The organism is Caballeronia zhejiangensis (assembly GCF_000698575.1).
In the GTDB taxonomy this organism is placed as follows: domain Bacteria; phylum Pseudomonadota; class Gammaproteobacteria; order Burkholderiales; family Burkholderiaceae; genus Caballeronia; species Caballeronia zhejiangensis.
The window spans coordinates 1-56,522 of record NZ_JFHD01000001.1; the positions used below are offsets into that span (position 1 = coordinate 1).

Sequence of the window (56,522 nt, forward strand, 5' to 3'; positions counted from 1 at the left end):
GGCGCCGATGTGCGACAGATCGAGCAGCACGTGATCCTTGTTCGGACCGACGCCGCGGCCTTCCTTGATCTCCTGATCCATCGAACGCGAAACGAAGTCGCGCGGCGCGAGATCCTTCAGCGTCGGCGCATAGCGTTCCATGAAGCGATCGCCATTCGAGTTACGCAGAATGCCGCCTTCACCGCGCACGCCTTCGGTAATCAGCACGCCCGCGCCGGCGACGCCGGTCGGGTGGAACTGCCAGAACTCCATGTCCTGCAGCGCGATGCCCGAACGCGCGGCCATGCCGAGGCCGTCGCCCGTATTGATGAACGCATTCGTCGATGCCGCGAAGATACGGCCCGCGCCGCCCGTGGCGAACAGCGTCGTCTTGCCTTCGAGGATATAGACCTCGCCCGTTTCCATTTCGAGCGCGGTGACGCCGAGCACGTCGCCATCGGCGTCGCGGATCAGATCCAGCGCCATCCATTCGACGAAGAAGTGCGTTTTAGCCGCGACGTTCTGCTGATACAGCGTGTGCAGCAACGCGTGACCGGTACGGTCGGCGGCCGCGCAGGCGCGTTGCACGGGCTTCTCGCCGTAGTTCGCCGTGTGGCCGCCGAACGGACGCTGATAGATCGTGCCATCCGGATTACGGTCGAACGGCATGCCCATGTGTTCCAACTCGTACACGGCGTTGGGCGCTTCGCGGCACATGAACTCGATCGCATCCTGATCGCCGAGCCAGTCGGAGCCCTTGATGGTGTCGTAGAAGTGATAGTGCCAGTTGTCTTCGCTCATGTTGCCGAGCGATGCGCCGATGCCGCCTTGCGCGGCCACCGTATGCGAGCGCGTGGGGAACACTTTCGAGAGCACCGCGACGGACAGACCCGCGCGCGCGAGCTGCAGCGATGCGCGCATGCCCGATCCGCCCGCACCGACGATGACCACGTCAAAGCGACGACGCGGCAGGGAAGTCTTGATTGCAGCCATGTTCTTTAAACTCTCCAGAGAATCTGTGCAGCGTAGCCGGCGCATCCGACGAGCCAGAGGATCGTCAGCACTTGCAGCAGCAGGCGCAGACCCATGGGCTTCACGTAGTCCATCCAGATGTCGCGAATGCCGACCCACGCGTGATAGAAGAGGCAAAGCAAGGCTACGAAAGTCGCAAGCTTCATCCACTGGGTCGCGAAGATGCCCGCCCAGCCTTCGTACGAGAAGTTGTGCGCGGCGAAGAACCAGAAGAGAAGAATGACGGTGTACACGGCCATCACGACCGCGGTGATGCGTTGCGCGAGCCAGTCGCGCAGACCATAGTGCGCGCCGACGACCAGGCGCTTGGGGCCGACCCGATTTTGCGTTGCCATGTTTAGAACACTCCGAAGATCTTGAGAGCCATCGCGAGCGTGAGCAACAGCGAGACGATCAGCACGATGAGCGCGCTTTGCTTGCCGCCTTGCTTGTTCACGCCGACGTGCGTGTCGAGCAGCAAGAAGCGGATACCCGCGCAGAAGTGATGCAGATACGACCACGACAACACGAGCGTGATGATCTTGACGATGGGGTTGGCGAGAAAGCCCTTGAACGCGTCGAACGAAATTTCCGACGTGAGGCTCTGATCGAGCAGATACAGGATGAACGGCAGACACACGAAGAGCAGCAGGCCGCTCACGCGATGCAGGATCGATACCTTGCCCGCCAGCGGCAAGCGATACTTCGCGATCTGACCGATCCCGATGTTCCGGTATTCCGGCCTTGGTTTTTTTAATGCTTCAGCCACATTAGACCCCTTCCCAAACTGATTGACGATTCGCGCGCCGTCGACGATCGACACGGGCGCGACCCGCCCTGCCGATTCGCTTTGACGAGCAACCGGCAACGTATTCGGGGATAGTTCTAGCCCGCGCACTGCGCGATAGCGGTATTTTGTCGCGCGATTGATATACTGTCCAATATCTATCTCGTCTTTCTGAAATAGCTTTTTCATATATCGCATGGAATTGCGACATCTCCGCTACTTTCTGGCCGTCGCCGAGGAACGCAATGTGACGCGCGCGGCCGAGCGGCTCGGCATCGGACAGCCGCCGCTCAGTCAGCAGATTCACGCGCTCGAAGACGAACTCGGCGTGCGGCTCTTTCGCCGCACGGGGCACGGCGTCGTGCTGACGGAAGCCGGCGAAGCGTTCGCCGCCGACGCGAAGCGTCTCGTCGACGACGCGCGTCTCGCCGTCGAGAAAGCGCAGAGCGCGGGGCGCGGCGAGATCGGGCAGCTCAATATCGGCTTCACGGGATCGGCGGCGTTCAATCCGGTCGTGTCGAAGCTCATACGGTCGTATCGGCAGGCTTATCCGAACGTCATGCTGACGCTGACCGAAGGCAATACCGCGCAACTGCTCGCGCATCTCGACGCCGGCCGCGTCGATGTCGCGTTCGTCCGTCTCGGCAGCCAGTCGCCCGCGGGCGTGCAGATCAATCACATCGCGATCGAGCCGATGAAAATCGTGCTGCCCGCCACGCACAAGCTCGCGAAAAAGCGCAAGGTGCCGTTGGCGACGCTGGCGGAGGATCCTTTCGTGATGCTTCCGCGCGAGGCAAGTCCGACATTGCACGACGTCATCATCGGTGCGTGCCGTGAAGCGGGATTCGAGCCGGTCGCCGGCCAGCAGGCGCCGCAGCTATCATCGGTCGTCAATCTGGTCGCGGCGGAATTCGGCGTGTCGCTGGTGCCGGCGTCGGTGTGCCAGATTCAGGTCGATGGCGTCGCCTACACCGATGCGCTCGGCAGCGCGATCACGATTCGTCTGGCGCTTGCATCGCGCATCGATGCGACAGCCGCCAAGACCGCCAACTTTCTCGATATCGCGCGGCAGATCGTTACGTCATCGACCTGACATTGTCATCAGAACAAGCGTGCATTGCATTCGACGATTTTTCGTCCAACACTTCATGTCGCAAGAAGAGCGTTGAGGAAGGCCGATTCCCGTCAGGTCGAGGAGCAAGGTCATGCGCGAAGATCTGAAGCATCCGCTGCAATGCACGCCCGCGTGCCGCCGGAGCTTTCTCAAATCAGTTGCGTCTGCAACTATCGCCGGGCTCGCGGTTCCGCCGCTCCTCATGACATCCGCTCACGCCGACGCGTTGACGCACGCGCAGCGCGACGCGATGTCGCCCGAGCAGATTCTCGATGCGATGAAGCGCGGCAACGAGCGTTTCCGCAGAGGCGAACGCAAGGCGCGCAACTACCTTGCCGAACAAAAGACGAGCGCAAAGGGACAATATCCCGCGGCCGTGCTGCTCAGTTGCATCGATTCGCGAGCGCCCGCCGAGGTAATCATGGATCTGGGCATCGGCGATATCTTCAACTGCCGCGTCGCGGGGAACATCGAAAACGACGACATTCTCGGCAGCATGGAATTCGCGTGCAAGCTGATGGGCGCGAAAGTCGTGCTGGTGATGGGACATACGTCTTGCGGCGCGATCAAAGGCGCGATCGCCAATGCCGAACTAGGTCATCTCACGGCGTTGCTCGCGCGCATCAAACCCGCCGTGGAAGCCACGAAGTACGACGGCGAGCGCACGGCGACCAATTACACGTTCGTCGACATGGTGGCGCGCAAGAACGTCGAGTCGACCATCGCGCAGATTCGCCAGGAAAGCGCCGTGCTGAGCGACATGGAGAATCAGCACGCCATCAAGATAGCCGGCGCGATGTACAACCTCGGCACCGGCGCGGTGGACTTCTTCGGCTCTTAACTGTCGACGCGCTCGCGAAGTTCTTCCGTTTGCCTGACGACACCGCGCTTCGCGGACCAATACTCGGTTCGCACGCCGATGTCCTCCGACACGAACGGTCCGCCGCGCGTCGAGCGGTAGTGCGCGAGCGCCTTGTACACGAGACGTTGCCCGATCAGCAGAATCGGCACGTTGAGCAGCACCATCACGATGTTCATCAGATCGGAAAGCGCCCACAGGTTAGGCAATTCGAGTCCCGCAAGCACGGTGAGCGCGCCGAACGGCACGAACACGAGCGAGCCGACGACGCGAATGCCGATGATGAAACCTCTGCTTCGTGAAATGAAGTTGGCCGAGATTTCGGCGAACGAAATCATGCCGAGCAACGTCGTGAACGCAAAGAGGCCGTAGCACACGCACATCACGATCTTGACGACATGCGCGACCGAAACCGGCACGAGCGTTTCGACCGATGCGAGATAGACCGTGATCTTCGATGCCCTGACCGACTCCCACGCCTGACCGTCCACCGTGCCGGTCCATACGTGCGCCATCACGACGATGAAGCCGGTCATCGTGCAGATGACCATCGTGTCGAAGAACACGCCGAGGCTCTGCACGAAGCCCTGTTCGCAAGGGTGATCGTTGTCGGCGATCGCCGCGGCCATCGTGATGGTGCCCTGCCCCGCTTCGTTCGACATCAGCCCGCGCTTGACGCCTTGAGCGAGCGCCGTGCCGATCGCGCCGCCGAAGAGCGCATGCGGCGCGAATGCACCGACGATCACCTCATGAAAGAAGTAGGGAATCAGCGGCAGATTGATGACGATGATGACGAGCGACATCAGACAGAAGAGCGTCGCCTTGATCGGCACGAGCACATCGGTATAAGCGGTCACGCGGCGAATGCCGCCCATGATGATGAACGAGCACGCTGCGATGAGCACCGCCGCGATGACGTAATACACCGTCGACTGACGCCCGAGATGCGTGCCGGTCACCGTATCGGCGATGGTGCCAATCGCGGTGAACACGTTGAACGTTTGCGGCGGCACATTGAAAAGCGCATAGACGATGAATACGAGCGACAGCAACGTGCCGACGAAGCGCTTGTCGCCGAGAATGCGCCGCCCATAGAACGGCAAGCCGCCGACGAACTCGTCGTGCTTTTTCTCCTTGAAGAGCTGCGCGAGCGTCGATTCCATGAACGCGGTCGCCATGCCGAAGAACGCGGCCACCCACATCCAGAACAACGCGCCCGGTCCGCCGACGGAAATCGCGCCCGTAATGCCGACGATATTGCCGGGCCCGGCACGCATCGCGAGCCCGAGCATGAACGACGCAAGCGCGCTGACGCCGGTTTTCGACGACTGCCTGCGCAGCATCATGCGAACGATCTTGCCGACGTTCATCGTCTGGATGAAGCGCGTGCGGATCGTGAAGTGAATGCCCACGCCGACAAGCAAAAGGATCGCGAACGAAAACTGCCCGAGCACGGGGATTTGTGAATAAGCCTTGAAATTCGTGGGGAAATCCCACAAGAAATCCGAGACGGGCGCAATGCAGGCAAACAATGCATTCACGGATTGGAAGAGACTTTCCACGCTTGGGCGTTCCTTTCTTGCTTCGGCCTGTCTGAGACAGGGGTTCGGGATGTTGATAAACGAGTCGTCGCGCGTGCCGCAATGGACGCGCAAACGTGTGCGAGGCCGCGATTATACGGGTCGGCGTCGTACATTCATCCGACGATCGTTTCGTGCAGAAAGGCGCTGGCGCAACGAGACAGTTAGTTGCAGCGAGAAATCAAGCTCATCTCATTCTTCTCTTGCACAATCACGTTCCCAACGCTGCTGGAGAATGAAGATGAAGATGACCGAACGCCTCGCGAAACTTCTCGTCGTGGCTTCGATGGCCCTGCTCGCGTCGCTCGTCAGCTTTGGCAATCTGACGGACTACGGCAGCAACCTGCAGTTCGTCGAGCACGTCATGCGAATGGACACGACGTTTCCCGGCAACGCGAACATGTATCGCGCGATCACGTCGCCGGTGCTTCAGCATCTCGGCTATGACGCGATCATTTTTCTCGAAACGCTCACCGCGCTTCTTTGCTGGACAGGCGTCATCGCGATGGCCCGCGCACTGCGCCAGGAGAGCGCGGCCTTCGCGCGAGCCAAACGCTGGGCGATCGCGGGCCTCACGCTCGGCTATCTCACCTGGCAAGTCTGCTTCATGTCGATCGGCGGCGAATGGTTCGGCATGTGGCAATCGCAGCAATGGAACGGCACCGAAAGCGCGTTTCGCTTCTTCATCACGTTTCTTCTGATATTGATCTTCGTGACGCGTAGCGAATCAGGTTGAACGCCGATCAGTTCAACGCGACCGCAGCCGCCGCGCCAACGGGCGTGCCTTCGATCGCCACCGACTTCTGCCCGTCCGGCCCCACGGGCACATCGCCGACGAGCGTCGTGCGATACAACTGGCGATCGAAGTCGAGATCGAAGATATCCGTCGGCGCGAGATGCGCGGTCGTGCGGTTGTCCCAGAACGCGATGCTGCCCGGCTCCCACTTGAATCTCACCGTGAATTCCGGCCGCGTCACATGCTCCCATAGCAGTTCGAGCAACACCTGACTTTCGCGCGGCGCGAGCCCCGCGATGTGCTTGAGAAAACCCGGACTGACATACAGCGCGCGTTCGCCGGTCTCGGGATGCACGCGCACCAACGGATGCTCGGCGACGAGCGTGTGATCCGTCACGGCCTTCGTGAACGCATCGGTGCCGCTTGCGCCTTGCGGCGGCGCGAAACGATGCACGCCGCGCAGCCCATCGACGAACGCGCGCAGCGGCGCAGACAGCTTCTCGTATGCGATCACGAGATTGGTCCATTGCGTATCGCCGCCATAGGGCGGAATCGTGACGCCGCGCAGGATCGATGCGAACGGCGGATTCACCGCGGCAGTCACATCCGTATGCCAGCCCGTCCACGGACGCAGCACCGATTGCCCTTCGAAGCGCGTGGCCTTGCGAAACTTCGAAATCGAGTAAATCTCCGGATGCCCGTCGACGTGGCCGAACACCGGATGCCCCACCGTGAGCTCGCCGAAGTGCGCCGAGAACGCGATGTGTTGTTCGTGGCTCAGGAACTGCTCGCGGAAGAAGACCACGCGCCATTTGAGCAACGCGGCGCGAATTGCTTCGACCTGTGCGGAAGACAAGGGACGCGTAAGGTCGACGCCGCCGATCTCCGCGCCGATATGCGCCGACAGCGGGCTGACAGTCACTTCCGTTTCATTCCCGGTGGCCACTGCATTCATTTCGGATTCCTTTCGATGATGGATAAATGAAAGACGTGTCAACTGCCTTGCGCGCTCGAATCGTCAGCGAAGAAATAGTCGCGCCATGATTTCGGCTCGTGACGAATCACGCCGACCTTATGCAGGAATGTGCCCAGTTGCAGCGTGTTTTGCGGCGTCGTCGCGAAGCTCGCTTCCTTGTCGCTGAGAATGCGCTCGACGAACGCAGGCGAGAGCTTCGACCCGTCCTGACGAATATAGATGGCCGCCGCTTGAGCCTTGTCCTTCTCGACGAGCTTCGCCGCATCGTCGAGCGCCGCGCGCACGGCGGCATAGGTCTTCGGATTGTCCTTGCGCCATTTGTCGGAAGTCACGACAACACTGCCCGTCGACGGTCCGCCGAGGATTTCGGTGGAACTCGTGACCTTGTGGATCTTCGGATCTTCGAGTTCCTGATACTGATAGGGCGCGTTGGAGAAATGCAGATTGACGACCGAGTTGCCCGATAACATCGCGGTCGTCGCATCGGCGTGCGGCATGTTGACTTCGAAACGGTCGAGCCGCGCATACTCGGCATCGCCGAACGCCCTGGCCGACGCCATTTGCAGCAGACGTCCCTGCTGCGACACTGCGACGGACACCACCGCGATGCGATCCTTCTCGCCAATATCCCTGATGCTGCGAATGCGCGGATCGTTCGTCACGAGATACACCGGCACCGCGCTTTGCGCCGCAATGGCCCGAAAATCCTGATGCCCGCGCGTGCGATCCCAGATCGTCATCAACGGCCCGATGCCGATAGTCGCGATATCCGCCGCGCCCGAGAGCAGCGCTTCGTTCACGGCCGCGCCGCCGGAAAGCGTGTTCCACTGCACGTCGATATCGAGGCCCGCGCGCGCGCCGGCCTTCTCGATGAGCTTCTGGTCCTTCGCGACCTTGAGCAGCAACGAGCCGATGCCATATTGATCGACGATCTTCACCTTGCCTTCGGCGTGCGCGCGATGCATCGGTAAAGCACATGCCGCCATCAACGCGAGCATGGCGAAGAGGCGATGCAATGAAGTCGTCGGGATCATGCGGGGATATCGTGGATGAGCGGCGAGCGATCAATGTACTAGCCGCTTCCTCACACGCGAACGAAGAAATCCCGATACGGATAGCTTCGTTCGCGATAAGCGCCAGGGCGGCGCTCACGACGATTCGATGCACTGCGCCGTTCGAAAGACGCAGTGCGGTGCAACATGCTTACCAGTGATAGTTCATGCCGGCGAACACCTGACGTCCGTAACCGAACGCACACCAGCTGCCGTAGTAGCACGACGCGACGTATTCCTTGTTGAAAAGGTTCTGCGCGTTCACATACAGCTCGACGCCCTTGAACTGCGGCATGGCGCGGCCGAGATCGTAGTTCAGCGTGGCATCGACGAGGAAGAAGCTCGACACCTTGAAGCTGTTGTCGCTGCTATACGTCGTGCCGGTGTAGCGTCCGCCCGCGCCCATCGAGAGACCGGCGAGCGGTCCGCGATTGACCGTGTAATACGCCCACAACGAAGCCTGATTCTGCGGAATCGCGGGCAGGAACTTGCCTTCGAGACCGCTGTTGTCCTTCGTGTACTTCGTGCTGAGATACGTGTAGCTCGCCGTGACGTTCAACGAATCCGTGAGGCTCGCCTTCGCTTCGAGTTCGACGCCGAGCGAGCGCGCTTCGCCGACCGCCGATTGGAAGTTCGGGTTGTCCGCATTGACCGTCAGCAGATTCTTGCGCGTCAGGTCGAACAGCGCGGCCGAGAAGAACGCGTTGTAGCCCTTCGGCTGGAACTTCACGCCGACTTCATACTGACGTCCCTTCTCCGGCGAGAACTGCTGACCGTTGATGTCCGTGCCCGCTTGCGGCGTGAACGATTCGGTGTAGCTGACATACGGCGCGATGCCGTTATCGAACACATACGTGAGGCCCGCGCGCCCCGTGAACGCGCGATCGAACTGATGCGACACGACGCCGTACGTCGTGTTGTTCGAATCGCTGCTCGCCCAGTCCTCGCGTCCGCCGAGCGTGAGAATCACGTTGCCCCAGCGCGCCTGATCCTGCGCATACACGCCGTATTGCGTGCCGCTCAGGATCTGGTGATAGCGGTCCGGCGGCGTGATCGCCTGGTTGTAGTTCGGCGCGAACATGTCGAGCGACGGCGCGGTGCCGAAGCCCGCATCGAAGTTGCTCGCATAGTGCTGGTAATCGAAGCCGAACAGCAGCGTATGGTCGATCGGGCCGGTCGAGACGTTGCCTTCGAGCTGATTGTCGAGCTGAATCGTGTTCAGGTTGTCCTTCGACGCAGCCGTGCCGCGATCGAGCGTGCGCAAGTCGTCTTCAAGCGCGCTCGCATAGACGCTCTTGTAGTCCTGCGCGAGATGCAGCAGACGTCCGTTCGAGCGGAACGACCACGCGTTGTTGAGCTTGCGGTCGAACTTGTAGCCGATCGCTTCCTGCACGCGATTGAAGCTCTCGAAGTTGTGATCGCCGTCGTAGAAGTCGCTCGGCAGCTTGCCGTTCGGGTTGTAGAGCACCGTGCCTTGCGGCGGCACGCTGCCGTAGGACGTGCTGTCCGGATCGTGCTGATAGAGGCCGTACAGCGTGAGCGAAGTCTTGTTGTCCGGACGCCACGTGAACGACGGCGCGATCGCGATGCGCTTGTTGTACGTCGATTGCACTTGCCCGTCTTCCGAACGCGCGATGCCGGTGATGCGGTACAGATAGCGATCGTCGCCCGCGATCGGCCCGGAGAAATCGAACTTGGCCGACTTGTGCGCGTAGTTGCCGAACTCGATGCCCACTTCATGCAGCGGCACGACCGTCGGCATCTTGCTTTCCTGATCCAGCAGGCCGCCCGCCGCCGCCTGACCGTACAGCACCGAGACCGGGCCCTTCAGCACTTCGACGCGCTCCATCAAATACGGATCGATCTGCGGCACCGCGTACCAGCCGTTGTCGAGCAGCTTGAGACCGTTCCAGTACTTGTCGGCGTCGAAGCCGCGCACTTTGAGCATGTCGTAACGCGTCGCGATGCCGCCGCGCGTTTCGGGCGTCACACCCGACACATAGCGCACGGCCGCATTGAGCGTCTGCGCGTTCTGCTGATCCATCTGCTCGCGCGTGACGACCGAGACGGACTGCGGTGTCTCGAGGAGCGACGTGCCCGTCTTGAGCGCCGTCGATTCTTTCGCGACGTAGCCTTTCGTCGGACCATACGGTTCATCGGCGTTCTGCGCCGTGACCTTCACCGCGGGCAGCGTGCTTTCGGCCGGCGCGTTCGACGCCGCAGCCGCCGATGCACCCGACGGCGCATCCGCGGACTGTGCGTGGGCGAGCGGCGCTGCCGCGAACAGCAGCAAGGCGGCCAGTTTCAAAGGCCGCATCGCGACCGGGCTCGTCGTTCCTGTCTTCATGCTCATTTCTTTTGGAGGTCCATTGCGTGTGAATGCGAATCGTTATTATTTGCGTCCGCATTGTGACAAGATGTTTTGTCTTTGTAAAGAATCAATTGGAAATCTTAAGTCCAAAAACGACAGTCTCGATCTGCCCGAGCCGCGCCAGACGCGCATGGCCTGGACTGGATTCGTTAATGCGGATGCGGTCGACATCGCCGCCTTCATCGGCGCATAGACGCGCGCAGCTTAACCAGCCGCTTTCTTCTTCGCTTTCGTCTGATTCAACGAGATCGCCGCGCGCACGAGATTCTTAAGCGCGTGTGCATCGATCTTGTCGCCTTCGAAAAAATCGATTGCACGCCGCGCGTTGCCTTCGAGGCTCGCATTGAAGAGCTTGTCGGGGTCCGGCAGGCTCGCCCCGTGCGCGAAGGTGAGCTTCACTTTGTCCTTGTGCGCGTTGACCACCGCGATCATGCCGTCGCGATACCAGACCGGGCTGCCCATGTACTTCCACTCCTCGACGATCCCTTCGTCCGCTGCGAGGATGATCTTGCGCACATTGGCGAAGGTCTCGCCGCGCCAATCCGCGATGCCCGCGATCAGTTCGTCGATACGTTCCGATGCATTCATGCATTTCTCCTGTTTTTATTCGTGAGCGACATCAGCGGATGAGGCCCGGACTGCCTATGGTGATTTGCAGCCTTTGCGCCTGATCGAGATGAAAGATGAATGAAGGACGCGAGCGGATCAGCAAGGTTCGCGCGTCCGCGCTGCGCGCCGTGCGGATATAGCCTTCGACGGTACGCACCAGCTTCTGCAACGAGACGATCTCGTGTTCGAGATACGCTTCGTCGAAGTCGTAGGTGCTGGTTTCATCGAGCTCGGCGATCTCGCTGTTGCTTTGCTTCGTCAATGCGTCGCTCGTCGCGCTGCGTTGCGGCTCCGTGCCGAAGCGCTGCGTCAGCGTCATGATCTCCTGATTGACCTGCGCGTGTTCCGACACGATCCGTTTCGCGTAGACCTGCAGGCTGTTGGAGCGCGTCTTGCGCAACGCGAGATTGGCCGCCGCGATCTCGGCCTGATTGGCGACGAAGACGACGCCGAGCATCTGTTCATCCGTAAGCGAAGGCTCTTGCGCGTACACACGAGCCGTCCAAAAGAGCAACACGAGCAACGCCGCGACGATGCGCTTGCCGTTCATGCGCGCCTCCCGATCATGTCGACGGCGATGACTTTACCTTGAAACATGTGCTTCACCTGTCCGAAACGGTGGCCTTTCGTGTTCGATATGCGAGCCTTCAGGTCGCCCACTCCTCGCAAAGCAGCGTCCAGTATGGAGTGCAGGCCGATGCGTGGACTAAGATGTAGCCTTTGATCCAAACCAAGCTCCTGCCGCTTTTTACGAAGACGGCGGCACATCAACTTTCCCTTCAACTCTATGAACGCCGAAACGGTTTGGCCCGAGCAATCCTTCGACTGTGAAGGCTGGCGCGGCGAGATGGCTTCGCGCATCGCCAGCTTCGACTGGTCGGACACGGCCATGGGCCCGATCGGTCGATGGTCGAAGAGTCTGCGGGCAGCCGTGCAACTTCTGCTTGCTTCGCCTGTGCCGCTCGTCATGCTCTGGGGCCGGCGCGGCACGATGATCTACAACGACGCCTATGCGGGCTTCGCCGGTGGACGTCATCCGTTTCTGCTCGGCAAGCCTGTCGAAGACGGCTGGCCCGAGATCGCCGCGTTCAATCGCAACGTCGTGGACACCTGTTTGTCCGGCGCAACGCTGTCCTACGCCGACAAGCGTCTCACGCTGCATCGCAATGGCCGGCCCGAAGACGTGTGGATGGATCTGCACTACAGTCCTGTTGCAGAAGACGACGGTCATCCGGCAGGCGTGATTGCCGTCGTCGTCGAAACGACTCGCAAGGTACTTGCCGAAGACAAGCTGCTCAAACTCATGCAGACGCTGGAAGAACGCGTCGCGGAAGCGGTCACGGCGCGCGTCGAGGCCGAGGAGCGGTTTCGTCAGGTGCAGAAGCTGGAAGCCATCGGCAATCTGACGGGCGGCGTCGCGCACGACTTCAACAACGTCTTGCAGATCATCTCCGCGAACCTGCAGTTGATCGAACTCGCGACGCGCGACAAACCCGATCTCACACGCAGGCTGCGCGTGATGAGCGAAGCCGTCGCGCGCGGCGGCAAGCTCGCCTCGCAGATGCTCGCCTTCGCGCGACGTCAGCCGCTCAATCCCGCCGTCATCGATCCGGCGAAGCTCGTCGCGGACATGTGCGAGTTCCTGCAACGCGCGCTGCCCGAATCGATCAAGCTGAAGACCACGGTATCGTGCGATGCCTGGAATCTCTTCGTCGATCGCCATCAACTGGAAAACGCGCTGCTCAATCTCGTCATCAATTCGCGGGACGCGATTCATGAAGGCGGCAACATTCAGCTCGAAGTCTCGAACGCGACCCTCGGCGATCAGATGACGACCGGTCTCGCGTTGCCCGCGGGCGATTACGTGAAGCTGGTTGTTACCGACGACGGCGATGGCATGCCCGACAGCGTAAAAGCACGCATGTTCGAGCCTTTCTATTCGACGAAAGCCGAAGGCCAAGGCACCGGCCTCGGCCTGAGCATGGTGTTCGGCTTCGTGTCGCAAAGCGCGGGCTGCGTGGATGTCGAAACGCAGGTGGGCGAAGGCACATCCGTCGCGTTGTACTTCCCACGCTGCACGCAAGTCGAATCGACGAATGCGCACGGCGCGCGCCCGCGTGCATCGAGCGGCGGCGAAGTGGTGCTCGTCGTCGAGGACGATGCCGACGTGCGCCTCGCGACCATCGACATGGTTGCGCAGCTCGGCTACAAGGTGCTGTCGGCGCCGAGCGCGGAATCGGCCCTTGCCGTCCTGCAGAAGCATGGCCACGTCGATCTTCTTTTCAGCGATGTCGTGATGCCCGGCACGCTGCGCGCGAACGAGCTCGCGAAGATCGCGAGCGCGCCGCCGTATAACGCGACCGTGGTGTTCGCATCGGGCTATACGCGCGACATCATCTTTCACGAAGGGCGGCTCGACAAAGGCGTCGTGCTGCTGAAAAAGCCCTTCACGTTCGATGACCTCGCACGCACGATCCGCCATGCGCTCGATGCGCGGCGCTGAACGTCAACGCGACACGCGCGCCTTCGCCCAGTCGGCCTTCTTCGCAAGCGCGATGAACGCCGCGAGATATTCGACGCTGACATCGGCTTCGCGCGCGCCGAGATAAATCTTCTTCGCAATGCCCTTCCTCCCTAGCTTGAGCACGGCGAGCGGCATGCGGTCCGCGTATTCTTCCGCGAGCCAGCGTGGCAGCGCCGCGACGCCACGCGCACTCGCGACCATCTGCATCATGATGTCGGTCGTCTCGATCGTCTTGTGCCTTCTCGGCACGACATTCGCGGGCGTGAGGAACTGGGTGTAGATATCGAGGCGATCGGTTTCGACCGGATACGTGATCAGCACTTCCTGCGCGACCTGCTCCGGCGTGACATGAGCGGCATCGGCGAGCGTGTGCGCTTCGGGAACGACGAGCACCTGCTCGTAATCGAAGACGGGCGTGAAGCGCAAGCCCGGTTTCTTCAGCGGATCGGGTGTCACGAGCACGTCGATGTCGTAACCGAACAGCGCGCCGATGCCGCCGAACTGAAAGCGCTGCTTCACGTCTACATCGACATCGGGCCAGCGCGCGAGATACGGCGACACGACCTTGAGCAGCCACTGATAGCACGGATGACACTCCATGCCGATGCGCAAGGTGCCGCGCTCGCCTTCGGCATATTGCCTCATGCGCGCTTCGGCGAGTTCGAACTGCGGCAGCATGCGATTGGCGAGGCCAAGCAGATACTGGCCCGCCTGCGTGAGCCGCATGCTGCGCCCTTCGCGCGTCCACACCGCCGTGCCCAACTGCTGCTCCAGCTTTTTCACCGTATGGCTCAGCGCGGATTGCGTGAGGTTGAGCACGTCGGCGGCGGCGGTCAGCGAGCCTTGGCGCTCGACTTCTCGCACGACCATCAGATGCGCGCGTTCGAGCATAGGCGTCTCCATGAACAAAGTTAATCGATGCATGAAATTAAACCATTTTTATTCATGCATCGGAAATTCTATCATCGTCGCCATTCACTCTCTTTCCGACGAGAACACGCAACGATGGCCACGACACACAACCTCGGTTTCCCGCGCATCGGCGCAAACCGCGAGCTGAAGTTCGCGCTCGAAAAGTACTGGAAAAAAGAGTCATCGCGCGACGAGTTGAAGGCGGTCGGCGCTCACTTGCGCGAGCGCCACTGGAAGCATCAGTCGCGTCTCGATCTCGTGGCGGCCGGCGATTTCGCGTTCTACGATCAGGTGCTCGACATGAGCTTCACGCTCGGCAATCTGCCCGAACGCGTGCGCGGCTTTCACGGCGATGCGCTCGACAACGCCTTCCGCGTCGCTCGCGGAGGCTCTTCCGAAAGCGCTGAGGAACATGCAGCGTGCTGCGAGGGCGTGGCTGCGGGTGAGATGACGAAATGGTTCGATACCAACTATCACTACATCGTCCCCGAGTTCGATGCGGCGACGCAGTTCACGCTCGATACGTCGCGTCTCGTCGAGCAGCTCGGCGAAGCGCGCGCGCTCGGCGTGAACGCGAAGCCCGTCATCATCGGGCCGGTGACGTATCTCTGGCTCGGCAAGGCGAAGGACGACTCCGACAAGCTCGCGCTTCTCCCGCGCCTGTTGCCCGTCTATGCGGCGCTGCTCGATCACTTCGCGGCGCTCGGTATCGAATGGGTGCAGATCGATGAACCCGCGCTCGTCACCGAACTCGATACGCAATGGCGCGACGCTTTCGTCACCGCTTACGATGCGCTCTCACAACGACGCGTGCGCCTTCTGCTTGCGACCTACTTCGGCCAGTTGCAGGAGAATCTCGATCTCGCGTGCAAGCTGCCGATCGACGGCCTGCATATCGATGCGATCAACGCGCGCGATGACGTCGGCGCCGCCGCAAAGCTGTTGCCGGATTCGTCGGTGCTATCGGTCGGCGCGATCAATGGCCGCAACATCTGGAAAACCGATCTGAACGCCACGCTCGACTGGCTCGAACCGCTGCATGCATCGCTCGGCGACAGGCTGTGGATCGCGCCATCGTGCTCGCTGTTGCATACGCCCGTCGATCTTGCGAGCGAAATGAAGCTCGATGCCGAAATCAGATCGTGGCTCGCATTCGCGCTACAAAAGCTCGATGAACTCGATGTGCTCGCACGCGCCTTGAACGACGGTCGCGCCAGCGTCGCCGATGCGCTCGCGTGCAACGCGGCCGCGATCGCGAGCCGCCGCGCATCATCGCGCGTGCATAACCCGGCGGTGAAAGAAGCGCTCACAAAGATCGACGCGACGCTCGGCCAGCGCGCGAGCGCATACGAAACGCGCGCGCAGAAGCAGGCCGCGATGCTCGCGCTGCCCGCCTATCCGACGACGACCATCGGCTCGTTTCCGCAAACGAACGAAATCCGTCATGCGCGTCGTCAGTTCAGGAGCGGACAGCTCGATGCAACCACCTATCGCGCCGCGATGGAACGCGAAATCACGCGCGCCGTGAAGGAACAGGAGGCGCTCGGGCTCGACGTGCTCGTGCACGGCGAAGCCGAACGCAACGACATGGTCGAATACTTCGGCGAGCGGCTCGACGGCTATGCGTTCAGCGAGTTCGGCTGGGTGCAGTCGTATGGATCGCGCTGCGTGAAGCCGCCGATTCTGTTCGGCGATATCAGCCGTCCGAAGCCGATGACCGTCGAATGGACCCGCTATGCGCAAGCGCAAACCCGGAAGCCGATGAAAGGCATGCTGACCGGTCCCGTCACAATCCTGAACTGGTCGTTCGTGCGCGACGATCAACCGCGTTCCGAATCGTGCCGGCAACTCGCGCTCGCGATCCGCGCTGAAGTGCTCGATCTGGAGGAGGCCGGCGTTCGCGTGATCCAGATCGATGAGGCCGCGTTGCGCGAAGGCCTGCCGCTGCGCCGCGCGCAATGGGATGGCTATCTGCGCTGGGCGGTGGAAGCGTTTCGCATCGCCGCGAACGGCGTGCGCGACGAAACGCAGATACACACGCACATGTGCTATTCGGAGTTCAACGACATCATCGCATCGATCGCCGTTATGGATGCCGATGTCATCACCATCGAAACGTCGCGCTCCAACATGGAACTGCTCGAAGCCTTCGACCATTTCAAGTATCCGAATCAGATCGGGCCGGGCGTGTACGACATCCACTCGCCGAATATCCCGAGCGAAGCGCAAATCGTCGCGTTGATGACGAAGGCAGCGGAGCGGATTCCGCGCGAGCGTCTGTGGGTGAATCCCGACTGCGGACTCAAGACGCGTCAATGGGACGAAGTGATTCCCGCGCTGCGCAACATGGTCGCGGCCGCGCATACGCTGCGTGCATCGGCGTAAATCGCTTCCTACGGTCAGCATGTTGCGGCCTGCGAGCTTCGTACGGTATAGCGCGACGTCCGCATGGCGGCATTGCGGCATGGCCCTTGCTCGCCGAATACACATATCCTCGTCCAAAGGAGACGCGCATCATGAAGCTCTATTACGCGCCCGGCGCATGCAGTCTCGCCGATCACATCGCGATGCACGAAGCCGGCCTGACCTTCGACCGCGTGAAGGTCGATCTGAAGACCAAGGTGACGGAAGACGGCACGCCCTTCGGCGAAATCAACCCGAAGAGTTATGTGCCCGTCGTCGAGTTCGACGATGGCAAGCGTCTCACCGAAAACGTCGCGATTCTTTCGTGGGTCGCGCAAAAAGCGCCATCGCTCGCGCCTTCCGGCGACGACGGCCATCTGCGTCTGCTGGAAATGCTTGCGTTCATTTCGACCGAGATCCACAAGCAGTTCGGACGCGTGTTCCGGCCGACATCCGATGCGGAAGCGTCGGCGGCGCGCGAGAAAATCGGCCAGCGCTTTGCGTATGTCGCGAAGACGATGCGCGGCGATTATCTCTTCGGCAATGATGTAAGCGTCGCGGATGCCTATCTCTTCACGATGCTGACGTGGGCGCAGAAAATGGGCGTCGATATGCCCGCCGAGCTCCAGGCGTTCTACAAGCGCATGCGCGAGCGCCCCGCAGTGAAACTTGCGTTCGAGCACGAAGGGCTTGAATGAGGGAAACGCGTTGCTGGCCGCAAAGCCCGGAACGCGCCTTGCGCCATGCTTCGTACCAACATCGACATACGGAGGCAGGTCATGCAAGCGAACAGAACCATCGCGATTTCGGCTTTACTGATGGCGCTCTCGGGCGGCGCATTCGCCGCAGCCGATCAGACGCAGCCTGGCGCAAGCCACGGACCGTCGAGCGCGAAGAACGCGCAGGATGCGGCAGGCATCACGCCGAACTCCGGCCACAGCAGCGGGCCGTCGACGGGGCCGTCCGGCGTGGGCGGCTCATCGAATGGAACGAGCGGCGCGGGTGCGGGCACACGCCAAGGATCGGGCGGCATGCAGCCGCGTCTGAACGGCAGCGGCGGCACGAACGGCCAGACGAGCCCGTCGACGACCGGCGGCGGCGAGCAAGGCTGGTAATGCGTCAGGGCGTGTCGGGTGTGTCGAACCAGTCGTCGGCGGCGCGAAGTTCGAGCGAGCATTCGTTCGCGTTCGCCTGACCCGAGCGCGACTGGTCGAACGCACTCCGCACGTGCGCGATCACGCGATCCTGCACGATGAGGCGCTGCGCGGTATCCATCGCGCCATATCGCTCGAACTGACGCGCCGCGATGCGCAACACGACGCTGCAACGCGCATCGAGCGTCGTGTCGCGGCCCGTCTCGATGGCCCACGATACGTTGATGACGATGTCGTAGCCTTCGTCCACCACGCCTACGAACGGCGTCTTCCGTGCATCGAACGCACGCGACAACGCCACCTGCAATTCCTCCACGCGCTGATCCTGATCGGTGTATTTCATTCCTCGCTCTCCCGAATGCCTGTTCGATAATCGCCCAGCAAGCCGCGCTCCTGTCTGTAACGCGAACGGGTCCGTTGCTTGCTGCGCCCGATACTAAGGCGCGCGCCGCGTGCCGCATCACGATTCCGGGAGGCACATCATGACGCCAGACAAGCCCGTGCCGCATGCCACCGCCGACGATATGGACGAACCCGTAGGCGAAGACACGAAGCAGCGTCAACTCGACGAACGCGAAAAGCGCACGCACGACGCATCGGAAAACGAATTGCCGTCGACGCAGGAAAAGAATCCCGTTCCGCCGGATTCCAACGCAACGTAGCCGATGCACCGCGCAGGTCATTCAACGAGGGATCAAATCATGTCTACCGAGACTTACGTTCGCAACGGACATCGCGTCGAGATCACGATCGATCACGATCCAACGGGTCAATGCACCTGGTCCTACACGATCGATGCGGACGGCTTCACCGAAATGCGCGATCGGCCGTTGGAAAGCGCGGACGCCGCGAGGGAAGCGGCCACGACGCACGCGAACGCCAAGGCCGACGCACTGCCCCCCGGCGACGAGGCCGGGGCCTAAGCGCTCCGGCGGTCTTTGATTCGGCGGATCGCCGATGGGATGCGGCGCGCCATCGGGCGGCACGGGATCGTCATCCGGTACGGAAGGATCGGGGTCGACGTCGGGCGGCGGGATTTGCATGCGTTGGTCGGCGTCTGCGGGAAAGCGCGGTGAGTTCATCCTCATCTCCGGTTTGTCGGTCAGATGAACTTCCGCATTCCCCATGCCGCGGCCCTTGTCATGGCAACAACGTCGATGAATCCAGATCGGCGAGCTTGCCGAGTTCTTCGCGCCGCGTATCGCATGCATCGCGCACGCGCTGCCCAAAGCCGATCCAGATCGCGAACGCGACGACAGACAAACTTCCAAGCGTGATGAACGCCGCCGGATAGCCATAGTGATGCGCGATCCAGCCGCCGAGCATCGGGCTCAGGCACGCGCCCGCCGCCTGGACGCCAAGCACCGCGCCCTGCCCCAGATTCACCCGTCCGCTTCCGTGCAGCAGATGCACGACGAGCGCGGGCACCGCGACGGTCTGCAAGCCCGCGCCGATGCCATCGAGCACCTGCACCGGCACGATGCCCCATGAAGGCGCGATCCACGCGGCCGTCATCGCGCGCAGCGGGAGCGTCGCGAGCGTGACGAGGATGATCCACCAGAAGCCCCATCGGCGAATCAGGCGGCTCGCATAGGCCGCCGCGACGAGCATCACGATCTGCGAGATCACGATATTGGCGGCCGTCACATGGCTGGGATCGGCAGTATGCGCCGACGCGACCGCGAGACTGTAGAGCGGCAGCATCGCGGAATTGCCGAGGTTGAACGCCGCGAGCGCGGCCGCCAGCACGAGCAGCGAGCGGTTGCGCAGCAGAACCTGTATGGCATCGGCGCGCGTGTCGGAGGGATCGTCGTTGTCGTCCTTTGCAATGCCGCGCGCGAAATGCCGATGCACCGAGCGCGGCGGAATCCACAGCGCCGCGAAGATGCAGCCCGCACCGAACGCCGCGCTCAACCCGAAGATGTACGGCATGCCGAGCCACGCGCCGAGCCAGCCCGAAAGCGCCGCGGCCGCAATATTGCCCGCGTGATTCGCCACCTGATTGCGTCCGAACTGGCGATCGAAATTCTGCCGTCCGACGATGCCGAGCGTGAGGCCGGCGAGCGCGGGGCCCATCGTCGCGCCCGCGATCGCCGTGGCCACTTGCGACAGCGTGACGGGCCAGAAGCCTTGCCACATCCAGATGATGATCGCCGCGACGATGGACAGCGCGCTCGCGACCGCGACGATGGCGCGCCGGTGCGGCGTGGCATCGACGAGCGCGCCGGCGGGCGTCGTCACGAGCATGCCGACGATGCCGCCGATGGTCAGCACCGTGCCGATGCGGTCCGGCGTCCAGCCGTGCGCTTGCAGATAGATACCGAGAAACGGGCCGACGCCCGCCTGGACGTCCGCCGCGAAGAAGCTCACGGCGATGAGCGGACGGGTTGGCTTCACATTGTGTATTGGCATGTTTTGGATTCAGAGCACGACCTGCACGCTAGGTTCGACGACACCTTCGCTTCGAAGTCCGTAGTATTCCGCGCTCGATGCCGAATGGATCTTAGCGCGCAGCATGAGGCCCGTTAACGCTTGCTTCGGCGCTGGCGTCGATCGACGATCGCTGCCGTCATCGCGCGCGGGGCGCAAGGCGCGATGCTCGCGTGCATCGTTCGATGTGAGTGTCATCCGAGGTATGCGTCTCCTTTATGCCGTGCCGAACGCACAGCAAATCGCATTCCGCGTGCTCGCGAGCAGTGGCGAACTGGGACTGTCGCTTGCTGCCTCTTCAACGTTCTGACCTTTTTCGGGAAATGTTCATGAACACCTTTGAAGAAGCGCGGGAACGCATGGTCGAACGTCAGTTGAAGGGGCGCGGCATCAGGAACGCGCGCGTGCTCGAATGCATGAGCGCCATCGCCCGCGATGCCTTCGTTCCCCCAGCCCTTGCCGAATTCGCCTACGAGGACAGCCCGTTGCCGATCGCCGCGGGTCAGACCATCTCGCAACCGTACATCGTCGCGCTGATGCTCGAAGCCGCCGACCTGCAACCTGGCGATCATGTCCTCGACATCGGCACCGGCTCGGGTTATGCGGCGGCGATCGCGGCGTGTATCGCGGCGCGCGTCGATACGATCGAGCGACATCGCGAACTCGCCGACGATGCCGCCGCCTTGCTCAAGGCGCTCGGGCTCACGAACGTCAGCGTGCATCATGCGGACGGCACGCTCGGCATGCCGCAGCACGCGCCCTTCGACGCGATCATCGCGGCGGCGGGCGGTCCATCCGTGCCCGACGCATGGCGCGCGCAACTCAAGATAGGCGGACGGCTCGTGATGCCCGTCGGCGACGCGCGCGAATCCCAGCGTCTGATGAAATACACGCGCACGGACGACGATGTGTGGCGCGACGAAGACCTCGGCGGCGTGATGTTCGTGCCGTTGATCGGCGCGCAAGGCTGGAGCGACGAACCCGACATTCGCACGGACAAACCCACGCTCGAGGAGCCCGTTGCGCGCACGTTGCCCGATCTGATCCGCGCATCGGCGGTGCGTCTGCCCGCGCTCGGTGCGCCCGACTTCGCACATGCGTTCGATCGTTTCGCGGACAAGCGCGTCGTGTTGCTCGGCGAAGCGAGTCACGGCACCGCCGAGTTCTATGTAGCGCGCGCCGCCATCACGCGGCGTCTCATCGAACGGCACGGCTTCAGTTTCGTCGCGGTGGAAGCGGACTGGCCCGATGCCGCGATCATCGACGAGCACGTTCGCGGCCGTCCGCGCGCGCGACCCGAAGCACGACCGTTCACGCGTTTCCCTACGTGGATGTGGCGCAATACCGAGTTCGCCGCGTTCGTCGCGTGGCTGCGGCAGCACAACGCCGCGTTGCCCGACGAGCGCCGCGCCGCGTTCTATGGACTCGACCTGTATAGCCTTTCCGAATCCATCGCCGCCGTGCTCGCGTATCTCGACGCACAGGACCCGGGCGCGGCGCGCATTGCCCGCGTGCGCTATGGATGCCTCACGCCCTGGCAGAAAAACCCCGCTGTCTATGGACGCGCCGCGTGGCAGGCGGGCTTCGGCACATGCGAGGAAGCCGTCGTCGCGCAATTGCGCGATCTGCTGGACAGACGGCTCGCCACGTCCGCGAGCGATCACGGACTGCTCGACGCGACGCATAACGCGCGGCTCGTCGCATCGGCGGAGCAGTACTATCGTGCGATGTACGGGGCATCGGCGGAAAGCTGGAATCTGCGCGACACGCACATGTTCGACACGCTCGACAGCCTGCTCGATGCATGGGGACCGGACGCGCGCGCGGTCGTATGGGCGCACAACTCGCATCTCGGTGATGCATCCGCGACCGAGATGGGCCGCATGCGCGACGAGTTGAACGTCGGTCAGCTATGCCGCGAGCGCTTCGGCGACGACGCCGCGCTCATCGGCTTCGGCACGCACGCGGGCACGGTCGCGGCGGCATCGGACTGGGAGGAGCCGATGCAGATCATGCAGGTGCGGCCATCGCGCGCCGATAGTTACGAGCATCAGTTTCATCTTGCGGGCGCGAGTCCGTGCCTCGTCGATCTTCGTGCCGGCGTGAACGATGCACTGCGCGACGCATTGGGCGAGGAGCGGCTCGAACGCTTCATCGGCGTGGTCTATCGGCCCGATACCGAGTTGTACAGCCATTACGCGCAAGCCGAGCTGTCGGCGCAATTCGATGCGTTCGTGTGGTTCGATACGACGCGCGCGGTCAGCGCGATCGAGCCTTCACAAGTCACGCACGAGACGCCAGAAACCTTTCCGTTCGGCGTCTGACGCGCGTTTGCGCGTAATGGAGCGCGTAATGGAACGTAAGCGTTGCTTACACATGCTCACGTCATTTTCGTTGCCCATTGCGTACAGTCCGGGCATCCAGAACATCCCTTTGCCACTTCGAGAGGAACGAACATGAAGAAGAGTCGAATCGTCGCCGCACTGGTTTGCGCGAGCATCGGACTGACGACGGGCGCCGTTTTCGCACAGCCCGCACCCGGCGGTCCGGACGGCTATCACGATGCGCATCGCGCACCGGGCGGTCCGGGCGGTCCCACTGCCAAGGGCGGTCCCGGCGCGCCGGGTCATGGTCCGGAGATGAATGGCCGCGACGCGCCCCGCCCGCCGCAGCATGCCAACGATGAGCCGCGTCGCGACTGGCGCAAGGGCGAGCGTCTTGATAACGATTACCGAAGCCGTCAGTACGTCGTCGACGACTGGCGCGGACAAGGCCTGCGTCAGCCGCCGCGCGGTTATCAGTGGGTCGGCGTCGGTGCGGACTATCTGCTGGTTGCGGTCGCGTCGGGCGTCATCGCGCAGGTCGTGTTGTCGCATTGATCTGCGTTGAATGCGCATAAAGAAAAGCCCGCCTGTCGAGGCGGGCAAGATGCGCTTAAACGAGAGGGGGTCGAAGCGCACATCCAACGCGGTACGTTACGAATCGATTCGTGCGACTACAGCTTCCTGCGAATCGTGCCGGGCGAATCGGCGCTTTCCGTGGTCCTTGCCGGCGGGTCCGGCACAGCGACCGTCTGATCGAAAACGAAGCCCATTGCGATGTGCTCGGTGTTCGTGGATCCGCATGCGGGGCACGTATCGTCTTCGAGAGCATCGTCTGAATATATGAGCTTGTTGCATGCTGCACAGCGTATAAGCATCTGGACTCCCGAAGTTCCAAGAAGATCGTCTCTCATTTATATGTCAAAACGAACGCACAGCCAATTGTTCTTTATGGGTGCCTTATGGGTCGCCTGTTGGGTCCCCTCTTGGGTCGCCTCGAGCACGCTTTAACCACCACGTTAATTCGCTGTACACCGTTCAGCGGATGATGCTCCACTCGGACTCGATCGCGCCCGCAGCCATCGCGCACTCGCTGAACGGCGGCACCGGCTGCGCATCGGGCGCGCCGTGCCAGCGTACTTCGAAGCGCTCTTCCATCCGTTCCGGTCCCTTCGCCGCGCCCGCAATCGAGGCGAGCCTGCAACCCGCGGCCTGCATCGATTCAGCCAGCGTGTCCCGCGAAAAGACGCCTCTTTCATAAGTTATCCGGAGCTCCGCATGATTCTCGCGCGGTATGCGTCTTTCGACCTCCTTCAGAAACCAGAGCACGACGATCCCGAGCCCGAGTCCCGCCGCGCCGAGTCCAAGCTGACCGCCGCCGAAGCACAGTCCGACCACCGTCACGAACCATAACGTCGCCGCTGTCGTCACGCCTTTGACGAGGCCATCCTTGCGAAGAATCGCACCCGCGCCGATGAAGCCCACGCCCGACAGTATCCCGAGCGGCAGGCGCATCAGATCGATCTGCACGAACGAACCGGGCGTCTTGCCCGCCTGAGCAAGCAACGCGTTGACTTGCAGCATCGCGAGACACGCCGCGAGGCATACGAGCAGCGTGGTTCTCAATCCGGCGACCTTGCCCGATTCGCCGCGATTCAATCCGATGAGAATGCCGGCAAGCACCGCCAGCGATATTCGAATGCAGACATCCGGCCATTCGAGGGTGAGAGGCATGAGCGCCATCGTATGTGTCCTGAAGCAATCGTCCGCGTAAAGCGCTCTAGCAATCATCACGCCCGCATGGATTCATCGCACCTTGCAGCGATTGAAAGACAGCGGCATGGCCATTGCGCGCAAGCCAAACAAGGCGTGCATGCAATGCGGCGCATTCTTTCGATCGTGTTTTCCGGAGACTTCAATCATGGCTATTACCGTCGGCGATTTTCTGGTCGATCGCCTGCATGCATGGGGCGTGCGCCGCATTTACGGTTATCCCGGCGACGGCATCAACGGCGTATTCGGCGCGCTCAGTCGCGCGAAGGGCAAGATCGAATTCATTCAGGCGCGTCATGAAGAGATGGCTGCGTTCATGGCATCGGCACATGCGAAGTTCACCGGCGAGTTGGGCGTATGCATCGCGACATCCGGTCCGGGCGCGGCGCATCTCCTCACCGGTCTCTACGATGCGCGCCTCGATCACATGCCCGTTCTCGCCATTGCGGGGCAGCAGGCACGCGCCGCATTGGGCGGACACTATCAGCAGGAAGTCGATCTGCCCGCGATGTTCAAGGACGTCGCCGGCGCCTTCGTTCAACAGGCGAGCGTGCCCTCGCAGATTCGTCATCTCGTCGATCGCGCGGTGCGTATCGCGCTATCGGAGCGCAAGGTGACGGCGCTCGTGCTGCCCAACGATCTGCAGGATCTGGAATACGAGCCGCCGGGCCGCAAGCACGGCACACTGCATTCGGGCGTGGGCTATCGCGCACCGAAGACGGTGCCTTATGCCGACGATCTGCAACGCGCCGCCGATGTGCTCAACGCCGGCAAGAAGGTCGCGATTCTCGTCGGCGCGGGCGCGCTGGAAGCCACGGACGAAGTCATCGCTGTCGCGGACAAACTCGGCGCGGGCGTCGCGAAGGCGCTGCTTGGCAAGGCCGCATTGCCGGACGATCTGCCCTTCGTCACCGGATCGATCGGCCTGCTCGGCACCGAGCCGAGCTACAAGCTGATGACCGAATGCGACACGCTCTTCATGATCGGCTCGGGCTTTCCCTACGCCGAGTTCCTGCCGAAGGAAGGCGAGGCGCGCGGCGTGCAGATCGACCTCAAGGCCGACATGCTTTCGATCCGCTATCCGATGGAAGTGAATCTCGTCGGCGACAGTGCCGAGACCTTGCGCGCGTTGCTGCCGCTTCTGGAACAGAAGACGGATGGCGCGTGGCGTAAGGACATCGAAGGCTGGATGGACGACTGGTGGAAGAAACTCGAAAAGCGCGCGATAGAGCCTGCGAAAGCCGGCGTGAATCCGCAGCGCACGATCTGGGAGCTGTCGCCGCGCGTGCCCGCGAACGCCATCGTCACGAGCGATTCCGGTTCGGTCGCGAACTGGTACGCGCGCGATCTCAAGGTCAAGCGCGGCATGAAGTGCTCGCTCTCGGGCGGCCTCGCCTCGATGGGCGCGGCCGTGCCCTACGCGATCGCGGCGAAATTCGCGTATCCGGAGCGTCCGGTGATCGCGCTCGTCGGCGATGGCGCGATGCAGATGAACAACATGGCCGAGCTCATCACGGTCGCGAAGTACTGGAAGCAATGGTCGGATCCGCGCTGGATCTGCATGGTGCTCAACAACGAAGACTTGAATCAGGTGACGTGGGAACAGCGCGTGATGGAAGGCGATCCGAAGTTCGAGGCATCGCAGGACATTCCTTCGGTGCCTTATCACAAGTTCGCGGAATTGATCGGGCTGAAGGGCTTTTATGTCGACGATGCCGAGCGCATGGCCGCCGTGTGGGACGAAGCGCTCGCGGCGGATCGTCCCGTCGTGATCGAAGTGAAGGCCGATCCGAACGTGCCGCCGCTGCCGCCGCACATCACGATCGCGCAGGCGAAGGCTTTCGCGACCACGCTCATGAAGGGCGATCCGAACCAGAGCCATGTGATCGTCGATACGGCGAAGCAAGTGCTGGGCGCAGTGCTGCCGGGCCACAAGGACAAGTGATCGTCCATGCATCTGAGGATTCACGACGGCTCGGCATATCCGACCGTCGGCGGCGTGAATCCTTCTTTCACCATTCAGGCGATCGCGCGTTGCACGGCGGACAAAATCGAAGCGCTCGCCGCACGCGGGGAGTTATCGCGATGAGAAAGCCTCGGGTCGTGGTCATCACCGGAGCGAGCGCGGGCGTGGGCCGCGCGACGGCGCTCGAATTCGCCCGACGCGGCGTGGACGTCGCGATGATCGCGCGCGATCGGCAAGCGCTCGAAGACGCCGCCGCCGACGTGCGCGCGCTCGGCGTGCGTGCGCTGAGCATCGCGCTCGACGTGAGCGAAAGCGGCGCGCTCGACAGTGCCGCCGCGCGCGTCGAAGCAGAGCTCGGTCCCATCGACGTATGGGTCAACAACGCGATGCTGACCTCGTTCGCGCGCTTCGCCGATATGCCCGAACGCGATTTCAGGCGCATCACGGACGTCACGTATCTCGGCTTCGTGTGGGGCACGATGGCCGCGTTGAAACGCATGACGCCGCGCAATCGCGGCGTCATCGTGCAGGTCGGTTCGGCGCTCGCGTATCGATCGATTCCGCTGCAATCGGCCTATTGCGGCGCGAAGCACGCGATACGCGGGTTCACCGATTCGCTGCGTTGCGAGTTGCATCATGCCAAGAGCCGCATCCATCTGACGATGGTGCAGATGCCCGCGCTCAACACGCCGCAATTCGACTGGGCCAGGAGCGCGATGCCGCACGCGCCGCGTCCCGTCGCGCCGATCTACGAACCCGAAGTCGCAGCGCGCGCGATATGGTGGGCGGCCACGCATCGGCGGCGCGAGCTGTGGGTCGGCATGTCGTCGGTCAAGGCGATAGTTGCGAATGCAATCATCCCCGGTTTGCTCGATGTCTATCTCGGACGCACGGGCTTTCGCGCGCAGCAGGACCCCGCTCTCTCCAGCGGCGAACGTCCGGGCAATCTCTCGCAACCGGTCACTGAACTGCATCGGGTGCATGGGCGCTTCACGGACGAGGCGAAGCGCGCGAGCGCGTCGTTTTGGGTGGACACGCATCGCGGCCTGCTGCTTTGCGCGGGGCTCGGGCTGGGCGCCATCATCGCGCGCTTGATGCGTCGGCGCGCGTAATGACGATGACCGGCATTCGCTTCATGCGTTGTGATCGTGCGCGGTGATGCCATGACGCGCGCCATGCTTGCGCAGCGCGTCTTCGAAGAACGCGGGCGGCATTGGCTCCGGCAAGCCGTATTGCGGCTTCAGTTCGGCAAGCGCACGATCGAAGCGCACGAAGGTCGCGAAGTCGCGCGGATAACGCCGTGCATCGACACCGAGAAAGCGCCCTTCGCGTTTCGCCTTGGCGGTCAACGCGCGCCATTCGTCGATGCTCGTCACGCCGACGCCTTCGGTGCCATGCGAGAACAGCATCATGTCGATCTCGTCGAAGGACTCGCGTTCGAGAAAGCGGCGCAGCGTCTCTGCCGAAGGGTCGGTGCAGAAGACGAGCCAGAATGGGATCGCGCGCAATCGCAGCGTCGTGTACGGGTCCATCAGAAGGAATGAATCGACGACGAGCCGCTTGGACTCGATCCCCATCTCGCGATACCACGCGCGATACAACTCGGCCGTCGCGAAGCTGAACGCTTCCGGCTCTTCGAAGCGCCATTCGACGACGCGCCAGTTCTTCTGCTTCGCCAGCGCGACGATGGATTCGGTGAGCGCCACGTCATAGCCCCATTCGGCTTCGGGCGCGCGCAGGGTCGGCGCGGGCGCGTCCCATCGCGTGCGCTTCACGCCATAACGCGCGAGATAGCGCGCGACACGCGGCCCGCCTTCGAAGTACTCGCGCTCGGTCGCGCCGCCCAGCGCGCCGAACTGATAGAACGATCGGTCGCCGGTGCGCGTAACGGGCCAGTCGCGCGTGCATCGGACGATATGAAGCGTCGCGTCCGGCGCAAGACTGCGCAGCAGAAACTCGCGATACGCCAGCGGCAGCGCGCGCAGCTTCAACCGGAAGTAGCTCATCGCGGAGAGCATCAGCCGGTCCTGATTCGGATCCTGCATATGATGAATCGCGATGCGCGGATCGGCGCGAAGCAACGCATCGACGGCGGCGAGGCCGTCATCGAAGCCGCTTTGCGCATCGTCGGGATCGCTGAAGGGCGCGCGCACCGGGCACAGAAACGTCTGCGGCAGCCAGGGCACGCCGAGCGCCGCCGCAACGTGCATGAGCGCGCCATTCGACGAACCGATGAACGCGGCATCGTAGGTGCGCTGCGGGTAAAGCCCCGCGATCCATTCGCCGATGTCTTCCACATCGAGACGCCGCGCCTGCCGCGCCGTGATGCCCTCCGACATGCCGCCCACGGTGTACACCCATTCGCGGGCGCGCTTCGGCAGCAGGTTGATCGGCGGCATCAGGCTATCGAGCAGCGGCGACTGGCTCGGGCTGCTGAAGCGTTCGCCATGCAGACACGCGGCGAGCGCCTGCACCATGCCCGCGGCCGAATCGAAGCGGGCAATGCCGCGCGGTGGCTTCGTCATCTCGATGCGCCGCCCTGGAGAAGAAACGCGCGGATCGCGAGCGCGAAGCTATGCGGATAGACATAGTTGAGCGTGTGCGTGCCGCCGTCTATCGCCAGCAACGCGCCGTTCGGCACGCGCGCCGCGACTTCGCTCGCCCACGCGAGCGGCGCGACGGGATCGCGCGATCCGGCGACGACGAGCGTCGGCGCAACAATGCGCGACAGCTTGCGCTCGATGCGATCGCGCATGAGTTCGCGCATCGTCGCGAGCGCGCGCACCACGCCCGCTTTCGCATAATCGATGCGCCCGATCGGCGCCGACGATCTCGCCTGTTCGAGCCGTCCATTGCGCCAGTCGCGACAAACTTGCGTGAAGAGCGAGCGCGCATCGCGATCGACGGTCGGTCCTTGCAGCACGAGCCGGTCGACCGACTCGGGATAGCGCGCGGCGAAATCCGCGAGAATCTGGCAGCCGAAGGAATTGCCGATGAACATCGCCCGCTCGATGCCGCGCGCGCCGAGCCAGAGGCGCAACGCATCGGCGAGTTCGGGCACCGACAGCGCGCCGCCGCGCAGTTTGCTTTCGCCGAAGCCGGGCAGATCGGGCGCGTACACGTCGAAGTCGCTGCGCAACGCGAGCGCGAGCGGCTCCATGTAGCGGCTCGATATCACGAGACCATGCACGAGCACCACGGGCAGGCGCTTCGCGTGGCCACCTTCGCATGCCGCGTGACGCGAGAACATGCGATACGGTCCGGCCTGCGTGTAGCGCGCCGTTATGCCCTTGCGGGCGCTTTCATCGGAAAGTGCGGGCGTGCGCTTGAGGCGCGTCCATTCGATCGCCGCCCAGGCCACGAACGCGCACGCGCCGACGCCCGCGACGATGCGCCATGATGGCCGCGCGGCCGTCACGCGGCGGGATCGAGCGCGACCTTGATCCATCCCGGTTGCCTTTGATCGAATGCCTTGTATGCGTCGATGACGTTCATCATCGGCTCGCGTGTCGACAGCACGCGCAGCGGATCGAACGATCCGTTCCTCACGCGCTCGACGAGTCCGGGCGTCACCGCGCGATGATTGCAGTTGCCCATCTTGATGGTGAGATTCTTGTTCATCGCCACACCGAGCGGAAAGAAGCGGTCGTTCGGCGGATACACGCCGATCACGCCGAGCGTGCCCGCCTTCGCCAATGCAGCCACGCCCCAGTCGAGCGCCTGCGTGGGCGCATCGCCGGGAATCCAGTTGCCGTCGTGTTCGTTGCGCTGCGCCGTGACGGTCCTGCTTTCCGCTTCGCCCTGCTTGACGGCATCCTGCGATGCAGCCGGCCCGCCCTGCGCGTGCACTGCATCGACGCCCACGGCATCGATCACACGATCCACGCCGATGCCGCCCGTCAACGCGAGAATCGTTGCGACGGGATCCTCCTCGTCGAAGTTCACCGCTTCCGCGCCTTGCGCGCGCGCCATCGCGAGACGATCCGTCAGGCGATCCACGACGATCACGCGTCCCGCGCCGAGCATGAACGCACTCGCCACGGCGAACTGGCCGACCGGTCCCGCGCCGAACACCGCGACGGTATCGCCGTCACGCACCTCGGCAAGTTGCGCCCCGAAAAAGCCCGTCGGAAAGATATCGGACAGCAGGATCGCGCGTTCGTCGTCGATATTCTCCGGCAATTTGATGAGGCTCGCATGGGCTAGCGGCGTGCGCGCGTATTCGGCCTGCAATCCGTCGATCGGCCCCGTCGACTTCGGTCCGCCAAAGAACGCCGTGCCTGCCGCCGCGCCATTGGGATTCGCCGAGTCGCACTGCGCCGTGTAGCCCGTGCGGCAATACGAACAGCAGCCACACGAAATCGTCGATGGAATCAGCACGCGGTCTCCCGGCTTCAGGTTGCGCACGCCGCGACCGACCTGCTCGATCACGCCGACGCCCTCGTGGCCGAGTATCGTGCCCGGCACCATCCCTGGCAGCGTGCCGCGCACCATGTGCAGATCGGTGCCGCAGATCGCGCTCGCGGTCAGGCGCACGATCGCGTCCTGATCGTGACGAATCGAAGGGTCGGGCACGTTATCGAGCGATATATCGCCTATTCCATGAAACACAACCGCTTTCATTGCACACTCCTTGAATGGCCGGGTCCGTGTGCGATTTCAGCAATGGATGCGCCCGCGCACCGCATTAGGGACTTTCGTTTCAGCGAGAAGCAACAGCGGGTCCAGACCGGGTACGGCGCTTGCCCGCATGTTCGACACACATCGAGGAATGCGCCATGAATACGCTGCGCATCGACGATCTGCATCCGACGCAGGCGACGCACGGAGAACGGCAGGTCCGCCGCAAAGCCGAGGAATATCGCGCGCTGCGCGCACATGAACTGGCAATGTCGATAGCCGCGAAGCCGATTGCCGTCGTGCTCGGGCCGGGAGGCGAGCCGTATGTCATCGACCATCATCATGTGGCTTGCGCGCTGGCCCGCATCGGCGTGCAGGACGTGCCGTTCGTGCTGGTGCGGGACTTGTCGTCGTTATCGCGCGCGGCGTTCTGGCTGACGATGGAGAACGAGGCGTGGGTGCATCCCTACGACGCGGACGGCGGCCGCATCGCTTTCAAGGACATGCCGGTGCATATGCGGGACGCCATCGACGACGATTTTCGCAGCCTTGCGGCCTTCGTGCGCAGCGCGGGCGGCTACGAAAAAACCGACGTGCCGCTTGCCGATTTTCGCTGGGCGGACTTCTTTCGCGCGCACTTCCCGCGACCGCGCGCCGATGCGCAATTCGACGCGCTGCTCGAACGCGCCGCCGGTCTGGCCCGCAGCGACGCGGCTCTCGGCCTTCCCGGTTTCATCGGATGATCTTCAACGCGGATTCGCCGCAATGAAATTATTGAGCGCGGTATAGACGGGTTTCTTCGTCACGCCGTCGTTGAGCATGATGCCGTAAGGGCCCTGACCGGTGGGCGGATCGTCGTAAAGCTCGTAGACCTGTATCGACTGAATGTTGTATTGCGGCGCGATTGCGAGAAGCCTGCCCATCATGTCGTTGGCCATGTAAGTGGCCGCCTGATCGACGGTGCCGGGAAAGTCCGGACGCATGCCCACTTCGTTGATCCAGATCGGCTTGCCGAACGACAGCAGCGTGCCGACTACGTTGTAGCAGCGGATTCCGCATGCGTGCGTGATATCGCCCTGCTCCGAGTACCAGTGCCACGCGGTGATGTCCCACGTCACGATGGGATGTCCGCTCGTGCCGTCGGGTTGCGTGCCGTTGGCGAGCATCGTATCGAGGCCGAGGTGCATCCACGTATTGCCGCCGATGATGATCTTGCCGACAGCATCCACCGACTTGATGCCCGCGATCAACCCGCGGATCACGCCGCGCGCGATCCGATAACAATCGTTGTGGTAATCGGCCGGATTCACGCCGTCGACCGCACCGACGAGACATGTCGGTGCAAGTTCGTTGGTGACTTCGTAATAGGCATATTGCTGCACGCTGACGATTTGCTGAGCGAGCGTGAAGCTCGCCTGATAAGCCGAATTCTCATCGGCGAAGTTGAGGTCTTGCAGGATCACCGGATAAACCATCACGCCGGATTGCGCCATGATCTTCGCGAACTTCGCGAGATTTTTCGCGCCGGTTACGTTGGAAATGTCGTTGCGGTACATCGTCATGTTGAGGTCTTTCAGTTGCGCGGCTTGTTGCTCCGGCGTCGACGTCTGATATGGACCGACCCAGTTGGCATGACCGTTCATGCCATAAAACACGCTGCCCGCAGGCGCAATCACAGGCTTTGCGGTGCTGCTCGTGCCGCCGGGGCTGCTCGCCGCCGACGGCGCCGATGCAACCGCTGGCGCCGATGCAACCGCAGGCGCCGACGCTCCGCCGTCCGAAGGGCTCGACGCCGCTATGGGACTCGATGCACCCGAAGGACTCGATTGCGCGCCACCGGTCGTGCTCGCGCCGCCAGTTTCACCGCCGCCACCGCCGCCGCATGCGGCCAACAGAAGCGCGATCGCGAAACCCGGCCATATCGAAAGCCGCCCCGCTGAAATAATGCGCCGCGATTTGAAGATATGAGCAACGGATCGAATGAAAGTAATGGCTTTCATGGCGCGTTCGGAATATTCAAAATGAATATCGAGCGGCCGGTTCATTGCCGGAATTGAAACGCCCGCGTCGCGCGGCGAAATGCGAGCGCGAACAGGCACAGCCGCGTTCGACGAATGACGAACGCGGCCCCGCTTCGATACGAGAGATAAGACGACGCCCCACTGACCGATGCGCGCAAACGCGATGGCGCGAGCGTGGCAATCGCCGGACGCAACAAAGGGCCTTCGGGCTGCGTTTCAATCGAGCGCGCGAAGGAGAATCGGAAACCATCGAAAGACACGAACATGCATGGACATGCATGTCGCAAATACGTTAGTACATCATAACGTCGGTGCGCGCTTATTCAAGCATTGCGAGTGAATCGGCGAAGAATACTTATCGAATCGATAAGATCCATTGGACTGATGAAAACGCTTCGCGAAATAAAGCGCATTACATGCGTTGCGCCGTAAGGCTATCGTTGGGATCGTGGATTGCTCGGGGAACGAAGCCCCGCGCGCCCGTCTGGCGTGCCGGAACCTCACTGCGAGCCAATCTTTCAAGGAGATACATGCGGATGCCTGCTACGCACAAAGCGATCCATTGTGCCAGCCGGAGCACCCGCGCCATGATCGCTTTTCTCGCCGCATTCGTTTGTCACGCGAGCGCGCGCGCCGACGCGCCGCTCAATTACTTCCTCCACGCCGACGGTCCCGCCGCCACGCCGACGATGCGTCTCGGCTGGGCGCTCGCGGCACTGGCCGTCGCCGTCGCGCTGATCGTGAGCGTATTGCTCGTCGGCGCGATCATCCGCAAGCGTCCGCCGCCCACGAAGCGCGATGCATCGCACGTGCAGGGCGAAGGCGGCGGCATGCGCTGGGTCTGGATCGGCACGGGCATCTCGTCGGTCGCGCTTTTCGTCGCGCTCGCCTATGTGCTGGTGACGCTCGAATCGGTCGCGTCGCCGAGAAAGGAGCCCGCGCTGACCATCGCGGTCACGGCCTACGACTGGTGGTGGAAGATCGACTATGCGGGCGTGACCACGGCCAACGAGATTCACATACCGGTCGGCGAGCCTGTGAAAATCGAATTGCGCAGCGCCGATGTCATTCATGCGTTCTGGGTGCCGCGTCTCGCGGGCAAGACTCAGACGATACCGGGTGTCGTCAACGAGCAATGGATTCAGGCGGATCGCGCGGGCGTGTATCGCGGGCAATGCTCGCAGTTTTGCGGCGCGCAACACGCGCATATGGCCTTCGAAGTGATCGCGGAACCGCGTGCCCAATTCGATGCGTGGTACGCGGCGCAAGCGCGCCCGCATGCCGCCGACGCCACCGCGAGCGCCGGGCAGCGACTCTTTCTCGATCGCTGCGCGGGCTGTCACGCCGTGCGCGGCAGCGATGCGAACGGCACGCAAGCGCCCGATCTCACGCATCTGAATTCGCGCAGGCTCATCGCCGCCGGCACGTTGCCGAACACCGAATCGAATCAACTCGACTGGATACGCCATGCACAGCGCATCAAACCGGATTCGCTGATGCCATCGATCGCGCTCACAGCGGCCGAAGCCGCCGCGCTCTCCGCTTATCTTCGGACACTGCAATGACCGAACACGCCACGTCCCCGCCGCCGCTGCAACGCACGCTCGCGATCGGCCGCATCGAACCCGGCAGCGCCGAAGAACGCAAGCTGCGCGAGACATGGGAAACGCCACCGGGATGGCGCGGCTGGCTTTCGACCGTCGATCATAAAAGCATCGGCTTGCGCTATCTCCTCACCGCGTTTGCGTTTCTGATCGCGGGCGGCATCGAGGCGCTCATCATGCGCGTGCAGCTTGCGCGCCCGGACTCGACGCTGCTCACGCCCGAGCAATACAACCAGCTCTTCACGATGCACGGCGTGACGATGATCTTCCTTTACGCGTTGCCCGTGCTCTCCGGCTTCTCCAACTATCTGTGGCCGCTGATACTCGGCGCGCGCGACATGGCGTTTCCGCGCCTGAATGCGCTGTCGTACTGGATCTTTCTTTTCGCCGGACTCTTTCTGTATGCGAGCTTTCCGTTCGGCGAAGCGCCCAACGCCGGCTGGTTCAACTATGCGCCGCTTGCCGGTCTCACTTACAACACCGGTCCCAACATCGATGTCTATGCGCTCGGCATGGTGCTGCTCGGCATCTCGACGACAGTCGGCTCGATGAACTTCGTGGTCACGTTCCTGCGCATGCGCGCGCCGGGCATGTCGCTCGATCGCGTGCCGGTGCTCGTGTGGGGCACGCTCACCGCATCGGGCGGCAACCTGCTTGCAGTGCCATCGGTGAGTCTCGCGTTCTTTCTGTTGTGGCTCGACCGGCGCATCGGCACGCATTTCTTCGACGTCGTCAACGGCGGCCGCGCGCTGCTCTGGCAGCATCTCTTCTGGATCTTCGCGCATCCGTGGGTGTATGCCGTGGTGCTGCCCGCGATGGGCATCGTCTCCGATGCGCTCCCGGTCTTCTGCCGCAGGCCGCTGGTCGGCTATCTGCCGGTCGCGCTGTCGACTGTCGCGACGATGGTCATCGGCTTCGTCGTATGGATCCATCACATGTTCGCGACGGGCATTCCCGCGCTCGCGCTGTCGTTCTTCGGCGCGGCGAGCATGGTGATCGCGATACCGAGCGCGGTCGCGACGTTCGCATGGATCGCGACGATATGGACGGGACGTCCCGTGTTTCGCGTGCCTTTTCTGTATTTCGCGGGCTTCGTGTTTCTCTTCGTGATCGGCGGATTGTCGGGCGTGCTCACCGCAGCGGTGCCTTTCGACTGGCAACTCACGGATACCTATTTCGTCGTCGCGCATCTGCATTACGTGCTGCTCGGCATCAACGTGTTTCCCGTTATCGGCGGCATCTACTTCTGGTTCCCGAAATTCACCGGGCGCATGATGAGCGAGAGGATCGGGCGCATCGGCTTCTGGATTCTGTTCACGGGCTTCAATATCGCGTTCTTTCCGATGCACATCGCGGGCTTGCTCGGCATGCCGCGACGCATCTATACGTACGCGCCCGACATGGGCTGGAACACGGTCAACATGATTACGTCGATCGGCGCGTTCCTGTTCGCGTTCGGCGTGCTGATCTTCATGTGGGACTTCGTGTACAGCCTGCGGCGCGGTCCCGTTGCGGGCGATAACCCCTGGGATGCGCCCACGCTCGAATGGGCGACTTCATCGCCGCCGCCGCCGTATAACTTCGCGATCGCGCCGCGCATCGCGAGCCGTCATCCGCTATGGGAGGAACGCATTTCCGGCAAGATGCGTTCGCGGCTCGACGAAGGCTACATCCTCGACAAGGGACGCGAGGCGCTCGGCACCACCGCGCTCGACGGCGATCCCGACGTCATTCTCAAGATGCCGGAAGACTCGTATGCGCCTTTCTGGCTCGGCGTCGCGTCGCTGGTGTTCTTCTCGGGCCTCGCATTGACCGCATGGTGGCTCGCGGCGCTCGGGTTGATCGGATGCGGCGCGGCCATCGTCGTATGGTTGTGGCCGCGCCGCGAACTCGGCCAGCGCGACGATACGCCCGAGCCGCACGAAACCGGAGCGACACCATGAGCGATTTCGCGGAAGCGTTGCCCGAACGCGCGCGTCTGCCCATCGGCAGTCCGGGCGAACGCTCGGGCGGATGGTGGGGATGTCTCACGCTCGTCGCGACCGAAGCGGCGCTCTTCGGCTATCTGATCTTCTCGTATCTGTATCTCGCTTCGCAGACGACACAACACTGGCCGCCCGAAGGCATGCCGAAGCTCGGCCTCGGCATTGCGAACACCTGCATTTTGTTGTCGAGCAGCGTGTTCGTATGGGCAAGCGAGCGCTTCGTGCGGCGCGGAAAACGCGGCATGGGCGTGCTGATGCTCGCTATCGCGCTTGCGCTCGGGGCGATCTTCGTCGGCATACAACTCAAGGAATGGGCCGATCATCCCTACGGCCTGACGACGCATCTCTACGGCTCGCTCTACTTCACGATCACCGGCTTTCACATGATGCATGTGCTCGTCGGCCTCGTCGTGCTCGCGTTCCTGCTGCTATGGACCGCGCTCGGCTACTTCGACCGGGCGCGTTCGGCGGCGCTGACCATCGGCGGCTTGTATTGGCATTTCGTCGATGTCGTATGGCTCTTCATCTTCGCGACGCTGTATCTGTCGCCCTACGTGCTGGCGAAATGAAATGAACGACGCATCGCCCATCGACGAAAAGCGGCATCCCGTGCGTCCGGGCGGCATGGCGCTCGCGATCGGTCTCCTGCTCGCACCCGCCGCGTGGATGACGCAGACGACGCTCGCGCAGACCATCGCCGCGTGGGGCTGCTTCCCGCATGAGCGTCCGGTGAACGCGCCCGCGATGCCTTGGCTCGAGCACGGCATCGTGCTGCTGGCGCTGGTCGCGTTGCTGCTGGGCGTCGCGGGCGGCGTCGTCGCGTGGCGCAACTGGCGGCGTACGGGCGAGCTTGCATCGACGCTGAAAGAGCATGGAACGATCGACAGACATGCGGCCCGCGATGCGTTCATCGCGCGGGCGGGGGCGCTCGCGAGCGCGCTCTTCGTGTTCGCGCTGATCGCGACGGATCTCGCGTGGCTGCTCGTGTCGCCATGTGGAGGACGCTGATCGTGACGACGTTCGGACGCCGCGCGCTCTTCTGCGCTTTCACGCTGATCGCATCGATGCCGCTCGCTCGCGGACAGACGCCCGATCTCGTCACGCGCGGCGCGTATCTCGCGAAGGCCGCCGATTGCGCCGGCTGTCATACCGCGCCGCCCGCGCCCGGCAAACCGCAGCCGCATCCGTTCGCGGGCGGCCTGCCGATGGGCTCGCCCTTCGGCACGATCTGGTCGAGTAACATCACGCCGGACCCGCAACATGGCATCGGGCGTTATAGCTACGAGGACTTCGCGCGCGCGTTGCGTGAAGGCGTCGCGCCGGGCGGCAAGCATCTTTATCCGGCGATGCCTTATCCATCGTTCTCGAAGGTCAGCGACGGCGACATGCGCGCGCTCTATGCGTATTTCATGCACGGCGTGGAACCCGTCGCGCAAGCCGCGCCCGAAACGCATCTGCCGTTTCCGTTCAGCCAGCGCTGGGCGCTCGTCTTCTGGAATCTCGCCTTCAGGCCGACGGAACCGTTCACGCCCGATCCGAAGCGCGAAGCGCAATGGAATCGCGGCGCCTATCTCGTGCAATCGCTCGGGCACTGCGGCGCGTGCCATACGCCGCGCGGACCTGCCTATAACGAACGCGGCTATACCGAATCGTCGCGGACGTATCTCACGGGCGGCACCAACGATCACTGGTACGCGCCGAACCTGACCGGCGTATCGGGCGCGGGACTGGGCCGCATTGCACCCGACGACATCGCCGCGTTTCTCAAGACGGGGCACGGCGCGGGTCTCGCCACCTTCGGCAGCATGGTGCAGGTGGTCGAAGACAGCACGCAATATCTCGACGATCAGGATCTGCTCGCGATCGCGTCCTATCTGAAGAGCCTGCCGGCGAACGGAAACGGCGGCACCTACGATGCGCGCTCGCGCGCGGCGCAACAGAGCGTGGCCGCATTGCGCACCGGCGACGACGAGCGTCCCGGCGCGGGTCTCTATCAAAGCGCATGCGCGCGCTGTCACAAGAGCGACGGCGCGGGTGAAGCGTTCAAGTATCCGCGGCTTGCGGGCAATCCGGCCGTGCTGTCGGAGAAGCCCGATTCGCTCGTGCGGATGGTGCTGCAGGGCGGCAACGCGCCATCCACGGAACATGGGCCGCAGCCGAAGAAGATGCCCGCGTTCGCCGACAAGCTCACCGATACGGAAATCGCCCGCGTGCTGACCTTCGTCCGCTCGGCATGGGGCAACGATGCTTCGCCTGTCACGACGCGCGACGTGCGCAGCATGCGCGATGCGGTCTCGAAGCGCGCGCAACCTTGAATTGACGAAGCGAAAGTGACCGATTCACTGCGCCGCATCGGCGATTCGCGGCGCGTTGTACCATGGTTGACTGGACAAAATTTCCTACTACGCGAACGTCCGCCATGGCCAACACCAAAGCTTTAGAGGAACTCGCGCGTCTTGACCTGCATATCGAGAATTGCGGGCGGCGCATCGTCGAGCAGACGGAACGCCTCGAATCGCTCCGACAGTGCGGATGGAACACCGACGACTCGGAAAGCCTGTTGCGCAATCTCATCACCAGCCTGCGCGCGCTCGATCAGCTTCGCAAGACCGTGGTCAAGGAAGTCGACGAAGCGGACCACTGATCGCCATTTCCGCGCGGATTCCGCACGCCGTGTTTCGATTCCTGGAACGCTCGATGCTGACACGACCGCATGACCGCGCATGCGGTCGTCTTTCTAACCAGCACCGGAGTCGTGAATGAAAACACTCGTCAATGAAAGAGCGCGCAGCGCCGCTCGTACAGGCGCCCTCAGGGAAAGCCGGGCCACGGTCGTTCTTGAAGCGGCAGCGTAAGGAGCACGACATGAGCAATGCCACCGATAGCGGATACCCACGCCCGCCGATGCCGGCGCAACAGCAGGACAATCGCCCGGGACTCACCGGCCCGATGGACCCGCCGCCCGATCACGGCGAATCGAGCTACAAGGGCAGCAACCGGCTCGCCGGCAAAGTCGCGCTCATCACGGGCGCGGACAGCGGCATCGGCCGCGCGGTGGCGATCGCCTATGCGCGCGAAGGCGCGGACGTCGCCATCTCCTATCTCAACGAGCATGACGACGCCGAGGAAACGAAGCGCTGGGTCGAGAAAGCCGGACGCCGCGCGCTGCTTCTGCCCGGCGATATCACGGATCGCGAGCATTGCAAGCAGATCGTCGCGAAGACGGCCAAAACGTTCGGGCGCATCGACGTGCTCGTGAACAACGCGGCGTATCAGGCGACTTACGACAAGCTCGAAGACATCAGCGACGACGAATGGGACAAGACCTATTCGACGAATATCGGCGCGATGTTCCGCATCACGAAGGCCGCGCTCGCGCATATGAAAGAAGGCAGTTCGATCGTCAACACGACGTCCGTCAATGCCGATGCGCCGAATCCCGGACTGATCGCGTATGCGAGCACGAAGGGCGCGATCCAGAACTTCACGGGCGGGCTTGCGCAACTGCTGGCCGAGCGCGGCATACGCGCGAACTGCGTGGCGCCGGGGCCGATCTGGACGCCGCTGATTCCATCGACGATGCCGCCTTCGAGCGTCGAGAACTTCGGCAAGCAGGTGCCGATGAAGCGCCCCGGACAGCCTGCGGAACTCGCGGCGCCTTATGTGATGCTGGCATCGGACGAGGCGAGCTACATATCGGGCGCGACCATCGCGGTAACGGGCGGCAAGCCGATTATTTAGCGCGGCCGGGGCACAGCGAATGCTGTATTGAAAGCATGAAAGGCTTCGCGCAAACCCGCGCGAAGCCAATGACAAGAGCGGGCGATGAGCCCGAACAATCATGCAATCCGACATGTTGAAGCTGGCCCGTGAATCCGGAATGACCGTTCTGCTCGACGGCAGGATCGGACAGCAGGCGTACATGAGCGTCAGCGGATCGGCGGATGCGCTGCAAAAATTCGCTCACGACGCGCACGCTTCGCTATCCAGGGAGCCGCGACGCAAGGCACGCGCGGCACGCTCGCCCAGCCTCAATTCGCTCGTCATGGCGCGTATGCGCGAGTGCATCGCCGCACGCGCGTTTCGCGGCGTCGGCACGCTGCATCGCCGCCGGCAGACCCCGCGCGGAGCACGTCCTACGTTAAGATCCCGCTCTTCCACTGCGCGATGCGAGCCACAATGAGCGAGCGATGCTGCATCATGGCCGTCAGCGTGTCTTCGAGCGTGCTGAGCAGCCTGACCGCATCCGTCGTGTCGTGTCCGCCGGAGCGCAGTTGCTCGATGATCTTGCGCTGACGCTCGATGCGTTCCTTGCCTTCGTTGATATCGCGATCAGCCTGGACAAGCGCCAGGCTCTCCGCTTCGAGATCCATTCGATCCTCCGTTTCCCGTCAGTTCGTCAGTTCGCGGATGAAGATGCTGTCTGCACCGCTTCGCGCAACAATTCGACGAGACGTTCCGCTTCGTCGATGCGCGCCTGCTCGATTTTTATCTGATCTTCATTGCCCGACCGCTCCGCCCAGCGCTGCCGCTCTTTCGCAAAGATGACGCGCTCGTGCACCGCGCGCATGGCCGACCAGATCGCCGTCTCCGAACGCGCTTCGATGCCCTCCTCCAGCGACAGCCCGGTGAACGCATGTCCGGTATGGCAGCGATAGCGCATCGGATGATCGTCCTTGATGCGCCACAGCGCGCCGCCGCAATCGGGACATGTCAGCGCCGACCGCTCGCCGACTTCGTCGAGCGAATCGATATCCGACAGGCGGCTGGCTGCGAGGCGAGCCTCTTTCTCGAACACGTTCTTGTTCATCTGCGCTCCCTCGGAAGCTTCGTCGGACGACATCCCGTGCACCGCCGCCTGAATGCACCGCGAGAGTTCGCGCTCGACACACAGCAAGTCGGCGCCGCACGATTCGAGTGCGGCACGCGGCATGCTCGGCGCTTCGCAATCGTCCGGATTCTGCACGATGGCGAAACCGCGTTGGGCGCGGATGTTGGCGAGACCGGCGGCGCCATCGTCGAGATCGCCGCTCATCACGACGCCGACGACACGCGCCCCGTATTCCATCGCGGCACTGCGAAACAGCGGATCGGCGGCGGGCCGCGAGAAGTTTTCCTTCGCACCCTCGCTGAGCCACACGCGCCCTTTCGACAACACGAGATGCCGGTCCGGCGGCGCTACACGGATGGTTCCATGTTCGACCTTTTCGCCATGCGTTGCATAACGCGCGATCAACCGTCCCCAACTCGTGAGCAGGTCCGGCAGCATGCTGGCGTGACGGCCGATATGCAGCACGACGAACACCGCAGCCGGAAGATCGGCGGGAAGCGCGCTAACGAGCGCCCTAAGTCCCTGAAAACCGCCTCTCGATGCACCGATCACCACGATGTCCCGTTCAGCCATAGCGCCTCCTGTCTGATCTGGGAAGCAATCGGCGGACCGGCGCCGGTGCTTCAGCCGCCGCGCTCCTTCTCGCGCCCCGGCTCGAGCAATACATCGAGTGTATGAAGCAGCTCCGAAAAATCAACCGGCTTGGTCAGATGCGCGTCGAAGCCCGCCTGACGGGCCGCGCGCTTATCCTCGTCGCGGCCGAACCCCGTCAGTGCGATCGCCTTCACATCCGCGAGCGTCGTGTCTGCGCGCACGCGCCTGATGAACGTGTAGCCGTCGATGCCGGGCAACTGGATATCCGATATCACCGCATCCACGGAACCCTTGCCGAGCAGTTCGAGACCCTGCTCGGCGCTCGATGCGATCTGCACCGACGCCTGCTCGAGCTCGAGCAGCGCGGCGAACGATGCGGTCGCTTCGACGTCGTTGTCGACGAGCAAAAGGCGCGCGCCGCTGACGGGCCGCGCGCGGTCCTCGCTGCGCGGCGGCACGGCCTGTTGCGTCGCGGCGGCGGGCAGCCAGACCGAGACCGTCGTGCCGCGGCCGAGGCCATCGGAACGCGCCTCGATGCGCCCGCCGTGCATGTCGACGAGCTGCTTCGCGAGTGCAAGGCCGATGCCGAGCCCGGACGATGTCGGATTGCGCCCGCCTTGCCGGTACATGTCGAAGATATGCGGCAGCGCGGACGCCTCGATGCCCTGCCCGGTATCCACGACATCGATACGCACCATGCCGCCGTCGCGCGCGATCCGCAGATCGACGGAACCGCCGCGATCCGTGAACTTCAGCGCATTGGAAACGAGGTTCCAGAGAATCTGCTCGCAACGCACAGAATCGGCGAATGCGTAGATCGGCTCCGCGCGATTGCTCGCGAGCAGCGCGATTCCACGTTGCACGGCTTCCGTTTCGGCGACATCCGCGATGCGCGCGAGTACGCCCGCGACATCCACCGGCGCGATGCTCAGCGCGAGCTTGCCGGTGCGAACGCGCGAAAGATCCAGCAGATCGTCGATGATCTGCGCCTGCCCGCGCACCGCGCGGCGGATCGAATCGGCGGTTTCCTGCACCACTTCGATACCGCGCGTTTCCGGCAGGCGCGGCAGGATTTCCGCCTTCATGCCGATGAGATTCAGCGGATGCTTGAGTTCGTGCGACAGCATCGCGATGAAGTCGTCCTTCAACTGGTTCGACAGCGACGCCTTCTCGCGCTCGGCGTGCTCGTGCGCGAGCGCTTCGCGGTTGGCGTCCTCGCGCATTTTGCGCTCGGTCAGATCGCGCGCGATCTTCGCGTAACCCGTGAACGACGGATCGGAGATCGGCGTCACCACGCCGCTGCAATACACGCGGCGTTCGTCGCGCGTGATGTGCCAGCGTTCGTCGTCGGCGCGTCCGTCGCGTTCCGCGAGTTCGCGCTCGTTCGCCGGCACGTTCGCCGCGCGGTCTTCGGGCGAGTAGATGAGCGAGATGTTCCTCCCGACGACTTCCTTCTCCGAGAAGCCGAAGATGCGCTCCGCGCCCGCGTTCCAGGTGACGATCGTGCCGTTCGGATCCTGCACGATGATCGCGTAGTCGGCGGTCGATTGCGCGACGAGCCGCAGACGCTCTTCGCCGATGCGCGCCGTCTCTTCGGCCACATGCCGCGCCGTGACGTCGATGAGCGTGAGCACCGCGCCGTCGATGCGGTCATCGGCCGTGCGGTACGGCAAGAGGCGCATCAGATACCATTTGCCGTCGTGGCTCTCGACTTCGCGCTCGATGAGCTTGAGCGTATCGAAAGCCTGCTTCACGTCGTCCGCGAGCGAGGAATAGCGCAGCGAATGCGTGATGTCGAAGAGCGAGCGGCCGATATCGACGTCGATCAGCTTGAACACGCGCGTCGCGCTCGTCGTAAAGCGCTTGACGCGAATCTGCTTGTCGACGAACACCGTGGCGATTTCCGTCGCCGCGATGATGTTCTGCAGGTCGTCGTTCGCCTTCGCCGTGTCCTCGACGCGCGCCTGCAATTCGGCGTTGACCGTGGTCAGTTCCTCGTTCACCGATTGCAGTTCTTCCTTGCTGCTTTCGAGCTCTTCGGTCGCCGAGCGCAGCTCTTCGTTGATCGCCTGCAATTCCTCGTTCGACGCCTTCAGTTCCTCGACGGTCGTCTCATGCTGCTCGATCGTCGTCGCGAGTTGCTCGCGCGTGTGCTGCAGTTCGCGTTCCAGTTGCAACAAGAGCGGATCCTGGCCGCGTTGCTCGGGCAGTCCTTCGTCGGCCATGTGCTCTTGCACCTCGTCGAACAATACGAGGAAAAAGTCGGCGTTCACGCCGGTGTCATGAAATGGACGCACCGTCATGTTGACCCAGACGGCGCGGCCGTCCTGAGTCAGCTTGACGCGCCGCGCCTCGACGCTGCCGCCCGTCTGATGCGCGCGAAAGAGCGTCGTGCGCAGGTCGAGCCGCAACTCGGGCAGCACGAGCGCCATGATGTTTGAGGACAATTCGCCGCCGCCGTGCCGCAGGAATCGCCCGGCCGTCGTGGACAGATGCACGATGTTCGAATCGCGATCGACAACGACGCTAGGCGGCGCATATTCTTCCAGCACGCGCTGATGCAGCGCCGCGAAGGAGAAGCTGCGGCGCTCCGGCGTTTCGGGCCCGGCGGCCATGCTCACCGGCGCGGCGGTCGTCATCAGCTCTTCGCGCGGCCCGATGTTCGTGGGGCCGAGCGAAGGAAACGAGACCGGCGGCTTCACGCGGTTCAGCACGGTGCGCGCGCGATAGATGCGGCTCTTCTTGTCCACGATGGTGAAAAGATCGTCGGCGGTATCGGCGGATTCGGCCGTGCCGAGAAAGAGATAACCGCCCGCCCGCAGCGCGAAGTGAAAGAGCTCGAGCACTTGCCGCTGCACCGCGCGATCGAGATAGATCAGCACGTTGCGGCAGGAGATCAGATCGAGATGCGAAAACGGCGGATCGCGCAGCAGGCTGTGCGCGGCGAACAGAATGCGCTCGCGCACCGATTTGACGATCTGGTAGCGTCCGCCTTCGTGCTTGAAATAGCGGCGCAAAAGCTCAGACGAGATATCGGTCGCGATCGAGCCGAGATAGGAGCCGCTGCGCGCCTGCGCGATGGCGGGCTCGTCGATATCGGTGGCGAAGATCTGATAGGTCGCCTCGAAACCGGCGGTTTCGCGTGCCTGCGCGAGCATGATCGCGAGCGAATAGGCTTCCTCGCCGGTCGAGCAGCCGGGCACCCACACGCGTATCTGCGACTCGCCCTTGGTCGCGTCGAGCAACTGCGGCACGACATCGCGCCGCAGCGCGTCGAACGCCTCGCGATCGCGAAAGAACTGCGTCACGCCGATCAGCATGTCGGCGAGCAGCGACGTGGTCTCGTCCGGATTCGAGCGCAGATGATCGCGGTATGCGCCGATATCGCGCAGCCCGTTCACCTGCATGCGCCGCTCGATGCGCCGCAGGATGGTCGCGCGCTTGTAATGACGGAAATCGTGTCCGGTGCGAACGCGCAGCTGCATGAGGATATCGCCCAGCGCGCGCTCGGCGCTGCCCGCCGTGGGCGGCGTTTCCTTCTCGGCCGCTTCGTTGGCCTCGGCGATCGGCAGGTGGATTTTCTTGGCGTTGTTCCAGAGATCCAGCAGCTTCTCGGGCATCTCCGCCGCCGGCAGGATGAAATCGACCTGGCGCGTGGTGATCGCGTGTTGCGGCATTTCGGCGAAATGCGCGTCTTCCGGTTTCTGCGCGACGGTGATGCCGCCCATCTCCTTGATGCGCGAGAGTCCCGCCGCGCCATCGGAGCCCGAGCCGGACATCACGATGCCGATCGAACGCGTGCCGTGCGCCGAGGCGAGCGTGGCGAAAAAGTGGTCGATGGTCGTGGGCGCGCCGTTGGCGGCGCGATCCACCGCACGAAGATGACCCTCCGACATTTCCAGATGCTTGTCGGGCGCGTTGATATAGATATGATTCTTCTCGATGGCCGTGGTCGCGGAGACCTGCTTGACCGGCATGTCCGTCACGCGTTGCAGGACTTCATCGGCGCGGCTCAGGCGATCCGCCGGCAAATGCACGATGACCACGAACGCCATGTCCATTTCGGCCGGCGCGTTATCGAAGAAATTGAGCAATGCTTCGATGCCGCCCGCGGACGCGCCCATGCCGACTACGGCGAAAGGCAAGGGTTCGAAGTTCTCGGATGCCGCCGCCTTCGATCGACTGCTGGTCATGTCTCCGAATCCTCCGGGTTCATCCCTTGTTTCCGATCACCGCGCATATTGTTTGAGTTCACTCGTGAGCCATGTCGTTGTAATGAAAACGCGGCGCGGGACGCGCGTCGCGCCTCTTGAGGCATCGATTGTAGTGTACGCAACGCGACCATTCGGCGCGCGGGTTTCAATTCGACGCGTTTGGCACGCGTCGTCAGACATGGAAGCATAAAACCGGCCGCTGCGTCAGGACACGCAGGGAGAGAAACGTCGCCCGGAGACGAACCGTGCGTCGCGCTACTTCGCGTCGTTGGCGGCGAGCGGCTCGGGTCCGTCCGGAGCCTCGATGACCGCATGCACCGCGCGCTCTTGCGGCGGAGCGGCGTGCGCGTTGCGCAAGCGCATGATGGTCTGCCGCGACGTGTTGAGCGAGCGGGCGATCTCGGTCACGGTGAGGCCGGCGTCGAGACCGAGCATCGCCTGACGTTGCTGCGCTTCAGAAAGCGAACTCGGGCGGCCCTGCGCGACGCCACGCTCCTTGGCGGCGCTCGCCGCCTCGCGCGCGCGGCTGCGGCGCGTGACGCGTTCGAGCTCTTCCGCGAGCCGCAGCGTCTCAACGAACGCGAGACCTTCCTTCGAGCACAGATCGCTCTTGCCGTACGCGAGACAGATCGTGGCGATGCCGCGCCGCTCCAGCAGGCCGATCGTCGCGACGACGTCCTGCACGCTGTTGCCGAGACACCAGAGTCTCGTCGTGATCATCGTGTCGCCCGCCTGCAGCCGTCGCAACGCGCGCTGGAACGCGGGGCGCGCAGCCGCGGCGATCGTGCAGCTGCAGCGCTCGACGAAGACCGCGCTCATATCGACGAGAAAACCCGCGGAGTCTATCTCCAGCAAGTCGCGCTCGTGGGTCGGTACACCTCTGCTTTCCTCGAAAACGTATACGACGGTTGCCATCGGTTCGGCCTTTTTCCGGTGCAAAGATCGTGCGCGAGCCATAACGGACAGACGCACGGATGCCTGCAGTATGACAGTCCGAAACGCGCGTTCAAGGTACGAAACCCGTTATTTTCGGACTTTCGGACGCAGTCGAAGGAACGAGCGGGATCCCGCTCGACTTGTTTCGAAACGATGCGAACGATCGTTTCAGGCGGCGGCTGCGGAATGCCACAGACGGCGGTCCACCTCGTCCTTGCCCGCGACGAGCGCGAACGCACGGGCTTCCTCGACGGACGCGAAATGTCCAAGCACGCCCGTCGCGCGCTGGAGCCCTCCGGTGTCGGAGATGATCGTCATCGCGGCGTAGAGACCGCCGTCGAATGCGGCCATCGGCATGATGACGAAGCCGCGATAGGTGACCTGAGGCTGGTTCATGGCGTGCCCTCTCACCATAATCAAATATCGTACGAAAGTAATCCCTTTAGGCGGCACGACCGTACGTTCACAACTCCGGGCGCGCCAGGTCGGCCTTCACGAGCTCGTCGCCTCGGTCGAGCGCGGCGGCGACCGCGGCCGCCTTCGACGGAAACGGACCGATGCTGTCGGCGCCGTCGAATGGAAACAGCAGCTTGCCGTCGGTTTTGCGCACGACCTTGAGCGTGCCGAAAAAACCGCTTGCGCTGCTGCCCCGGTACGAGGCGTAAATTTGAAAGTCGTCCTCGCTGGTTCCGGGCGTAGGCGTCATCGTGCGCGTCGGATACAGGACCAGCTTAGGGCGTCGGCCGCTCGATTGATTCACTGGAATCACCGCTTCTCATGTCGATGATTCATTGTGGGACACCGCACATGCGCTCATCGTGTACTTAACGCATCCCTTCGCGCCGCTGTTGCGAAGGGGGTCGACGGCATGTCCATTGCTGCATGCCAAGACCCGAAAACCGGGCGACTTGCGCATAAACCGTGCGAAGTCCCGATGCCCGAGACCGATAACAAGAACGATGAAGGAAGCGCAAATGCGGGCCACCATCCTCTCCCACGAAGTACCGTCGGAAGTATCGTCCGTGGAGGTGCATCGCTTCAGCTTCAGGATCGACGACGAGCCGTCGCGACCCATGACCGAATTCATATCGCTGCGCACGGCGCGCGTGCTCGTGCAGCACTTCGAGGATGGCAACGCGTTCATCCGGATGCTGCGGGCGATCGTCGCCGCGCGTCGCGACGAATACGACGACCTGCTCGGACGCGTGTATACGGATCATCCCGGCTGAAAGGATCAGCGGCGCGCTTCGGTCGCCATTCTCAACGCGAGGCCGGCGAGCACGGTGCCCATCAGCCAGCGTTGGAACAGCAGCCATGCGGGCTTGCGCGCGAGAAAGAGCGCGATGGTTCCGGCGGTCATCGCGACGATCGAATTGACGGTGATGCTGAGGATGATCTGCACGACGCCGAGCACGAGCGACTGGCCGAGCACGCCGCCGTGCGAAGGATCGATGAACTGCGGCAACAGCGACAGATACAGCACCGCGATCTTCGGATTCAGCAGGTTGGTGACGAAGCCCATCGTGAAGAGCTTGCGCGGGCTGTCGATCGGCAGATCGCGCACCTGAAACGGCGAGCGTCCGCCGGGCTTCACGGCCTGCCACGCGAGATAGAGCAGATAGAGCGCGCCGCCGAAGCGCAACGCGTCATAGGCGAAGGGGATTGCGATGAGGAGCGCGGTGATGCCGAACGCCGCGAATAGCATGTAGACCACGAAGCCGAGCGCGACGCCGCCGAGCGAGATGAGTCCTGCGCTGCGGCCCTGACAGATCGAGCGCGAGATCAGATAGACCATGTTCGGCCCTGGCGTGAGCGCCATGCCGAGCGCGACCAGGGCGAAAGCGAACAGTTGCGGCGTATGAGGCATCGACGGACTCCGGCGGAAATAATGTCGATGCATTCTGCCGCGCGGTTTTCCACGACGCCAGATACGGAACCGGCGTCGCCCGTCGATACACTTCGTGTTTAACGCATGCCGCCGCTTGCAATGAGACTTTCGCCGGTCATCCAGCGCGCGTCGTCGGATGCGAGGAACACCGCGATCGATGCGATATCGTCCGGCTGACCGAGACGTCCGAGCGGCGTTTGCGCGAGCGCGGCCTTGTCGAAGTCGGAATCGATGATGCCCGCGCTATGCGTGCCTTCGGTCACGACGACACCCGGATTGATCGAGTTCACGCGAATCTTGCGCGCGCCCAGCTCGCGTGCGAGCACGCCCGTGATCGCATCGACGGCGCCTTTGGTGCCGCTGTAGACCGCGCTCGTCGGCGGCGTGATACGCGTCACGACCGAACTCACGTTGATGATGCTCGCGCCTTCGCCGAGGTGTTTCGCGGCGGCTTGCGTCGTCAGCAGCGTGCCGAGGACGTTGATATTGAACTGTCTATGAAAGTGCTCTTCGGTGATCTCTTCGAGCGCGGCGAATTCATAGACGCCCGAGTTGTTCACGAGGATATCGAGGCGTCCGTAGGTCTCGATCGCCGCATTCACGATGCCCTGCGCATCGGCCGCTTTCGACACGTCGCCGCCCACGGCGATCGCCTTGCCGTTCGATGCCGTGATCTCCGCGACGACTGCATCCGCGCCCGCCTTGCTGCTCGCATAATTGACGACGACCGACGCGCCTTCTGCCGCGAGCGCCTTTGCAATCCCGGCTCCGATACCTTTCGATGCGCCCGTGACGACCGCGACCTTGCCTGCGAGTTTGCTCATGATGGAATCCTTGAAGAGGTTATTTAATGCCCGGATGCGCCGTTGCGTTTTGCAAGAGCGGCGCGACAGGATGAAATGTAGCCATCTCCGCCAAGGCGATAAAGCAGCGTAGAGTGAAAAGACTTGAGGCCTCACGCGAATAATCGATCGGAGACGGCGCATGAATACGACTATGCCTCGCACGGACGTTCAGTTCGCCGGTCAGATTCCCGAGCTTTACGAGCGGCTTCTCGTGCTGATGCTCTTTGCGCCCTACGCCGAAGATCTTGCAGCGCGCGCGGCGGCGCTCGCTCCATCGCGCGTGCTGGAAACGGCAGCGGGCACCGGCGCCGTCACGCGCGCGATGGCGCTTGCATTGCCCGCTCATGTCGATATCGTCGCGACCGATTTGAATCAGGCGATGCTCGATCGCGCCGCGACGACGCCCATCGGACGCACCGTGACATGGCGGCAGGCGAACGCGTTGCAGTTGCCTTTCGACGATGCAAGCTTCGATATCGTCGTCTGTCAGTTCGGCGCGATGTTCTTTCCCGACAAGCCCGCGGCTTTCGCAGAAGCGCGTCGCGTGCTGCGGCCGGGCGGCGCGCTGCTCTTTAACATATGGGATCGCATCGAAGAGAACGCGTTTGCCAATACGATCACCGATGCACTCGGCCATCTCTTTCCCGATGATCCGCCGCTTTTCATGAAGCGCACGCCGCACGGCTACTTCGATCGCGGAGCGATTTCACGCGATCTCGCATCGGCGGGCTTCGACGCGATGCCGCGTTTCGAAACCGTCACGCGACGCAGCCGCGCATCGTCGGCGCAAGAGGTCGCGCTCGCCTATTGCCAAGGCACACCGTTGCGCAACGAGATCGAATCGCGTGCGGGCGCGAGTCTGGACGAAGCGACATCGATATGCGCGCAAGCCATCGCCGCGCGCTTCGGCTCCGACTATCCGGACGGGAAGATTCAGGCGCACGTCATCGAAATCCGGCGCTAACCGAGCACGCGTCCGAGCCATGCAATCAACGCATCCGGCGAGCAACGCGCGCTTCTACAACCGATATGTCCGTCCGGCCGCACGACCCACGCCATGCCGTTCTTCGCGCCGAAGGCATCGGCGAATTCGCGCGCTTCGTCGCTCAACGTCCGATACGCTTCACACGCAGGCACGAACGACGCCGCCTTCGCAACGTCCGGCGACACGATCAGCACCGCGCTCGCCGCCGTGCCGAGTGCGGCGCGCCACGCATCGACCGTTGCAGCGAACGCGGCGACGCGTGCGCCATCGGCATCGTCATCGATATAGCCGATGAGCGTGTGACGTCCGCGTCCGAGATGATCGTGCAAGCGCTGCGCATGACCGATGAACGCCTCCACGAGACCGCCGGCTTGCGGTGCACGATCGCCGGGCGCGGGCAATTCGGGCGTCATGTCGATGGTTTCGTCTGCAACTATCGAGCTGCTGCCGCGATAACTCACCAGCAATTGCGTCTCGCGCATCGCGGGCTTGATCTCGCCGTGCGCGAGAACCGTGTTCAGCGCGCGGCTCGTCGATTCGACGACATCGAGCCCGACTGGCCGCCGCTCCGCTTCGTAACTGTCGAGCAGCGTCTGACTCGCGAGACCGCGCGACGCGAGCGTGAGTTTCCACGCGAGATTGTGGACGTCCTGCAAGCCCGTGTTCATGCCCTGCCCGCCGACGGGCGGATGAATATGCGCCGCATCGCCTGCGAGAAACACGCGGCCGCGCGAATACTGCTGCGCGATCCGGTAACTCACGCGATACACCGACGACCAGCGCATCGACGAAAGCCGCGTGCCCTTCGGCAGGACCGGCAGCATGATGCGCTCGATCTCGTCAAAAGCGGGCGTGGCGTTCGGCGCGTGTCTGGCGGCATCGTCGGGAAGCAGGACCATCGACAGACGATAGCGATGCACCGAACCGCGCACCGGCAACGCGGCGAGCGTCGTCGATGCGGCCCTGTCCTCACCCGACACATTGAAGCGATACATCCTTCCGCGCGGCAGATTCCAGTCGACATCGACATCGGCGAGCATGAAGGTCTGCGGATACTGATCTCCTTCGAACGCGACGTTCAGATGACGACGCACCGTGCTGCGCGCGCCGTCGCAGCCGACGAGCCAGCGGCATCGAACCGTGCGGCTCTCGCCACATGCGTCCTGTACGCATGCGTCGATGGCATCGGCCGATTCGCTGAAATCGATGAGCGTCGCCCCGTATTCGACGTGCCCGCCGTTGCGCGCGAGCGCCGCTTCGAGAATGCGTTCCGTCTCGAACTGCGCGAGCGAGAGCGCGCCGTACGGCAGCCCGGCGCGCGGCACTTCGGCGCTGAACGCGGGCGCGCCGTCCTGATACGTGTCGGCGCCGGTCAGCCACACGCCCGCATCGATCGCGTCGCGCGCGATGCCGATATCCTCGAAAATCTCAAGCGTGCGCGCCGTGACGCCCAGCGCCTTCACGAAAAACGCGCGCTCGTCGTGTGCATCGATGATGCGCACGTTCACGCCATCGCGGCGCAGTTCGGCAGCCAGCATGAGGCCGACGGGCCCCGCACCGGCGATCAGCACATCGGTCGAATCGAACATGATGCGTTTTCTCCTGAGGAAACCGGCGAATGTCATCGACTGCCGTCAGGGAGAATAACCGCTGGATGCGCGCTCGTGGCGATGTGCATCAACCGGCGAGCGGCCCGAGACGCATGCCGATCGCGCAGCCCGCCGCGATCACGAGAAGCACGGTCGCGGCGATCGTCGCGTAGAGGAAATCGCGTTGCCGCGCGAACACGGCGAGCATCAGCACGACGCGCAGCACCGGCAGCAAGATGAAGAGCGCGACGCCCGCCGTCAGAAGTTTCGTGCCGGCGAAGAGACCCGCGCCGATCAGCGCGCACGCGGCCCACGTGCCGCACGTAGAAAACCGGCGAGCAGGCGATCGAGCGTTTTCGGCGTGAGGTCTTTCATCGCAGCAGATCGATACCGATGCCTTGCATGAACATCTGACAGGCGACGAGCAGCAGCATCGACAGAAACAGCAGGCGCAGGCGCTCGCCGCGCACTTTCATCAGCACGCGCGCGCCCGCGATCGCGCCGATCACCGAGCCGAGCGCGACCGGTCCCGCGATCGCGCTCACGATCTCCCCGCGCAGAAAATACGCGCTCGCGCTCGCGGCGGCCGTGACGCCGATCATGAAGTTCGACGTCCCCGTCGATACCTTGATCGGCAGACGCAATGCGTTGTCCATCGCCGGAATCTTCAGGATGCCGCTGCCGATGCCGAGCAGCGCGGAAACGAGTCCTGCCGCGTACATCAACGTGAGGCCGACGGGCACGCGGCGCACTTCGTAAGGGATGTCGCGACGCAAGGTTCTGTCGGGATAGCTGGAATGAAGGCCGAGCGCGGCGGCGAGTCCGTTCGATGGAATCGGCCCCGACGTGCCCGCCGGATCTTCGCGGCGGATGAACATCTGCCACGCCGACACCAGCAGCACGCCCGCGAAGAGGAAATCGAGCGCGGCCACCGGTACGAAGCCCGCGACGAACACGCCCGTCAGCGCGCCGAGCGTCGTGCCGGTTTCGAGTACGACGGCGAGCCGCACGTTCGTCAGACCGCCGCGCAGAAACGCGGCCGCGCCGCCGCAGGAACACGCGATCACCGACACGATGCTCGTGCCGATGGCGGCGTGCATGTCGATATGGAAGAACATCGTCAGGATGGGCACGATGAACAGGCCGCTCGCCATGCCCAGCATGCCGCCCGCCGCGCTCGCGCCCAGGCCCGTGCAAAAGAGCCAGAATGTGGCTTCGAAACTCATCGTCAAAGCATCGGTGAGGTATCGCCAAGAAACCAATATAACATGTTATGACGAGCGGCAAAAGCCGACGATGCGTGGTCTCGCGCTATGATTGCCCATTGCACGACGACAACGACAGCCAACATGGCCCGACGAAGCAAACAGGAAGACATTCAGGCGGAGACTCTCGACACGACGGATGAGGACGCGTCATCTGGCGGCGGTTCCAGCTATCTCGTGCCGGGCCTCGAACGCGGCTTGCGCATCCTCGCCGAATTCTCGGCGCGCGAGCCGGTGCTGGCCGCGCCGGAGCTCTCGCGGCGCATCGGCATTCCGCGCACGACGACGTTCCGTCTGCTGCAAACGCTCGAAGCGCTGGGCTTTCTCGAACGCGTGAACGGCGATCGCAGTTTCCGGCTCGGCGTCGCCGTGCTGCGGCTTGGGTTTGAGTACGTCAACTCGCTGGAGCTGACCGATTTCGGCACGCCGATTCTCGAACGTCTGCGCGATGCGACCGGACTTTCGACGCATCTGCTGATCCGCGATCAGCGCGATGTCGTGTTCGTCGCGAAAGCGCAGAGTCATGAGCCGCTGTTCAGCTCGGTGAAGGTGCATGTCGGTACGCGTCTTCCTGCACATGCGACCGTGCATGGTCATGTGCTGATGGGCGATTTGTCGATGGCCGCGCTGAAGGCGCTTTATCCCGAGGCTCAACTGGAGAAGTATACGGAGCGGACGCCCGCGACTATCGAGGAGCTTTACGAACGCGTGGAAGAATGTGCTTCGCTCGGGTATGGGCTCAGTGAAGCATCGTTCGAGCGGGGGATTTCGGTCGTTACTGCGCCCGTACGGGATCATTCCGGCGCGATCGTCGCGGCGGTGGCGGCGACCGTGCCGCGGTCCGATATCGGCGCCGATGATGAGAAAGCGCGGCTTGTCGCGAAGGTATGTGGCGCTGCGGTCGAGCTTTCCATGCGGCTGAATTATCGGCCTTCTGAGGGGGATCGTACTGTGGGGCGCGCTGCGAGTGCTTGAGGTTTTCTCTCGCCGGATCCCGTTTTCTTTTTGGTCTATTAGCACTGCCCCTGTGCGGGGCGGCGGTCACTTTCTTTGCTGCAAAGAAAGTAAGTTTTCTTGTCTACGAGTTTAATATTAAAAGAATTTCTCGACCGTCGAATACCGCGAGCGTACACATTGCTAGACACTAGGAGTGTCGAGCAAAGACGCCGCATCGACGCTTTCGCGCATTCCGCCAAGTTCGGTCCTGAGACAAGCCGCGCTTGTTACGTCGCGCATTTCATAGACGCTGTCTTCATGGTTGCGCATTATGTCGACGGTTCTTTGAAGCGTGCGAAATAGCAGTCGCATGGCAGCGATACGTGGATCGAGTGTAGAAGGCTCGGAATACGCTGAGGAAGGTTGTCGCCGTGAGGATGCGTGTGAGACTGCCGATTGTTTTTGATGTAGCACCGGTCTAGCTCCTGTTTTGGACAAACCCGGAGCCGCCCCTGTCTCTCAGTTGGGGGGGTGGAAACAATGACAGGGTTGGAAGACCGGGACGCTACACCATTGCCAGCAACCCTCGCGGGTTCCCTGCCACGTCCCGCTCTTAGGCCCGACAAAGCATCGAGCGCCGTTGGTCAGATGGCGCACGTGGTCTAGCTGCGCTCCATGTCGAAAGAGCGCGACGAACGTCAGCCGGCATTGCGCGGGCTCACGGGTGCAGAGTGTCTTCAAAACCGCCGAGTCCTGGCTGGCGCTACCACGCGCCAGCGATGTAATTATGCGTCGCACCTGCGCGAAATCATTTTAAGAGAAATCCGACCTTGTATTGCTGCTTCTTGGCAGTGTCTTTGGCCTAAGGGTTTTTTTTGCTTCCTCTCGAAATAATTCCCGCCTACGTTTCGCCGGTCGTGCGCTGAATCCGTATGCGCCCGATTAGATAGGAATGTTTATCAGGCCATGGCCTGACAGCATCTCGATGCAGGGAATCCGAATGGAAGCACAATCAAAGCGATCCACCGCCCTCGCGCGCTGGATCACGGGCAGGCAGAACTACTATCTCAAGGTGCGAGGCGCACCGCCGAGCGATGGCCTCTCGATCATCTCCGTCAAGGCGATCGAGCGGCTAGGCAGTCCGTATCACATCACGATTGAACTGACTGCCAATGTGGAACTGGCGCGCGCCGACTATCTCGGGCACAACGCGACATTCAGCATCGAGCCGTTACCCGGCGACGGCACGCCGCGCGAGTGGAACGGCAACATCACGCGCTTTACGCGAACTCGCAAGACGCGCGACTTCTGCGCGTATCGCGTCGTGGTCGAATCGCCGCTGGCTCGACTGCGCATCACCAAGCGCTCGCGCATCTATCAGAACAAGACCGTGCCCGAGATCATCGAGACGATCTTGCGCGATCACGATTACCGCATTGTCAGCCAGCCGGGTGAGTCGAAGAGCTTCACCGCATGGGGCATTCTCGCCATCGACGCCATCGGCGTGATTCCAGCGGCAGGCAACGCGAGCCGTCCCGCGCGCGCGGTCGTCAGGGAGGTGCTGCTCGCATTCGCCAAGGGCGCGGGGGCGGCCGTGCTGGTCGATCTGTTCTGGGCGACAGCGGGCGGCGACGCGATCGCCTTTATGGAGC

The 56,522-nt window shown here is 63.0% G+C and carries 56 protein-coding genes and 1 pseudogene (1 of these 57 running past the window's edge); 27 read left to right on the top strand and 30 right to left on the bottom strand.

Annotated features, from left to right (window positions below; all coding sequences use genetic code 11):
• From BG60_RS00005 to sdhC, 3 genes are all read right to left on the bottom strand, one after another.
• Positions 1-972 (bottom strand): FAD-dependent oxidoreductase (locus tag BG60_RS00005; RefSeq protein ID WP_034470228.1); only part of this gene is annotated, 972 nt, incomplete at its 3' end.
• 5 nt (positions 973-977) lie between these two features.
• On the bottom strand, positions 978-1,346 hold the full coding sequence (gene sdhD / locus BG60_RS00010; RefSeq protein ID WP_008354058.1) for a succinate dehydrogenase, hydrophobic membrane anchor protein: 369 nt from the start codon (positions 1,344-1,346) through the stop codon (positions 978-980).
• Positions 1,347-1,348: 2 nt separating this feature from the next.
• A complete protein-coding gene (gene sdhC, locus BG60_RS00015) occupies positions 1,349-1,759 on the bottom strand; it encodes a succinate dehydrogenase, cytochrome b556 subunit (RefSeq protein WP_008354059.1) in 411 nt (136 codons plus the stop codon).
• A 214-nt stretch (positions 1,760-1,973) separates the two neighbouring features.
• On the opposite strand from sdhC, the gene BG60_RS00020 reads away from it, so the two are divergent.
• Positions 1,974-2,870, top strand: a complete 897-nt coding sequence (locus tag BG60_RS00020; RefSeq protein WP_008345920.1) for a LysR family transcriptional regulator — start codon at positions 1,974-1,976, stop codon at positions 2,868-2,870.
• A 112-nt stretch (positions 2,871-2,982) separates the two neighbouring features.
• On the top strand, positions 2,983-3,732 hold the full coding sequence (locus BG60_RS00025) for a carbonic anhydrase family protein (protein ID WP_034470037.1): 750 nt from the start codon (positions 2,983-2,985) through the stop codon (positions 3,730-3,732).
• Here BG60_RS00025 and BG60_RS00030 read toward each other — a convergent pair.
• Positions 3,729-5,312, bottom strand: a complete 1,584-nt coding sequence (locus tag BG60_RS00030; protein WP_008345922.1) for an alanine/glycine:cation symporter family protein — start codon at positions 5,310-5,312, stop codon at positions 3,729-3,731. The genes BG60_RS00025 and BG60_RS00030 overlap by 4 nt on opposite strands.
• Positions 5,313-5,577: 265 nt before the next feature.
• Between BG60_RS00030 and BG60_RS00035 the strand changes: the two genes are divergently transcribed.
• On the top strand, positions 5,578-6,066 hold the full coding sequence (locus BG60_RS00035; RefSeq protein ID WP_033536907.1) for a DUF2165 family protein: 489 nt from the start codon (positions 5,578-5,580) through the stop codon (positions 6,064-6,066).
• Between the two features lie 7 nt (positions 6,067-6,073).
• Here the strand turns inward: BG60_RS00035 and BG60_RS00040 are convergent, their stop codons facing one another.
• From BG60_RS00040 to BG60_RS38930, 6 genes are all read right to left on the bottom strand, one after another.
• Positions 6,074-7,021: a TauD/TfdA dioxygenase family protein gene (locus BG60_RS00040; RefSeq protein ID WP_008345924.1), complete on the bottom strand. Its 948-nt coding sequence runs from the start codon at positions 7,019-7,021 to the stop codon at positions 6,074-6,076.
• 38 nt (positions 7,022-7,059) lie between these two features.
• Positions 7,060-8,076, bottom strand: a complete 1,017-nt coding sequence (locus tag BG60_RS00045) for an ABC transporter substrate-binding protein (protein WP_008345925.1) — start codon at positions 8,074-8,076, stop codon at positions 7,060-7,062.
• Positions 8,077-8,245: 169 nt separating this feature from the next.
• Complete coding sequence (locus tag BG60_RS00050; RefSeq protein WP_008345926.1) at positions 8,246-10,441, bottom strand: TonB-dependent siderophore receptor; 2,196 nt, start codon at positions 10,439-10,441, stop codon at positions 8,246-8,248.
• Between the two features lie 228 nt (positions 10,442-10,669).
• Positions 10,670-11,053, bottom strand: a complete 384-nt coding sequence (locus BG60_RS00055; protein ID WP_008345927.1) for a DUF1801 domain-containing protein — start codon at positions 11,051-11,053, stop codon at positions 10,670-10,672.
• Positions 11,054-11,084: 31 nt separating this feature from the next.
• Positions 11,085-11,624, bottom strand: a complete 540-nt coding sequence (locus BG60_RS00060) for a DUF4142 domain-containing protein (RefSeq protein WP_008345928.1) — start codon at positions 11,622-11,624, stop codon at positions 11,085-11,087.
• Positions 11,621-11,965, bottom strand: coding sequence for a hypothetical protein (locus BG60_RS38930; RefSeq protein ID WP_162483417.1), 345 nt, complete (start codon positions 11,963-11,965; stop codon positions 11,621-11,623). Before BG60_RS38930 ends, BG60_RS00060 begins: the two co-directional genes overlap by 4 nt.
• Here BG60_RS38930 and BG60_RS00070 point away from each other — a divergent pair.
• Complete coding sequence (locus tag BG60_RS00070; RefSeq protein WP_033536880.1) at positions 11,862-13,577, top strand: ATP-binding protein; 1,716 nt, start codon at positions 11,862-11,864, stop codon at positions 13,575-13,577. The genes BG60_RS38930 and BG60_RS00070 overlap by 104 nt on opposite strands.
• Positions 13,578-13,580: 3 nt before the next feature.
• On the opposite strand, the gene BG60_RS00075 is transcribed toward BG60_RS00070, so the two are convergent.
• Complete coding sequence (locus tag BG60_RS00075; protein WP_008345931.1) at positions 13,581-14,489, bottom strand: LysR family transcriptional regulator; 909 nt, start codon at positions 14,487-14,489, stop codon at positions 13,581-13,583.
• A 114-nt stretch (positions 14,490-14,603) separates the two neighbouring features.
• On the opposite strand from BG60_RS00075, the gene metE reads away from it, so the two are divergent.
• From metE to BG60_RS00090, 3 genes are all read left to right on the top strand, one after another.
• Positions 14,604-16,895: a 5-methyltetrahydropteroyltriglutamate--homocysteine S-methyltransferase gene (metE, locus tag BG60_RS00080; RefSeq protein ID WP_008345932.1), complete on the top strand. Its 2,292-nt coding sequence runs from the start codon at positions 14,604-14,606 to the stop codon at positions 16,893-16,895.
• A gap of 131 nt (positions 16,896-17,026) precedes the next feature.
• Positions 17,027-17,611, top strand: a complete 585-nt coding sequence (locus BG60_RS00085) for a glutathione binding-like protein (RefSeq protein ID WP_008345933.1) — start codon at positions 17,027-17,029, stop codon at positions 17,609-17,611.
• A gap of 81 nt (positions 17,612-17,692) precedes the next feature.
• On the top strand, positions 17,693-18,028 hold the full coding sequence (locus BG60_RS00090) for a hypothetical protein (RefSeq protein ID WP_034470041.1): 336 nt from the start codon (positions 17,693-17,695) through the stop codon (positions 18,026-18,028).
• Positions 18,029-18,032: 4 nt separating this feature from the next.
• Here BG60_RS00090 and BG60_RS00095 read toward each other — a convergent pair whose 3' ends face one another.
• The gene (locus tag BG60_RS00095) at positions 18,033-18,410 is read right to left on the bottom strand and encodes a DUF3022 domain-containing protein (RefSeq protein ID WP_008345934.1); all 378 of its coding nucleotides are present in this window, start codon (positions 18,408-18,410) and stop codon (positions 18,033-18,035) included.
• A gap of 139 nt (positions 18,411-18,549) precedes the next feature.
• Here BG60_RS00095 and BG60_RS00100 point away from each other — a divergent pair, with 139 nt between their 5' ends.
• Together BG60_RS00100 and BG60_RS00105 are read left to right on the top strand one after the other, a co-directional pair.
• Positions 18,550-18,729: a hypothetical protein gene (locus BG60_RS00100; protein WP_033536881.1), complete on the top strand. Its 180-nt coding sequence runs from the start codon at positions 18,550-18,552 to the stop codon at positions 18,727-18,729.
• 39 nt (positions 18,730-18,768) lie between these two features.
• Entirely contained in the window at positions 18,769-18,990 is a 222-nt protein-coding gene (locus tag BG60_RS00105; RefSeq protein ID WP_008345935.1) for a hypothetical protein, read from the top strand.
• Between the two features lie 217 nt (positions 18,991-19,207).
• On the opposite strand, the gene BG60_RS00110 is transcribed toward BG60_RS00105, so the two are convergent.
• Positions 19,208-20,479: an MFS transporter gene (locus BG60_RS00110; RefSeq protein WP_051078959.1), complete on the bottom strand. Its 1,272-nt coding sequence runs from the start codon at positions 20,477-20,479 to the stop codon at positions 19,208-19,210.
• A gap of 9 nt (positions 20,480-20,488) precedes the next feature.
• Positions 20,489-20,695, bottom strand: a complete 207-nt coding sequence (locus BG60_RS00115; protein WP_033536882.1) for a hypothetical protein — start codon at positions 20,693-20,695, stop codon at positions 20,489-20,491.
• A 131-nt stretch (positions 20,696-20,826) separates the two neighbouring features.
• Between BG60_RS00115 and BG60_RS00120 the strand changes: the two genes are divergently transcribed.
• Entirely contained in the window at positions 20,827-22,821 is a 1,995-nt protein-coding gene (locus tag BG60_RS00120) for a protein-L-isoaspartate(D-aspartate) O-methyltransferase (RefSeq protein WP_008345938.1), read from the top strand.
• Positions 22,822-22,953: 132 nt separating this feature from the next.
• The gene (locus BG60_RS00125; protein ID WP_008345939.1) at positions 22,954-23,376 is read left to right on the top strand and encodes an RcnB family protein; all 423 of its coding nucleotides are present in this window, start codon (positions 22,954-22,956) and stop codon (positions 23,374-23,376) included.
• A gap of 480 nt (positions 23,377-23,856) precedes the next feature.
• On the opposite strand, the gene BG60_RS00130 is transcribed toward BG60_RS00125, so the two are convergent.
• Complete coding sequence (locus tag BG60_RS00130; RefSeq protein WP_008345940.1) at positions 23,857-24,561, bottom strand: MgtC/SapB family protein; 705 nt, start codon at positions 24,559-24,561, stop codon at positions 23,857-23,859.
• 178 nt (positions 24,562-24,739) lie between these two features.
• Between BG60_RS00130 and BG60_RS00135 the strand changes: the two genes are divergently transcribed.
• From BG60_RS00135 to BG60_RS00140, 3 genes and pseudogenes are all read left to right on the top strand, one after another.
• Entirely contained in the window at positions 24,740-26,536 is a 1,797-nt protein-coding gene (locus BG60_RS00135) for a thiamine pyrophosphate-requiring protein (protein WP_008345941.1), read from the top strand.
• A gap of 9 nt (positions 26,537-26,545) precedes the next feature.
• A pseudogene (locus tag BG60_RS38040) lies at positions 26,546-26,680 on the top strand (hypothetical protein); the annotation flags it as partial.
• Positions 26,677-27,669, top strand: coding sequence for an SDR family oxidoreductase (locus BG60_RS00140; protein ID WP_033536883.1), 993 nt, complete (start codon positions 26,677-26,679; stop codon positions 27,667-27,669). The pseudogene BG60_RS38040 and the gene BG60_RS00140, both read left to right, overlap by 4 nt.
• 21 nt (positions 27,670-27,690) lie before the next feature.
• Here the strand turns inward: BG60_RS00140 and BG60_RS00145 are convergent, their stop codons facing one another.
• The 3 genes from BG60_RS00145 to BG60_RS00155 are packed head-to-tail and all read right to left on the bottom strand — an operon-like array spanning position 27,691 to position 31,180.
• A complete protein-coding gene (locus tag BG60_RS00145) occupies positions 27,691-29,082 on the bottom strand; it encodes a hypothetical protein (protein ID WP_034470044.1) in 1,392 nt (463 codons plus the stop codon).
• Entirely contained in the window at positions 29,079-30,005 is a 927-nt protein-coding gene (locus BG60_RS00150) for an alpha/beta fold hydrolase (RefSeq protein ID WP_008345945.1), read from the bottom strand. Before BG60_RS00150 ends, BG60_RS00145 begins: the two co-directional genes overlap by 4 nt.
• Entirely contained in the window at positions 29,972-31,180 is a 1,209-nt protein-coding gene (locus BG60_RS00155; RefSeq protein WP_034470047.1) for a zinc-dependent alcohol dehydrogenase, read from the bottom strand. The genes BG60_RS00150 and BG60_RS00155 overlap by 34 nt, the downstream gene beginning before the upstream one ends.
• A 155-nt stretch (positions 31,181-31,335) precedes the next feature.
• Here BG60_RS00155 and BG60_RS00160 point away from each other — a divergent pair, with 155 nt between their 5' ends.
• Positions 31,336-31,920 (top strand): ParB-like protein, encoded by a 585-nt coding sequence (locus BG60_RS00160; RefSeq protein WP_008345947.1) that lies wholly within the window; start codon positions 31,336-31,338, stop codon positions 31,918-31,920.
• A 3-nt stretch (positions 31,921-31,923) separates the two neighbouring features.
• Here the strand turns inward: BG60_RS00160 and BG60_RS00165 are convergent, their stop codons facing one another.
• Positions 31,924-33,177 (bottom strand): hypothetical protein, encoded by a 1,254-nt coding sequence (locus BG60_RS00165; protein WP_241484840.1) that lies wholly within the window; start codon positions 33,175-33,177, stop codon positions 31,924-31,926.
• A gap of 608 nt (positions 33,178-33,785) precedes the next feature.
• On the opposite strand from BG60_RS00165, the gene coxB reads away from it, so the two are divergent.
• From coxB to BG60_RS37795, 8 genes are all read left to right on the top strand, one after another.
• On the top strand, positions 33,786-34,763 hold the full coding sequence (gene coxB / locus BG60_RS00175; protein WP_008345950.1) for a cytochrome c oxidase subunit II: 978 nt from the start codon (positions 33,786-33,788) through the stop codon (positions 34,761-34,763).
• The gene (gene ctaD, locus BG60_RS00180) at positions 34,760-36,745 is read left to right on the top strand and encodes a cytochrome c oxidase subunit I (RefSeq protein ID WP_008345951.1); all 1,986 of its coding nucleotides are present in this window, start codon (positions 34,760-34,762) and stop codon (positions 36,743-36,745) included. The genes coxB and ctaD overlap by 4 nt, the downstream gene beginning before the upstream one ends.
• A complete protein-coding gene (locus BG60_RS00185) occupies positions 36,742-37,356 on the top strand; it encodes a cytochrome c oxidase subunit 3 (RefSeq protein WP_008345952.1) in 615 nt (204 codons plus the stop codon). Before ctaD ends, BG60_RS00185 begins: the two co-directional genes overlap by 4 nt.
• A gap of 1 nt (position 37,357) precedes the next feature.
• The gene (locus BG60_RS00190; protein WP_008345953.1) at positions 37,358-37,795 is read left to right on the top strand and encodes a hypothetical protein; all 438 of its coding nucleotides are present in this window, start codon (positions 37,358-37,360) and stop codon (positions 37,793-37,795) included.
• Positions 37,780-39,102 (top strand): c-type cytochrome, encoded by a 1,323-nt coding sequence (locus tag BG60_RS00195; protein ID WP_034470050.1) that lies wholly within the window; start codon positions 37,780-37,782, stop codon positions 39,100-39,102. Before BG60_RS00190 ends, BG60_RS00195 begins: the two co-directional genes overlap by 16 nt.
• A 104-nt stretch (positions 39,103-39,206) precedes the next feature.
• A complete protein-coding gene (locus tag BG60_RS00200; protein ID WP_008345955.1) occupies positions 39,207-39,431 on the top strand; it encodes a hypothetical protein in 225 nt (74 codons plus the stop codon).
• A 221-nt stretch (positions 39,432-39,652) separates the two neighbouring features.
• On the top strand, positions 39,653-40,528 hold the full coding sequence (locus BG60_RS00205) for a glucose 1-dehydrogenase (protein ID WP_008345956.1): 876 nt from the start codon (positions 39,653-39,655) through the stop codon (positions 40,526-40,528).
• A 100-nt stretch (positions 40,529-40,628) separates the two neighbouring features.
• Positions 40,629-40,970 (top strand): hypothetical protein, encoded by a 342-nt coding sequence (locus BG60_RS37795; RefSeq protein WP_081851799.1) that lies wholly within the window; start codon positions 40,629-40,631, stop codon positions 40,968-40,970.
• Here BG60_RS37795 and BG60_RS00210 read toward each other — a convergent pair.
• From BG60_RS00210 to BG60_RS00235, 6 genes are all read right to left on the bottom strand, one after another.
• Complete coding sequence (locus tag BG60_RS00210) at positions 40,924-41,160, bottom strand: hypothetical protein (protein ID WP_008345957.1); 237 nt, start codon at positions 41,158-41,160, stop codon at positions 40,924-40,926. The two genes, BG60_RS37795 and BG60_RS00210, sit on opposite strands and share 47 nt — an antisense overlap.
• Positions 41,161-41,186: 26 nt before the next feature.
• Positions 41,187-42,191 (bottom strand): chemotaxis protein CheB, encoded by a 1,005-nt coding sequence (locus BG60_RS00215; protein WP_008345959.1) that lies wholly within the window; start codon positions 42,189-42,191, stop codon positions 41,187-41,189.
• A gap of 50 nt (positions 42,192-42,241) precedes the next feature.
• Complete coding sequence (locus tag BG60_RS00220; RefSeq protein WP_008345961.1) at positions 42,242-46,405, bottom strand: CheR family methyltransferase; 4,164 nt, start codon at positions 46,403-46,405, stop codon at positions 42,242-42,244.
• Between the two features lie 276 nt (positions 46,406-46,681).
• Positions 46,682-47,341, bottom strand: a complete 660-nt coding sequence (locus BG60_RS00225) for a recombinase family protein (RefSeq protein ID WP_051078960.1) — start codon at positions 47,339-47,341, stop codon at positions 46,682-46,684.
• Positions 47,342-47,530: 189 nt separating this feature from the next.
• Positions 47,531-47,758, bottom strand: a complete 228-nt coding sequence (locus BG60_RS00230) for a hypothetical protein (protein ID WP_034470053.1) — start codon at positions 47,756-47,758, stop codon at positions 47,531-47,533.
• A 67-nt stretch (positions 47,759-47,825) separates the two neighbouring features.
• Entirely contained in the window at positions 47,826-48,068 is a 243-nt protein-coding gene (locus BG60_RS00235; protein WP_033536913.1) for a DUF6723 family protein, read from the bottom strand.
• A gap of 268 nt (positions 48,069-48,336) precedes the next feature.
• Between BG60_RS00235 and BG60_RS00240 the strand changes: the two genes are divergently transcribed.
• Positions 48,337-48,591 (top strand): hypothetical protein, encoded by a 255-nt coding sequence (locus BG60_RS00240; protein ID WP_144403779.1) that lies wholly within the window; start codon positions 48,337-48,339, stop codon positions 48,589-48,591.
• Positions 48,592-48,596: 5 nt separating this feature from the next.
• On the opposite strand, the gene BG60_RS00245 is transcribed toward BG60_RS00240, so the two are convergent.
• Together BG60_RS00245 and BG60_RS00250 are read right to left on the bottom strand one after the other, a co-directional pair.
• Positions 48,597-49,229 (bottom strand): LysE family translocator, encoded by a 633-nt coding sequence (locus BG60_RS00245; protein ID WP_008345968.1) that lies wholly within the window; start codon positions 49,227-49,229, stop codon positions 48,597-48,599.
• 98 nt (positions 49,230-49,327) lie between these two features.
• A complete protein-coding gene (locus tag BG60_RS00250) occupies positions 49,328-50,074 on the bottom strand; it encodes a glucose 1-dehydrogenase (protein WP_008345970.1) in 747 nt (248 codons plus the stop codon).
• A 160-nt stretch (positions 50,075-50,234) separates the two neighbouring features.
• Between BG60_RS00250 and BG60_RS00255 the strand changes: the two genes are divergently transcribed.
• The gene (locus tag BG60_RS00255) at positions 50,235-51,059 is read left to right on the top strand and encodes a class I SAM-dependent methyltransferase (protein WP_034470057.1); all 825 of its coding nucleotides are present in this window, start codon (positions 50,235-50,237) and stop codon (positions 51,057-51,059) included.
• Here BG60_RS00255 and BG60_RS00260 read toward each other — a convergent pair.
• The 3 genes from BG60_RS00260 to BG60_RS00270 all read right to left on the bottom strand — a co-directional run bounded on the left by BG60_RS00260 (position 51,056) and on the right by BG60_RS00270 (position 53,895).
• The gene (locus tag BG60_RS00260; RefSeq protein ID WP_008345973.1) at positions 51,056-52,669 is read right to left on the bottom strand and encodes an FAD-dependent monooxygenase; all 1,614 of its coding nucleotides are present in this window, start codon (positions 52,667-52,669) and stop codon (positions 51,056-51,058) included. The two genes, BG60_RS00255 and BG60_RS00260, sit on opposite strands and share 4 nt — an antisense overlap.
• Positions 52,670-52,757: 88 nt before the next feature.
• On the bottom strand, positions 52,758-52,895 hold the full coding sequence (locus BG60_RS39440; RefSeq protein ID WP_235366310.1) for a hypothetical protein: 138 nt from the start codon (positions 52,893-52,895) through the stop codon (positions 52,758-52,760).
• 145 nt (positions 52,896-53,040) lie between these two features.
• Positions 53,041-53,895, bottom strand: a complete 855-nt coding sequence (locus BG60_RS00270) for a sulfite exporter TauE/SafE family protein (RefSeq protein ID WP_008345977.1) — start codon at positions 53,893-53,895, stop codon at positions 53,041-53,043.
• Between the two features lie 123 nt (positions 53,896-54,018).
• On the opposite strand from BG60_RS00270, the gene BG60_RS00275 reads away from it, so the two are divergent.
• Positions 54,019-54,909 (top strand): IclR family transcriptional regulator, encoded by an 891-nt coding sequence (locus BG60_RS00275; protein ID WP_008345979.1) that lies wholly within the window; start codon positions 54,019-54,021, stop codon positions 54,907-54,909.
• A gap of 961 nt (positions 54,910-55,870) precedes the next feature.
• A protein-coding gene (locus BG60_RS39445; RefSeq protein ID WP_051996378.1) for a contractile injection system protein, VgrG/Pvc8 family crosses the window boundary here: on the top strand, positions 55,871-56,522 show its start. Its footprint extends 1,550 nt past the window's final position; only the first 652 of its 2,202 coding nucleotides appear in the window; its start codon is at positions 55,871-55,873; its stop codon lies beyond the right edge, outside the window.

Coding starts and splice junctions, on each gene's coding strand:
- BG60_RS00055 (WP_008345927.1), bottom strand. CDS start 11,053: ATGAATGCATCGGAACGTATCGACGAACTGATCGCGGGCATCGCGGAT.
- BG60_RS00075 (WP_008345931.1), bottom strand. CDS start 14,489: ATGCTCGAACGCGCGCATCTGATGGTCGTGCGAGAAGTCGAGCGCCAA.
- BG60_RS00275 (WP_008345979.1), top strand. CDS start 54,019: ATGGCCCGACGAAGCAAACAGGAAGACATTCAGGCGGAGACTCTCGAC.
- BG60_RS00140 (WP_033536883.1), top strand. CDS start 26,677: ATGAGAAAGCCTCGGGTCGTGGTCATCACCGGAGCGAGCGCGGGCGTG.
- BG60_RS00115 (WP_033536882.1), bottom strand. CDS start 20,695: ATGACACTCACATCGAACGATGCACGCGAGCATCGCGCCTTGCGCCCC.
- coxB (WP_008345950.1), top strand. CDS start 33,786: ATGATCGCTTTTCTCGCCGCATTCGTTTGTCACGCGAGCGCGCGCGCC.
- BG60_RS00085 (WP_008345933.1), top strand. CDS start 17,027: ATGAAGCTCTATTACGCGCCCGGCGCATGCAGTCTCGCCGATCACATC.
- BG60_RS00125 (WP_008345939.1), top strand. CDS start 22,954: ATGAAGAAGAGTCGAATCGTCGCCGCACTGGTTTGCGCGAGCATCGGA.
- BG60_RS00205 (WP_008345956.1), top strand. CDS start 39,653: ATGAGCAATGCCACCGATAGCGGATACCCACGCCCGCCGATGCCGGCG.
- ctaD (WP_008345951.1), top strand. CDS start 34,760: ATGACCGAACACGCCACGTCCCCGCCGCCGCTGCAACGCACGCTCGCG.
- BG60_RS00215 (WP_008345959.1), bottom strand. CDS start 42,191: ATGGCTGAACGGGACATCGTGGTGATCGGTGCATCGAGAGGCGGTTTT.
- BG60_RS00150 (WP_008345945.1), bottom strand. CDS start 30,005: ATGGATCAAGGTCGCGCTCGATCCCGCCGCGTGACGGCCGCGCGGCCA.
- BG60_RS00155 (WP_034470047.1), bottom strand. CDS start 31,180: ATGAAAGCGGTTGTGTTTCATGGAATAGGCGATATATCGCTCGATAAC.
- BG60_RS00100 (WP_033536881.1), top strand. CDS start 18,550: ATGACGCCAGACAAGCCCGTGCCGCATGCCACCGCCGACGATATGGAC.
- BG60_RS00230 (WP_034470053.1), bottom strand. CDS start 47,758: ATGAACCAGCCTCAGGTCACCTATCGCGGCTTCGTCATCATGCCGATG.
- BG60_RS00255 (WP_034470057.1), top strand. CDS start 50,235: ATGAATACGACTATGCCTCGCACGGACGTTCAGTTCGCCGGTCAGATT.
- BG60_RS00090 (WP_034470041.1), top strand. CDS start 17,693: ATGCAAGCGAACAGAACCATCGCGATTTCGGCTTTACTGATGGCGCTC.
- BG60_RS00250 (WP_008345970.1), bottom strand. CDS start 50,074: ATGAGCAAACTCGCAGGCAAGGTCGCGGTCGTCACGGGCGCATCGAAA.
- BG60_RS00200 (WP_008345955.1), top strand. CDS start 39,207: ATGGCCAACACCAAAGCTTTAGAGGAACTCGCGCGTCTTGACCTGCAT.
- BG60_RS00105 (WP_008345935.1), top strand. CDS start 18,769: ATGTCTACCGAGACTTACGTTCGCAACGGACATCGCGTCGAGATCACG.
- BG60_RS37795 (WP_081851799.1), top strand. CDS start 40,629: ATGCAATCCGACATGTTGAAGCTGGCCCGTGAATCCGGAATGACCGTT.
- BG60_RS00240 (WP_144403779.1), top strand. CDS start 48,337: ATGCGGGCCACCATCCTCTCCCACGAAGTACCGTCGGAAGTATCGTCC.
- BG60_RS00220 (WP_008345961.1), bottom strand. CDS start 46,405: ATGACCAGCAGTCGATCGAAGGCGGCGGCATCCGAGAACTTCGAACCC.
- BG60_RS00260 (WP_008345973.1), bottom strand. CDS start 52,669: ATGTTCGATTCGACCGATGTGCTGATCGCCGGTGCGGGGCCCGTCGGC.
- BG60_RS00185 (WP_008345952.1), top strand. CDS start 36,742: ATGAGCGATTTCGCGGAAGCGTTGCCCGAACGCGCGCGTCTGCCCATC.
- BG60_RS00210 (WP_008345957.1), bottom strand. CDS start 41,160: ATGGATCTCGAAGCGGAGAGCCTGGCGCTTGTCCAGGCTGATCGCGAT.
- BG60_RS00195 (WP_034470050.1), top strand. CDS start 37,780: ATGTGGAGGACGCTGATCGTGACGACGTTCGGACGCCGCGCGCTCTTC.
- BG60_RS00160 (WP_008345947.1), top strand. CDS start 31,336: ATGAATACGCTGCGCATCGACGATCTGCATCCGACGCAGGCGACGCAC.
- metE (WP_008345932.1), top strand. CDS start 14,604: ATGGCCACGACACACAACCTCGGTTTCCCGCGCATCGGCGCAAACCGC.
- BG60_RS00165 (WP_241484840.1), bottom strand. CDS start 33,177: ATGAAAGCCATTACTTTCATTCGATCCGTTGCTCATATCTTCAAATCG.
- BG60_RS00120 (WP_008345938.1), top strand. CDS start 20,827: ATGAACACCTTTGAAGAAGCGCGGGAACGCATGGTCGAACGTCAGTTG.
- BG60_RS00145 (WP_034470044.1), bottom strand. CDS start 29,082: ATGACGAAGCCACCGCGCGGCATTGCCCGCTTCGATTCGGCCGCGGGC.
- BG60_RS00045 (WP_008345925.1), bottom strand. CDS start 8,076: ATGATCCCGACGACTTCATTGCATCGCCTCTTCGCCATGCTCGCGTTG.
- BG60_RS00190 (WP_008345953.1), top strand. CDS start 37,358: ATGAACGACGCATCGCCCATCGACGAAAAGCGGCATCCCGTGCGTCCG.
- BG60_RS00070 (WP_033536880.1), top strand. CDS start 11,862: ATGAACGCCGAAACGGTTTGGCCCGAGCAATCCTTCGACTGTGAAGGC.
- BG60_RS00025 (WP_034470037.1), top strand. CDS start 2,983: ATGCGCGAAGATCTGAAGCATCCGCTGCAATGCACGCCCGCGTGCCGC.
- BG60_RS38930 (WP_162483417.1), bottom strand. CDS start 11,965: ATGGCCGTGTCCGACCAGTCGAAGCTGGCGATGCGCGAAGCCATCTCG.
- BG60_RS00050 (WP_008345926.1), bottom strand. CDS start 10,441: ATGAAGACAGGAACGACGAGCCCGGTCGCGATGCGGCCTTTGAAACTG.
- BG60_RS00035 (WP_033536907.1), top strand. CDS start 5,578: ATGACCGAACGCCTCGCGAAACTTCTCGTCGTGGCTTCGATGGCCCTG.
- BG60_RS00225 (WP_051078960.1), bottom strand. CDS start 47,341: ATGGCAACCGTCGTATACGTTTTCGAGGAAAGCAGAGGTGTACCGACC.
- BG60_RS00270 (WP_008345977.1), bottom strand. CDS start 53,895: ATGAGTTTCGAAGCCACATTCTGGCTCTTTTGCACGGGCCTGGGCGCG.
- BG60_RS00020 (WP_008345920.1), top strand. CDS start 1,974: ATGGAATTGCGACATCTCCGCTACTTTCTGGCCGTCGCCGAGGAACGC.
- BG60_RS00130 (WP_008345940.1), bottom strand. CDS start 24,561: ATGGCGCTCATGCCTCTCACCCTCGAATGGCCGGATGTCTGCATTCGA.
- BG60_RS00235 (WP_033536913.1), bottom strand. CDS start 48,068: ATGACGCCTACGCCCGGAACCAGCGAGGACGACTTTCAAATTTACGCC.
- BG60_RS00245 (WP_008345968.1), bottom strand. CDS start 49,229: ATGCCTCATACGCCGCAACTGTTCGCTTTCGCCCTGGTCGCGCTCGGC.
- sdhD (WP_008354058.1), bottom strand. CDS start 1,346: ATGGCAACGCAAAATCGGGTCGGCCCCAAGCGCCTGGTCGTCGGCGCG.
- BG60_RS00060 (WP_008345928.1), bottom strand. CDS start 11,624: ATGAACGGCAAGCGCATCGTCGCGGCGTTGCTCGTGTTGCTCTTTTGG.
- BG60_RS00095 (WP_008345934.1), bottom strand. CDS start 18,410: ATGAAATACACCGATCAGGATCAGCGCGTGGAGGAATTGCAGGTGGCG.
- BG60_RS00040 (WP_008345924.1), bottom strand. CDS start 7,021: ATGAATGCAGTGGCCACCGGGAATGAAACGGAAGTGACTGTCAGCCCG.
- BG60_RS00135 (WP_008345941.1), top strand. CDS start 24,740: ATGGCTATTACCGTCGGCGATTTTCTGGTCGATCGCCTGCATGCATGG.
- BG60_RS00110 (WP_051078959.1), bottom strand. CDS start 20,479: ATGCCAATACACAATGTGAAGCCAACCCGTCCGCTCATCGCCGTGAGC.